Source organism: Janthinobacterium sp. HH104, assembly GCF_001758715.1.
Classification (GTDB): domain Bacteria; phylum Pseudomonadota; class Gammaproteobacteria; order Burkholderiales; family Burkholderiaceae_D; genus Janthinobacterium; species Janthinobacterium aestuarii.
On record NZ_LRIB01000041.1, the window covers coordinates 1 to 56387 of the forward strand.

Here is a 56387-nt window from a genome sequence, read left to right on the forward strand (position 1 = left end):
TGCTCTTCGATCATGTCCAGGCTGTACGCATCTTTTTCGTGCGTCCAGTTCGTCAGCTCCTCTTCCCAGGCCGCCTTCTCGGCTTGCACGGTGGCATAGCGCTCGTCGCGCGTGGCGTCGCAATCGAGGCTCTTGCCGTCCAGGCGGGACAGGATGGCTTTCGCGGCCGCCTTGGCGTCGCCGCAGATGCCCACCGAAATCTTTTTGACCAGGCCCAGCATCTTGTTGTCCGCGTCGATCTGGATGATCTTCGCGTTCTTTGGCCAGTAATCCATGCCGTGCTGCGGCAAGGTGCCGAACGGGCCCAGGCGCGAGCCTAAAGCGACGACGACGTCGGCCTTGGCGATCAGTTTCATGGCAGCTTTCGAACCTTGATAACCAAGCGGACCGCACCACAGCGGATGGCTGGCGGGGAAGGAGTCGTTGTGCAGGTAGCTGTTGACGACGGGGGCGCCCAGGCGCTCGGCCAGGGCCTTGCATTCCTCGATGGCTTCGCCCATGACGACGCCGCCGCCCGAGATAATCACGGGGAACTTGGCTTTCGCCAGCAGTTCGGCCGCATCGTTGAGGCTTTGTTCGCCGCCGGCGCCACGGTCCAGGCGGTTCGGTTTCGGAATCTCGGCCTTGATTTCGCCATAAAAATAGTCGCGCGGGATGTTCAGTTGCGTCGGACCCATTTCGGACATCGCGCGGTCAAAGCAGCGGCCCGTGAATTCCGCCATGCGGGCAGGGTTGGTGACGTGGCCCTGATACTTGGTGAATTCCTCGAACATCGGCAACTGGTTCGCTTCCTGGAAGCCGCCCAGGCCCATGCTCATGGTGCCCGTTTCCGGCGTGATGATCACGACCGGGGTGTGCGCCCAGTAGGCGGCGGCGATGGCTGTCACGCAATTACTGATGCCGGGACCGTTCTGGCCGATGACGACGCCATGGCGGCCCGAGACGCGGGCGTAACCGTCGGCCATGTGGCCGGCGCCCTGCTCGTGCACGACAGGAATCAGGCGGATGCCGGCGGGCGCAAAAATGTCCATCGGGTCCATGAAGGCCGAGCCCATGATGCCGAACATGTCGGTCACGCCATTGGCGGCCAGGGTTTCCACGAACGCTTCGGAAGGCGTCATTTTTTGCGGGCCAACAGGTATCGCGGCTGCGGCGGCTTTTTGGTCGGACAAATCGGTCATGGCTCAGTCTCCTTACGGTTTTATAAAAAATCGGTATATTTTGTTCCGATATTTGAAATACGTGTTCAATTTAACGGTTGCGAAATGCGCTGTCAATGAAAATTCATGAAAAATCGGACTGTTTCATTCCTGAATCCGGAATCCGTGACTTTGAGCCACCCCTGAAACAACAATGGCGGGCTGTCCGCAACAGACAGCCCGCCATTGCTTCGTCCTGCGCCGCGTCTTAGAACTTCAAACGCATGCCGGCCGTAAAGGCGCTCGAGTTATGCCCAGGCAAGGGCACGCTGCCGCCGCTCGATGCGTCGCCGACAAAATTGGTGCCCGCGCCATCGTTGTTGATGCGCCCGTACGAGGTGTACAGATTCGTGCGCTTGGACAAGGCATAGGTGTAGCCGATGGCCAGCTGGCGCCCGCCGCGGCGCGCATTCGTGCGGTCATCCTTCTTGATGTAGGACGCCATCACGCTGCCCGCCGCGCCCACGGGGGCCGATGCGCCCAGCATGTAGCTGCGGAAATCCGTGCCCGCGTCATCCTTGTCCGTCTCATACGCGGCGTGCAGCTTGGCCGGGCCGAAGTCGTAGGTGCCGCCCAGCAAGGTGACCTTGGCCGTGTTCAGCGGCGTGTCCTTGCGGTTGTCGTGGGCCAGGGTCAGCACCAGCGGGCCGTTGGCGTAATCGATGGAAAAGTCGATGGTGCGGCCCAGGGTGTTGCTGTCCGGCTTTTCGCCGAGGCCATACATGATGGCGGCCGACAAGCCGTTCACCTTTGGCGTCTCGTACATGATCGAGTTTTTCGTGCGCAGGCTGGCCACGCTCATCAGGTTGATCGAGGCGCCCGTCATGCCCGTCTCGAAGGGGTCGATATTGTCCAGCGCGGTAAACAGCGGGTTGTGCTGCAAGCCCAGGTTCACGGCGCCGAAGCCGCCCGACAGGCCCACGTAAGCCTTGCGCCCGAACAGGGCGCCCTGACGGTTGGCGCCCGTATCCACGTCGAGGCCATTTTCCAGCACGAAATTGGCTTTCAGGTTGTTGCCCAGGTCTTCCGTGCCCTTGAAGCCGATGCGGCTGCCCGATTGCACGCCGGTAGCCAGCTTGGTGACGGAGCCTTCCGCGCCGCCGTGTTCGGACGTCAGGCCCGCGTCGAGCAAGCCGTACACGGTGACGGACGATTGGGCGCTGGCGCTGCCGGCGAAGGAGGAGGCCAGGATGGCTGCCGCTACGAGTGTGTGTTTCATGTCATCTCCAGGTATTGTGGTTTTTATAAACGCTTGAAACGATAGTCAACTACCTTGCTACAAATCGGGCTCAGGCGATCAGCCCGGCCATCGGCGACGAGGGCGAGGCGCTCATGACGCCTGCTCTCCGGGGCATGCGTCCGGCCAGATAGGCCTCGCGTCCGCCCTGCACTGCCAGTTTCATGGCGCGCGCCATGCGTACCGGTTCGCGCGCCGCCGCGATGGCGGTATTCATCAGGATGCCGTCGCAACCGAGTTCCATGGCGATGGCCGCGTCCGACGCCGTGCCGACACCGGCGTCGACCAGCACGGGGACCCTGGCTTGCTCGATGATCAGCGACAGATTCCACGGATTCAGAATGCCCATGCCCGAGCCGATCAGGGACGCCAGCGGCATGACGGCGATGCAGCCGATGTCTTCCAGCATGCGCGCCTGGATGGGGTCGTCGCTGCAATACACCATCACCTGGAAGCCGTCGCGCACCAGTTCCTGCGCCGCCTTCAATGTTTCCGGCATGTTCGGGAACAGGGTCTTTTCATCGCCGAGCACTTCCAGCTTGCACAGCTGGTGCCCGCCCAGCAGCTCGCGCGCCAGTTGCAAGGTGTAGACGGCGTCGCGCGCGTTGTAGCAGCCGCCCGTGTTGGGCAAGATCGTGTATTTCGATGGCGGTATGAAATCGAGCAAGTTCGGCTCGCCCTTTTCCTGGCCGATATTCACGCGCCGGATGGTGACGGTGACAATCTCGGCGCCGCTCTCTTCGATGGCTAGGCGCGTTTCCTCGAAATCCTTGTATTTACCCGTGCCCACCAGCAGGCGCGACTGGTAAGTGGTGCCGGCCAGGGTCAGCCCGGCCGGTGGTTGGCTGGGGGTGGCGTCGTCTCTCATCGTGGTGCTCTCCTAAGTTAAAGCTGGGGTCAGTCCCGTCGGGATTGAAATGTGCCCCATTGGGGTACATTTCCCCGGCGGGTCTGACCCCGGAATGCCTCTGCCGCAGACTGCGGTGCCAAACGTTGCCCGCAAAACGCAAAATCGACTTCCGGCCGCCGCCCCGACACAAGATCGGCGATCGCCCTGCCCGCGCCGCAGCCCATGGTCCAGCCCAGGGTGCCGTGGCCCGTGTTGAGGAACAGCTGGCGGTAGCGCGTCGTACCGATATACGGCACGTTCGATGGCGTGAGCGGGCGCAAGCCGGCCCAGTAGACGGGGTCGCTGTAATCGCAGGCATCAGGGAACAGCGCCTGCACTCTGCGCGTGATGGCGGCGCAACGCACGGGGTTCAGTTCTCGCGTGTAGCCGTTCAGTTCGCACGTGCCCGCCACACGCAGGCGCTCGTCCAGGCGCGAAAACACCAGTTTGTGCCCATCGTCCGTCAGCGAGACGGTCGGTGCGCTGGCGGGGTCGCGTATCGGATAGGTAGCGGAATACCCTTTGCCCGGATACAGCATCAGGCGGATGCCGAGCGGCTGCAGCAATGGCGCGGAAAAACTGCCCATGGCCACCACCACGGCATCCGCGTATTCCAGGCGGTGGCGGCCTTGCGCATCGATGCATTCCACGCCCGTGATGCGTTCGCCATCCGCCAGCAAGCGCGTCACCGTCGTGCCGTACTGAAAATCCACGCCGGCTGCGGCCGCGCGGGCGGCCAAGGCCGTGGTAAACAAATGCACATCGCCCGACTCGTCGCTGGCCGTAAAATCGCCGCCGACGATGTGCTGGCGGGCATGGGCCAGGGCCGGCTCGATATGGATGACTTCATCGGCGCTGACCGTGTTGCGCGGGCAGCCCAGCTCGCGCAAGAGCGCGGCGCCCGACTGCGATTTATCGAACTCCTGCTGGTCCGTATAGAAATGCAATATCCCCCGCTCGAGGTGGTCATACGCGATGCCCGTTTCGCGCCGGAGGGCTTGCAGACTCTGGCGGCTGTACTCGGCCAGCGCGACGATCTGGCGCATATTGCGCGACACCCGCGATGGCAGGCATTCGCGCAGATAATGCAGCGCCCACTGCCATTGCAGCGTATCGAGGCGGGGACGGAACAGCAGCGGCGCATCGTCCTTGCCCAACCAGGTCAAGACTTTGCGCAGGGTGGCGGGATTCGCCCACGGTTCCGCATGCGAGACGGAAATCTGCCCGCCATTGCCGAAGCTCGTTTCCTGCGCGGCGCCCGCCTGGCGCTCGAGCACGCGCACATCGTGGCCCGCCTGGCGCAAGTACCAGGCCGATGCCGTGCCGACCACGCCGGCGCCGAGGACAAGGATCTTCATGGCGGGCCCGGCTCGCTTAACGGGTCAGCAGGACGGCGATGGCGACAAAGGCGGCGATCCACACGGTTTCCATCACCAGCATGATCACGGGACGCCAGCCCAGCGAGGCCAACGACTGGAACGACGTTTTGACGCCCAGCGCGGCGATGGCGATGACGAGGCAGGCGCGCGAGGCATTGTTGATCCAGCCATTCACTTCCTGCGGAATCAGGCCCAGGCTGTTGGTAATGACGAGCCAGACAAAGCCGATCAGGAAGAAGGGCACGAGCGGCGGCGCATCGACTTCGCTTTTGCCTTCCTTGCGCTTGAACATGATCGACAGGCCCAGCACGACAGGCACGAGGCAAGCCACGCGCGTCAGTTTGACGAAGGTGGCGACGTCGCCCGTATGGTTGCTGACCAGGTAGCCGGCGCCCACCACTTGCGCCACGTCATGGATGGTGCCGCCGATGAACACGCCCGCCTCGGTCGGGTCAAAGCCCAGCAGCTTGACCAGCAGCGGGTAGACGATCATGGCCAGGGTCGACAGGGTCGTCACGCCCACCACCGTCAGCAAAGTGAATTTTTCGTTTTCCTTGGTTTGCGGCAGCACGGCGGAAATGGCCAGCGCGGCCGACGCGCCGCAGATGGCGACCGAGCCGCCGGACAATATCCCTTCCGTGATGGGGCGTTTCAGCCACTTGGCCAGCAGATAGCCAAAGCCCAAAGTGGCCACCAGGCCGCCGACGACGATCAGCAACGGCGTCACACCGACCGAGGCGATCTGGTTGAAGGTGATGCGCGCGCCCAGCAGGGCCACGCCCGTGCGCAGCAGCACCTTGCTGCAAAACTCGATGCCGGGCTTGCAGGTGGGGTCCGACGCGAGGAAGTGAAAAGCCAGGCCGAAGAACAGCGCGTACAGCAGTTGCGGGCCCCCGTAATTGCTGGAAATAAAGGTGGCCGACAGGGCGATCACCAGTGCGATGGCCACGCCGGGCCAGCTGCGCAGCACGGCGCGGGGACGCCAGATGGCAACGGCGGAAGACAGGTAGGGGATATTCTTGTCGACAACGCGTGTTATCGCTGAGGAGTTGATTTTCATGCGGGTCCACTCATAATGTTTTAAAAATTGGGACATTTCATCTCGTTTTTTAATAATACACGATGAGCTCACGAAGTCCATGCTTTTCCATGAAAATCGAAACCAGATGTTCCGGAAACTGACGTTTTAATGATGTCAGCACCGTAAACGACAAGCGGCGCGGCCCTTTGCAGGGACGCGCCGCTCGCTACTGACGAGTTAAATTTTACTTTTTGTTCAAGCGGGTAATCAGGCTGGACGTGTCGTAACGGTTACCGCCCGCCTGCTGCACTTCGCCATAGAACTGGTCCGTCAAGGTCGTCACGGGCAAGTCGCTGCCGTTGCGCTTGGCTTCAGCGAGGCAGATGCCAAGGTCCTTGCGCATCAGGTCGACGGCGAAACCGAAGTCGAACTTGCGTTCGATCATGGTCTTGCCCCGGTTTTCCAGCTGCCACGACTGCGCCGCGCCCTTGGAAATCACGTCGACCACCAGCGCCGCGTCGAGGCCAGCGTTTTCCGCAAAGGCGATGCCTTCGCTCAAGGCTTGCACGAGACCGGCGATGCAGATCTGGTTGACCATTTTTGTCAGCTGGCCCGAACCGGAGGCGCCCATATAGGTGACGGCGCGCGAGAACAGCGCGATGACGGGCTCGGCACGTGCATACGCTTCCGCGTCGCCGCCCACCATCACGGTCAGCTTGCCGTTTTCCGCGCCAGCCTGGCCGCCGGACACGGGCGCGTCGAGGAAGAACACGCCCTTTTCTTTTGCCGCCGCGTGGATGGTGCGCGCCGCCTCGGCCGAGGCCGTCGTATGGTCGATCAGGATGCTGCCCGGCGCCATGGCGGACAGCAGGCCGCCCTCTTCCAGGATCACTTGATACAGGTCGTTATCGTTGCCGATGCAGGTGAAGACGAACTCGGCGCCCGCAGCGGCGGCGGCCGGTGTGGCGGCGCTGCTGCCCTTGTATTGCTCCAGCCAAGCGGCCGCACGGGCCGGATTGCGGTTGTACACGGTGACGTCGTGCCCGCCCGCCGCCAGGTGACCTGCCATAGGGAAACCCATGACGCCCAAACCGATGAATGCCACTTTTGCCATATTGTCCGTCCTGTCGATGTGTGAATCCGATTATTGTTGCACAAATGGCCCGCGCCAGCAGCATCGTGCCGCCAGGCGCCAACTCAGACCGCCAGGCATTAGCAATTGGCAAACATCAGCGATTTACATATGCAAGATCAAAATTATCATAAATAATTTATGTTGTATTTTTTTCTATTTAATATTACATTGAACTGGCATTATAAATAAGGAAACTTTTTGCCACATCCTTTTCCCAACCCTCGTTAAGGAGTCGATCTTGCAAACCTCACTCACCCGCATGAAAATCATCAGCGCCGCCGCCCTGCTGTTCGCCGCCAGCGCCGCACACGCCGACATCACGGTCTTTACCAGCCAGTCCGCCTATCTGGCAGCGGCCGGCAATACCGGCGTCGATACCTTTGATGATTTGCCCATCGATGCACTCGATGGTCCGCTGTTCCGCAGCGCCGGCAGCTATGCCTACACGGCAAGCAGCGTTGGCGTCTCGCCCATCCTGTACGGCGCAGGCACGGGCAGCGACAACTGGCTGAGCACCAATAACCGTGACGACAGCGTGGTGTTCTCCAACTTTTCCAGTGCCGTACGCGGTGTGGGGGGATTCTTCTTCGGATCGAACTTTTCCGGCGAATATGCCAGTGCCCAGAGCATCACGCTGACCGCGCGCAATGCGCTGGGCGAGCTGCTCACCTACGAACTGGTATTGCCGACACAGGCATCGTTTGTCGGCTTCCTGTCGACGGGCGCCTTCTCGGACCTGGCCGTCAGCACGGCCGGACAGATCGGCATCTGGCCGACCATCAATAATCTGTCCGTGTCGGCCGTACCGGAGCCAGCCACCTACGGCATGCTGCTGGGCGGCCTGGGCTTGCTGGGCTTCATGGCGCGCCGCCGCCGGGCCAGCCAGCAGTAAGCAAAGTGGCACCTGATACGGCTGCCGGCAGCCGTATCAGGCCTGCCATCACGACAATATCTCGCGCAAGGCCGCCATCAAGGCCGCGCACTCGCCCACGTTGCCGATGCTGATGCGCAAATACTGATTGATACGCGGTGCATTGAAATGGCGCACGATCACGGAACGGGCGCGCAAGCCCGCCGCCAGTTGCGCCGCGTCATGCTGCGGGTGGCGCGCAAAGACAAAGTTGGCCACCGACGGCAGCACCTCGAAACCCAGCGCCGCCAGATCCGCCGTCAGCTGTTCGCGGCTGGCGATCACGGCCTGGCGCGTTTGCTGGAAATACGCTTCGTCGTGCAGCGACGCAACGGCACCGGCCAGCGCCAGCCGATCCAGCGGATACGAGTTGAAACTGTTCTTCACCCTTTCCAGTGCCTCGATCAGATCAGGATGCCCGAAGGCACAGCCGACGCGCAAGCCGGCCAGCGAGCGCGATTTCGAGAACGTCTGCACCACCAGCAAATTCGGATACCGTTCGACCAGGGCCACGGCGCTCTCGCCGCCGAAATCCACATACGCTTCATCGACCACCACCACGGCGTCGGGATGGTCGCGCAGCAAGGTTTCCACATCGGCCAGCGGCAAGTCCACACCCGTCGGCGCGTTGGGATTCGGGAAGATGATGGCGCCGCACGGCCCTTGGTAGTCTTCCGGGCGGATGCGCATGGCATCGTCGAGTGCTACCGTGCGGTAATCGATACCGTACAGCTTGCAATACACGGGGTAGAAGCTGTAGCTGATGTCCGGAAACAGCAGCGGCGCATCGTGCTTGAGCAAGGCCATGAAGGCCAGCGCCAGCACTTCATCGGAACCGTTGCCGACGAACACTTGCGCGCTGTTCAAGCCGTGATAGCCGGCCAGGGTTTGCTTCAGTTCGCTGGCCGTGGGATCGGGGTAGAGGCGCAGGCTGTCTTCAGTTGCTTCGCGCAGCGCGACCAGGACGTGCGGCGATGGACCGTAGGGGTTTTCGTTGGTGTTGAGTTTGACCAGGTCGGGCAGTTTCGGTTGCTCGCCAGGGATATAGGGGGTCAGCTCGCTGACGATGTTGCTCCAGAATCGGCTCATTGCTTTTATTGGTGGGGTCGGGATGGGAGGGGGTAGATTACCATAGGCTGAGCGGGGTCAAGGTGGGTGGCGACGGCGAGGGGTAGCGTGGACGGCATCGGCATCGGCCGAAGCTGAAGAGGACGCAGCATGAATAGCATGCACAAACTGAGCGATCCGTGGCTGCGGCCTGACGCGCTGGAGCGACAGACACGCCAGCGCAAGATCAATGCATGGCTGCAGGTTGCCGCCAGCCTCAGCGAACAAATCGCTGCCGAATTGCAGACTGCAACAGACCAGCTACAGGGCGAAGGAATGGCCGACCTGCAACGCGCGATGGCACTGGCGCAACGCTTGGCGAGGAATAGCAAGGCCATGCACGATACCCTCGGGACACTGTTTGACAGGGGTGAAAAATGCGAGGAGCATCGAGTGAAAAGCATGGAGGATTGCACCATGGACGAGCAGGTCAACACACTGGGAAAAGACATGGCTGGTGTGAAGCTGGACGTTGCTGATTTGAAGGTGGATGTGGCTGGCATCAAGGTGGATGTGGCCGGTCTGAAAACGGATGTGGCTGGCCTCAAGGTGGATGTGGCAGACCTGAAAACGGATGTCGCCGGCCTGAAAACGGATGTCACTGTCCTCACGACGGATGTCAGCAGCTTGAAACTGGACTTGGCGGTGGTGCGCTCCAATTATGCGACCAGATCTGATGTGGCTGAGGCGAAGTCGACTGTCATCCTGTCGTGCGTGGGGACGATGATTGCGCTGGCAGGTGTAGCGTTTGCGGTGGCGCGGCTGGTGCACTAGCTTGCGTTGGTGGGGGTGCTGGCATTCAAAGCTGAATGGAGGAAAAAACGCCTTGCGCTGCGCGCTTTGGGCGGTTTTTCTACCTGCATTGATACGTCGCAGGCTTTTTTGCATCACTAATAAAAAAAGCTCCCTTGCGGGAGCTTCTCTTATGTATTCTGGCGGAGAGGGTGGGATTCGAACCCACGGTACGATTTAACGTACGCTTGATTTCGAGTCAAGTACATTCGACCACTCTGCCACCTCTCCGTTTACTGCGGTCTATTCATTCAAACTGGCGTGCCGGTTTGAACGAGGCGCTATTTTAGCATGGGTGTTGTTGGGTTGGGTAGGGGTTTATTGGTGATTTGCAACTGAGGGCTGGCATTTAGAACCAAAACCAATTTGACGATTCGGAGAGCCCCGCGTAAATATGCGCGGGGCTTCGAATCCCACGCGTACGCCCCGCAGGGGGCGTACTCCTTTCCGCCGCCACAAATAAAAAAAGCTCCCTTGCGGGAGCTTTCTCTATTTGTTCTGGCGGAGAGGGTGGGATTCGAACCCACGGTACGATTTAACGTACGCTTGATTTCGAGTCAAGTACATTCGACCACTCTGCCACCTCTCCATTTGCTGCGGTCTTTCCCGCATTGCTGCGAGAAGGCAAGATTATAGCAGCCCGCAGCGAAAAGAAAAGGACTATTTTAGGCCTTCAGATGCGTCAGGCCGCCCATGTACGGGCGCAGCACGGCCGGGATCTCGACGCTGCCGTCTGCCTGCTGGTAATTTTCCAGCACGGCGACCAAAGTGCGGCCCACTGCCAGGCCGGAGCCGTTCAGGGTGTGCGCCAGTTCCGGCTTGCCGGCGGCGTTGCGGAAACGCGCTTGCATGCGACGGGACTGGAAGGCTTCGCAGTTCGACAGGGACGAGATTTCGCGGTAGGTGTTTTGCGCCGGCAGCCACACTTCCAGGTCGAAGGTCTTGGTGGCGCCGAAACCCATGTCGCCCGTGCACAGCGACATCACTCGGTATGGCAGGCCCAGGCGTTGCAGAATCGTTTCCGCGTGGCCGACCATTTCATCGAGCACCTGGTACGAGGTGTCCGGATGCACCACTTGCACCATTTCGACTTTATCGAACTGATGCTGGCGGATCATGCCGCGCGTGTCGCGGCCATAGCTGCCCGCTTCCGAACGGAAGCATGGCGTGTGGGCCGTCATTTTCAGCGGCAATTGATCGAGCGCGAGGATTTCATCGCGCGCGATATTCGTCAGCGATACTTCCGACGTCGGGATCAGGTAGAAGGTCTCGCCCTCGCCTTCCGCGCCGCCTTTTTTCACCGAGAACAGATCGGCTTCGAATTTCGGCAGCTGGCCCGTGCCGCGCAAGGAATCGGCGTTGACCATGTACGGCGTATAGCATTCCGTGTAGCCGTGCTCGTCCACGTGGGTGTTGAGCATGAATTGCGCCAGCGCGCGGTGCAGACGGGCAATGCCGCCTTTCATGACGGAGAAGCGCGAACCGGTCAGCTTGGTGGCCACTTCGAAGTCGAGGCCCAGCGGGCCGCCCACGTCGACGTGATCCTTGACCTCGAAATCGAAGCTGCGTGGCGTGCCGACCTTGCGCACTTCCACGTTGCCCGACTCGTCCGTGCCCACAGGCGACGATTCGTGCGGCAAATTCGGCACGGCCATGATGAAGTCGCTCAGCTTGGCTTGCACCACGGTCAAGGCCGCTTCATCGGCTTTCAGCTCATCGCCCAGGCCGGCCACTTGCGCCATCACGGCCGAGGTGTCTTCCCCCTTGCCTTTCAGCATGCCGATTTGCTTGGACAGCGCATTGCGCTTGCCCTGCAGCTCTTCGGTGCGCGTCTGGATCGCCTTGCGTTCGGCTTCGAGGGCGGTAAAACCTGCCACGTCGAGCTGGAATTTGCGCGTCGCCAGGCGTTCTGCGACGGTGGCGATGTCTTTACGGAGAAGTTGGATATCTATCATGGGTGGATGGCGGTGCCGATGTATCGAAAGCACTCATTGTACCAAGACCCGTTCAGTTCTTTATGAGTTTTGCACATGGCCGGCCATCGTCATGGCGGCATGGCTGGGCACTCGCGCCCGCTTCACATCCAGCGCTTAGATAAAGGCGGCTTTTTCGGCGGCGCTCAAGCGGCGGGCGCTGACGGTGACGACAGGCATCGTGCTGTCGGCAGCCTGGGCGATCACGGTGCTGCTGGCGCTCACTTCCAGAGTGTTCGCGCCGGCGGTGGCGAAGCTGGCGCCGATGGCGATGATGGCGGCGGCGACAAAGGTGATTTCCATGTTTTTCAGTGCGTTCATGATGTGACTCCTGGTTAGTTTGTTTCGTTGACTGCTGCTGGTATGGTGGTACTTTAGCCAACGGCCGCGAACAAGGCCACCGGCTTGCGACCAGCGGCGAAAAACAGGGAGCGAACGGTGAAAAACGGGGATTGAAGCGCGCAGAATAGTTACAGGGCTTCCTTGACGAGGCGACCAAGGCGGCTGATAGCCTGCTCGATGCGCGGCGTCCACGGATTGCCGCAGTTGAGGCGCAGATAATTGCCGAACTTGCCCGAGGCCGAGAACAGCTGGCCAGGCATGTACGCCACGCCTTCCGCGATGGCTGGGCCATGCAAGGCCAGCGCGTCGATTTGCGGCGACATCTGCACCCACAGCACGAAACCGCCCTGCGGCTCGGACAGCATGCAGTCCGCCGGAAAGCTGGCCGCCACGGCGTCGGACATCCGGGCGATGCGCTGCACCAGGGTGCGCCGCATCTTGCGCAATTGCTGGTCGTAGCTGCTGCCTTCCAAAAAGTCGGCCAGCACAGCCTGGAAGAAATGGCTCGTGGCGCCGCTCGACACGGTTTTCAGCAAGGCCACTTCCTGCGCGAAACGGCCGGCCAGCACGTAGCCGACGCGCGACGCGGGCGTGATGGCCTTGGAAAACGAGGAGCACAGCAGCACATTGCCGCTCGTGTCGTAAGCTTTCACGGGCCACGGCCGCTGCGGCGCAAAGCACAGGTCGCCGTATACATCATCTTCCACCAGCGGAATATTGAATTCCGACAGCAGCCCCGCCAGCCGCTTCTTGTTTTCTTCCGGCATCACGCAACCGAGCGGGTTATTTGCGTTCGGCACGAACAGACACGCTTGCACGAGGCCGGCGCGCAGGGCCAGCTCGAGCGCATCGAGCGACGGCCCCGTCTTCGGGTCGGTGGGAATTTCCAGCGCCTTCATGCCCAGGCTTTCGATCATCTGCAGCAGCACGAAATACGTGGCCGACTCGATGGCAATCGTGTCGCCGGGCTTGGCGACGGCGCGCAGGCACAGGCTGATCGCTTCCGTGCAGGAATTCGTCACGACGATCTCGTGCGGGTCCAGCTTGCCCCAGTCCAGCGCCCGGCGCGTCACCTGGCGCAGGAAATTGCTTTCGCTGACGTCGTAGCAGCTGACCTTGCTCAATAAAGCAGGCTCGCGCCGCGCCACGGCGCTGATGGTGCGCTGCATGCGTTTGATGGGCAGGATCTCGTCGGGCGGCCAAGCCGTGCCCAGCTGCACGATATCGGGCGCCTCGTTTTCCTTCAGCACGCGCATCAACAGGTTGTTGATGCCGACAAAGGCCGGTTCCTTCAAGTGCTGGGCGTCCGCGCTGCACGGCCGGCGCGGCGCGCGGTGGCGCACGAAATAGCCGGACTGGGGCCGCGCATCGACCTGCCCCCGGTCCTCCATCAGGCGCAAGGCTTGCATCACCGTGCTGACGGAGATGCGCTTTTGCTGCGCCAGGTGGCGGATCGACGGCAGGCGGTCGCCGGGCGCGAACACGCGCGAGTCGATCAGGGCGCCCAGTTCGTTGGCCAGGTGCTCGTACAGATTCAAATGCGCGCTCATGTTCATCCCTTCAGTATGCGGCTGGCGTGCGTGGCCGGCACAGATACAGTTGCCGAGTTTTTTGACAAGCACAGTGTACGACAAGGGACACTGTATGCATCACAATTTCGTTTTCCTGCATCTGTCATGGTTCACGGCAAGGGCCTAAGCTGTTCCTGTCAGCACAACAGGAGCGATGCCATGCATACCGACCACGAATTACGCAGCGAACGGCCTTTGCGCCTGGAAAAAGCGCACGCCAGGGTCATCGAATGCCTGTCCGGCACGGCGTGGATCACGGCCTACGCCCAGTTCGACGATTGCGTGCTGCGCAGCGGCGAACGCTATACGATACCGAACGACGGCCTGGTGCTCGTCGAAGCCGTGGATAGCGGGCACATCCGTGTGCATGGGACGGCCGCACCGCGCCCCGCCCTGCTGCGCTGGCTGAACCTGGCACTGCCTCACACACCGATCACAAGGAATACATGAACCAAGCAACACCACATCAAACTCCACTGCGCGTCCTCGTCACGGGCGCCGCCGGCATCATCGGCACCGCTTTCTGGAAGAGCCAGCACGGGGAATTCTCCCTGCGCCTGGCCGACCTGCACACAGGCAAGCTGGCCGAAGCGCCCTGCCCATCCATTCAGCTTGACGTGGCCGACTATGCCGCCTGCCTGGCCGCCTGTGCCGATATCGATGTGGTGCTGCACCTGGCCGGCGTGCCGCACGCGAGCGCCGATTTCGATGCGCAATTGCTGCAGCCGAACATTGTCGGCACGCACAATATCTTCCGCGCGGCACAGGAACAGGGAGTGAAAAGAGTCGTGCTTGCCAGCAGCGCGCAAGCCATCGAAGGCTATCCGCTCGACGTGCAAGTGCAAGAGCACATGCCGGCCCGGCCCGCCAACATGTATGGCGCCAGCAAGGCGTTTGGCGAAGGCGTGGCCTCGGCCTTTGCGCACCAGCATGGCATGACGACGATCGCCGTGCGCATCGCCAATGTGGCGCAGTTTGAACAAGGCCAGCAACACAGCGCGCGCGACATCGCCGCCTTCATCAGCGAACGCGACGTGGTGCAACTGCTGGCCGGCTGCGTGACGGCGGACGTGCCGGCCGGCTACCACGTCGTGCATGGGGTGTCGGACAACCGCTATAAACGCTTGTCGATCGCAGCGACGCGCCAGCTGGTGGGCTATGCGCCGCAGGATGACGGTTTTACCCTCCTGGGACTGTAGCCTCAGCCCTTCCCTGCTTTTCTGTCCAGCTCGCGCAGCCAGGCCAATTTATCGGCTATCTTGCTTTCCAGGCCGCGCGGCACGGGCTGGTACCAGCCCGGTTCGGCCATGCCGTCCGGAAAATAGGTTTCACCGGCCGCATACGCATCGGGCTCGTCGTGCGCGTAGCGGTAGGCGTGGCCGTAACCGAGTTCCTTCATCAGCTTCGTCGGCGCATTACGCAAGTGCACGGGCACTTCCTTCGACTTGTCTTTCTTGACAAACGCCATGGCCGTATTGAACGCGTTGTAGCCGGCATTGCTTTTCGCTGCAATCGCCAGGTAGATGACCGCCTGGCCCAAGGCCAGTTCGCCTTCGGGCGAACCGAGGCGCTCATACGTTTCGGCCGCATCATTGACCATTGTCAAGGCACGGGGGTCGGCCAGGCCGATGTCTTCCCAGGCCATGCGTACGATGCGCCGCGACAAATAGCGCGGGTCGGCGCCGCCGTCGATCATGCGGCAAAACCAGTACAGGGCAGCATCGGGGTTGGAGCCACGCACGGACTTATGCAGCGCGGAAATCTGGTCATAGAAATTGTCGCCACCCTTGTCGAAGCGGCGCGAATTGAGGGTCAGCGCATTGTCGACGAAGGCCGCGTCGATCTTGGTCGTGCCCGTCGAGCTGGCGGCCGTCTCGGCCTGTTCCAGCAAATTCAGGAAACGCCGCGCATCGCCATCCGCATAGCCGATCAGGGTGTCGGCGGCCGCCTCGTCAAACGTCAGGTGCGTCAGCGCCGTGCTTTGCGCCTTGGCCAGCAGCTGCTTCATCTCGTCTTCGTTGAGCGATTTCAACACATACACTTGCGCGCGCGACAGCAACGCCGAGTTCACTTCGAAGCTGGGGTTTTCGGTGGTGGCGCCAATAAACGTCACCAGGCCCGATTCGACAAACGGCAGCAAGGCATCCTGTTGCGATTTATTGAACCTGTGGATCTCGTCGACGAACAACAAGGTGTGCTTGCCGAACTGGTCCAGGCTGTGGCGTGCCTGATCCATGGCCGCGCGGATATCTTTTACCCCAGCAAACACGGCCGACAGGGCGATGAATTCGCTGTCGAAGGCGTTCGCCATCAGCCGTGCCAGGGTCGTCTTGCCCACGCCGGGCGGCCCCCATAAGATCATCGAATGGGCCTTGCCCGCCTCGAACGCGAGGCGCAGCGGCTTGCCCACGCCCAGCAGATGCGTCTGGCCGATGACTTCATTCAGGGTAGCCGGCCGCAAGGCTTCGGCCAAGGGCTGGCGCGGTGCGGTGGAAAAGAGATCCGCCATATTGAGTTACCTAATAAGAATGCAAAAGCCCCGCATTGCTGCGAGGCTGGCTCATACGCAAGGCGCGACAGTCTTAATTGTTGATGACGTCGGCGCCCTTGGGCATGACAAATTTAAAGTGATTGGCAGATAAGGCCGGATTTTTCTGGAAGTTCTTGAACGCCAGCACCGACGTCTGCCCGAACGAATCGCGCAACTCCATCGCTTCCGGCACGCCATTGCGCAGGCCGATGGTGATTTCGTCGAACGTTGTGTCCTTGGCTTTCGGTGTCGCTTTCAGCCATTCCAGGCCATCGCGCGTACCCGCTTCTGCCAGGGTAAAGTTCTTTTCCAGGTCGTTGCTGCCGAACAAAATCGCCGCTGGCGAGGAACCGAGCGCGTCGCCCAGTTTCTTGACCGTCACCTGGCTCAAGTCCTTGTCGTAGATGTACAGCTTGTCGCCATCGGCTTGCAGCAGCTGCTCGTACGGCTTCAGATAGGTCCAGATGAACTTGCCTGGGCGGGCAAACTCGAACGTGCCGCTGGCCGGCGTCGACACTTTCGCCTTGCCGCCGGCGTCAGCCTTCTTGACCTGGCGCTGCACGAACTCGCCCTTGGCCGACTTGGTGCCGGCCGCAAAGCTCTTGAATTGCTCAAGCGCGCTGGCCGAGGCGCTGGCCGCAAACAGCAGGCTGCAGGCAACGCTGGCCGCGCCGATCATCATTTTTGCTGCGAAAGTCGTGTTCTTCATTCTGTTTACCCTTGTTCACTACTGGCCGCCGGCACCAGGATTTCCCTGTTGCCATTGGATTGCATGGTTGATACCACCCCGCTCTGCTCCATCTGCTCGAGCAGACGGGCGGCGCGGTTGTAGCCGATGCGCAAATGACGCTGCACCAGCGAAATCGAGGCGCGGCGGTTTTTCAGCACCACCGCCACCGCCTGGTCGTACAGGGCATCGGCCTCGCCGCCGCCCTCGCCAGGCACGCCGCCTTCAGCGCCGTCGCCTTCCAGGGTGCCGCCTTCGAGGATGCCCTCGATGTAATTCGGTTCGCCCTGCAGCTTGAGATGGCTGACAACGCGATGGACTTCTTCATCGGACACGAACGCGCCGTGCACGCGCATCGGCAAACCAGTGCCGGGCGGCATGTACAGCATGTCGCCCATGCCCAGCAGGGTTTCCGCGCCCATCTGGTCGAGAATGGTGCGCGAGTCGATCTTCGACGATACCTGGAAGGCGATACGCGTGGGGATGTTCGCCTTGATCAAGCCCGTGATCACGTCTACAGATGGGCGCTGTGTGGCCAGAATCAAGTGCAAGCCGGCGGCGCGCGCCTTTTGCGCGATACGCGCGATCAATTCCTCGACTTTTTTACCCACCACCATCATCAAGTCGGCCAGCTCGTCGATGATGATGACGATGGTCGGCAGTTTTTCCAGCGGCTCCGGCGAGTCCGGCGTCAGGCTGAACGGATTCGGGATGTGTTCTTCGCGCTTTTTCGCGTCGGCAATCTTCGCGTTGTAGCCAGCCAGATTACGCACGCCCATCTTGCTCATCAGCTTGTAGCGGCGCTCCATCTCGTTCACGGCCCAGTTCAGCGCGTGGCCAGCCTGGCGCATGTCGGTGACGACGGGCGCCAGCAAGTGCGGAATGCCTTCGTAGACGGACATTTCCAGCATCTTCGGATCGATCAGAATCAGGCGCACGTCGAGCGGGTCGGATTTGTACAGCAGCGAGAGAATCGTCGCATTGATGCCCACGGATTTACCGGAACCGGTCGTACCGGCCACCAGCAAGTGGGGCATTTTCGCCAGATCGGCCACGACGGGTTTACCCGCGATATCCTTGCCCAGCGCAATCGTCAGGCTGGACACGCCATCGTTGTAGACCTTGGAGCCGAGGATTTCCGTCAGGCGCACGATCTGGCGCTTGGTGTTCGGCAGTTCCAGCGCCATGTAATTCTTGCCTGGAATGGTTTCCACTACGCGGATGGAAGTCAGCGACAGCGAACGGGCCAGGTCGCGCGCCAGACCCACGATCTGGCTGCCTTTGACACCCGTGGCCGGCTCGATTTCATAGCGCGTGACGACAGGGCCGGGGTAAGCGGCCACTACCTTGGCATCCACGCCAAAGTCGGACAATTTCTTTTCGATCAGGCGGCTCGTGAATTCCAGCGTTTCCACGGAAACCGTTTCCACCACGGGCGGCGCTTCATCGAGCAAGGACAGCGGCGGCAGCTTGCCATCGCCCAGGTTCTCGAACAGATGGGCCTGGCGCTCCTTTTCCACGCGCTCCGATTTCACCACCGTCACCACCTGCGGCTCGATCTTCACGGGCGGCGCGGCCACGTGTTTCTCTACATGCTTGGCACGCTCGATCACCACCACTTCGTCGCGGCGCACGGCGGCCACTTCGCCCTGGCGGCGGTCTTCGCGGTCCTGGTAGCGCAGTACGAACCAGTTGACGGCGTCTTCGATGGCGCCACCGATGCGTTCGGCCACTTGCAGCCAGGATACGTGGAAGAACAAACTGAAACCGAGGCCGAACAGCAGCAACAGCAGCAAGGTCGCGCCCGTAAAGCCAAAGGCCACGTGGGCCGAGTGCCCGACCAATTGGCCCAGCACGCCGCCCGGATCGCGCGGCAGCTGCACGTGCAAGCTTTTTGCCATGCGCAAGTATTCGAGTCCCATGCTGCCGATCAGCATGATGGAGAAGCCGACGATGCGAATCAGCATCTCGACATGGTGCTCGCGCTCCACCTCTTCCTCTTCCAGCAGGAAGCGCTTACTCAGGCGGCGATAGCCATGCCATACCGTGCGCAGCAGCCACACGCACCACCACCAGGCGGAAAAGCCGAAGATATACAGCAGCAAATCGGAAAAGGTCGCACCGAGCTTGCCGCCCAGGTTGGCCACCTTGTCGACATTGGTGGCGTGCGACCAGCCGGGGTCGAGCTTGTTGAAGCTGGCCAGGATCAGCACGAAATACAAGGCAAACGCGGCCAGCGCGAACCAGCGCGCCTCGGACAGCAGCCGCACCAGCCGGTTGGGCAGCGGGCGGCGTTCGACCGGTTTTCGGGTGTAGCTATTTTGATTGGCCTGGGCTGGTTTAGTCATTCTGGGAAGCGCTGCAAGGTGAAAAATGTTTCTGAAAGGGAATTTCCCATAATAAGGAAGTATTCTAAGCCATATATGCCCCGGACGGCCCCACGATTCGTCGCTACAGGCGGCTTGGTCTATAATCGTGGATTGCTTGCGCAAGCGCAATACGCCCTTGTTCTTCGCGCGTATGCCCCCAATTCGGATAGACCCCACTCATAGAGAAGCCTCCCATGACCACTACCAAACACGCCCGCGTTTTGATCCTCGGCTCCGGCCCAGCCGGCTACAGCGCCGCCGTCTACGCCGCCCGCGCCAACCTGAACCCGATGCTGGTCACCGGCGTGGAACAAGGCGGCCAGTTGATGACCACCACCGACGTGGAAAACTGGCCTGGCGACCCGATGGGCGTGCAAGGCCCGGACCTGATGCAGCGCTTGCTGCAGCACGCCGAGCGTTTCAATACGGAAATCGTGTTTGACCACATCCACACCACTTTCCTGAATGAAAAACCGATCCGCCTGAAGGGCGACAGCCACGAATACACGTGCGACACGCTGATCATCGCCACGGGCGCATCCGCGCAATACCTGGGCCTGCCATCGGAAGCGGAATTCATGGGCAAGGGCGTGTCCGCCTGCGCCACCTGCGATGGTTTCTTCTACCGCAACCAGGAAGTGGCCGTCGTCGGCGGTGGCAACACGGCCGTCGAAGAAGCGCTGTACCTGTCGAACATCGCCAATAAAGTCACGCTGATCCACCGCCGCGACAAGTTCCGCGCGGAAGCGATCTTGATCGACCGCCTGAACGCCAAGGTTGCCGAAGGCAAGATTGTGTTGAAATATAACCACACTCTGGACGAAGTGACGGGCAACGAAGGCGGCGTGACGGGTCTGAACATCAAGTCGACCATCGACGGCAAGGTCGAAGCCTTGAGCGTGCATGGCGTGTTCATCGCCATCGGCCACAAGCCGAACACGGGCATCTTCGAAGGCCAGCTGGACATGCACAACGGCTACATCAAGACCAAGACGGGCTTGGAAGGCATGGCCACCGCCACCAGCGCACCGGGCGTGTTTGCCGCCGGCGACGTGCAAGACCACATCTACCGCCAGGCCATCACCAGCGCCGGCACGGGTTGCATGGCAGCACTGGACGCCCAGCGCTACCTGGAAGGCCAGGAGTAAGCGTCGCATGGCGTCGATGAAAGACTTTGCCGACCTGAAAGCGGTCAGCAAGCAGCTCAAGGAGCAGGCCGACGCGCGCGCCCAGGCTGAAGCGGAGCGCGTCAAGCAAGTCAAGGTGCAGGCCGTGGAGAGCAATCTGTTCAAGGCCAGCATCGGCGGCGTCAAGCGCCTGCCCGAGTCGGACCGCTACGTGCCCAGCCTGCCCAAGGCGGGCGCCATGGCGGCCCAGCAGCCGGCGCGCAAGTTGTCTCCGGAAGAGGACGATGCGGCCGTGCTGCGCGAGTCGCTGTCGGATTTGTTCGAAGTCGACCATTACCTGGAAAACGATCCGGCCCTGAACTACGCCCGCCCCGGCGTGGGAGCGGACGTGGTGAAAAAGATGCGCAAGGGCCACTGGCCCATCCAGGATGAGCTGGACTTGCACGGCTTGCGCCGCGACGAGGCGCGCGACGGCATCGGCGCCTTTTTGAACCAGGCCACGCGGCGCAAGCTGCGCTGCGTGCGCGTGATCCACGGCAAGGGTTTCGGCTCGAAAGGCCAGGAACCGGTCTTGAAATCGATGGTGCACAGCTGGCTCGTGCAAAAGGATGAAGTCATCGCCTTTTGCCAGGCGCGCCGCTCTGAAGGGGGCGATGGCGCGCTGGTCGTATTGCTTTCTTCCGCCCTGCAGCCCATCCGCTAAGCACCGCAGCAAGAAATTACAATTCAGTAACAAGTTAGCTCATGCGCACGGCCCCGTTTGTCACCATTCGGGGCCGTGTCATGTTAACCTGTGACAATTATTTCCTGCTTAGCGTCTCGTGCACGCGCTCCACCCATGATGCCACCCCAATTGCCGCCTGGCTCGCTGATCAAGATCATTGAGGTCATCGCCATCCTGGTGGGCGCGTTTTCCGGCTTCATCGAAGCGCGCCGCAAGCGCATGGACCTGGTCGGCGTATTCGTGGTGGCCTTCATCACGGCATTTGGCGGGGGCACTTTGCGCGACATCCTGCTCGACAAGCGGCCATTGTTCTGGGTCTCGCACCAGGAATACGCGATTCTCATCTTCGTGCTGGCCCTGACGGCCGCGCCCTTGATCCAGCACTTGCGCCAGATCGTCTCGGAACGCCTGATCGTCATCGCCGACGCCATCGGCCTGGGCATGTTCGCCATCGCGGGCGTGGCCGAAGCGACGCGCGCCGGCATGCCGCTCTTCATCGCGTCGATGATGGGGGTGATTACGGGGATTTTTGGCGGCGTGATGCGCGACATCGTCTGCAACGAAGTGCCGATGGTATTTCGCGACGGAAAACCGTACGCGATCTGCGCGTTCTTCGGCTGCTGGGCTTATCTGCTGCAGATGCACTTCGGCGCCGAGCACGACTTCGCGCTGTGGACCAGCGCCAGCGGCATCACGATTCTGCGCCTGATTTGCTGGAAATTCGATATGCGGCTGGGGCGCTGATACGTCAACCGGCAACGTTGTTGGCGGCGCATGTCGGCTTACGCGCTGGTGCGCTAAGCCGACCTACGGCACGACACCCATTGCTACGCGTAGGTCGGATCAGGTCCGGAGGACCGTAATCCGACACCATTGTTGGCCAGACTTACACCGCGTCCGGGCCGGTTTCACCCGTACGGATGCGTATCACCTGCTCCACGTCGCGCACGAAAATCTTGCCATCGCCGATCTTGCCTGTGCGGGCTGCCTTGATGATGGCGTCGACCACCAGTTCCGACACGCTGTCGTCCACCACCACTTCGACTTTGACCTTCGGCAGGAAGTCGACCACGTACTCGGCACCACGGTACAGCTCGGTATGGCCCTTCTGGCGGCCAAAGCCCTTCACTTCCGTCACGGTCAAGCCCGTCACGTTCACGTCGGCCAGCGCTTCGCGCACTTCGTCGAGCTTGAATGGTTTGATGATGGCGGTAATCTGTTTCATGGCTACTCCTTAAAATTGTTAGATTGTGGACAGATGGCTGCTTATTCGTAAAACTTCGACGTGATCGGGTAGCGCCAGTCGCGGCCAAAGCCACGGTGCGTGACGCGGATGCCTACCGGCGACTGGCGCCGCTTGTATTCATTGATCTTGATCAGGCGCGTGATTTTCGCCACGTCGGCCGGCGGGTAGCCAGCCTCGATAATCTCGGCGATCGGCCGGTTTTCTTCCATGTACAGCTGCATGATGCCGTCGAGTACGTCGTATGGCGGCAAGGAATCCTGGTCCAGCTGGTCGGCGCGCAATTCAGCCGACGGTCCGCGCGTCAGGATGCGCTCGGGTATCACGTCCGACACGCTGTTGCGGTACGCGCACAGCCGGTAGACGAGGGTCTTGGCGATATCCTTGATCACGGCAAAGCCGCCCGCCATGTCGCCGTACAAAGTGCAATAACCGACCGCCATCTCGCTCTTGTTGCCCGTCGTTAGCACGATGCTGCCATGCTTGTTCGACAGGGCCATCAGCAAGGTGCCGCGGATACGCGCCTGGATGTTTTCTTCCGTCGCGTCTTCCGCCAGTCCGGCGAACTCGTCAGCCAAGGTGGCGCGGAAGGCGTCGAAGGTGTGCTTGATCGGAATTTCATCGTAGCGCACATTGAGGCGTTTTACCATGTCGCGCGAATCGATCCACGAGATATCGGCCGTAAATTGCGATGGCATCATGACGGCGCGCACCTTGTCGGCGCCAAGCGCATCGACGGCAATCGCCAGGGTCAGGGCGGAATCGACGCCGCCCGACATGCCGATCAGCACGCCAGGGAAACCGTTCTTGCCGATATAGTCGCGCACGCCCAGCACCAGCGCCTGGTACACCTGCGCCTCGGTCGTCAACGGCGCGGCCAGCGGCTGCGGCACGGGCGTGGCGCCGTCGAATTCGACCAGCTGCAAGTCTTCCTCGAAGTGACGCAGCTGGGCGCACATCGTGCCGGCCGCATCCATCACGAAGGAGTCGCCGTCGAAAATCAGTTCATCCTGGCCGCCGACCAGGTTGGCGTAGACCAGGGCCATGCCTTGCGCGCTGACGTTCCTGCGCATGGTGTCATAGCGCAGATGCTGCTTGTTCATGTGGTAGGGCGAGCCGTTCGGCACCAGCAGCACTTGCGCGCCGGCCGCGCGGGCGCGCATCGGCGCGTGCTCGAACCACGTGTCTTCGCAAATATTGATGCCGAAACGCACGCCCTTCACGCCAAACACGAAAGCCTGGTCCGACGACGTGAAGTAACGCTTTTCATCGAATACGGTCGTGTTCGGCAAATCATGCTTGCGGTAGGTGCCCAGCACTTCGCCGTTCAGCAGCACGGAGGCGGCATTGTGGCGCACGCCCTTCTCGTCTTGCAGGGGCAAGCCCACCACCACGTGCAGATCCTTGAACTGGGCCAGGTCGGCAGCCAGTCCCGCAAACGCTTCCTGCGTTTTTGCGTAGAATGCATTGCGCAGCAATAAGTCCTCGGGTGGATAGCCGACCAGCGACAGTTCCGGCGTGAGCACGATATCGGCGCCCGCTTCAAAGGCGCGGCGGGAAAGGTCGAAGATCTTGGCACGGTTGCCGGCTAGATCGCCGACCGTACTATTCATTTGAGCAATTGCGACTTTGACTGTCATGATGATGATGATGGATATTTTCGTTCTATTAAACAAGACAGGGGCGCGCAGGCCGGTGGCGGCGCCCCGAGAGTGATGAATGCACACTACAACAATGAATTATCGCACGGCTATCGTCACTACCCTGGCTGAAATTGGCGAAGCGGCCTGGTCTGAACTGCTGGCACGCCAGGCGGACGCCAATCCCTTCCTTTCCTACGCCTTCTTGCACGCGCTGCACGAGTCCGGCTGCGCCAGCGCGGACACGGGCTGGCAGCCGAATTACCTGGTGCTGTGGCAAGGCGAAACCTTGGCCGCCGCCCTGCCCCTGTACCTCAAAATGCACTCGTATGGCGAATACGTGTTCGACTGGGCCTGGGCCGACGCCTATCGGCAACATGGCCTTGAATATTACCCGAAACTGTTGTCCGCGATACCGTTTACACCCGTCAGCGGCACACGCCTGCTGGCCCGCGATGGTCAGGCCCGCGCTGCCCTGCTGGCCTTTCTGCAGGCGCAGCAGCAAGCGGCCGACGTGTCGTCCTGCCACATCCTGTTCCCGCCGGAAAGCGAAGCGCGCCAGTTGGAGCAAGCTGGCTACCTGATGCGTAGTGGCGTGCAGTTTCACTGGCTCAATCCCGGCTACACGGATTTCGAGCAATTCCTCGCCACCCTCGAGCACAAGAAGCGCAAGAATATCCGCGCCGAGCGGCGCAAGGCGCGGGAAGCGGGCGTCACCCTGCGCCAGGTGCGCGGAGCGAACGCCACGGACGCCGACTGGAAACTGTTCCACCGCTGCTACAGCAATACCTATGCGGAACACCGCTCCTCGCCCTATCTGTCGCTGGACTTCTTCAAGCGCCTGGGCGCCAGCATGCCGGAAAACATTCTATTGGTGATCGCCGAGCGCGAAGACCGGGCCATTGCCGCCTCGCTGGTGATCCACACGGCTGACACCCTATATGGCCGCTACTGGGGCGCGCTCGAGCACGTGCCCTGTCTGCATTTCGAGACGGCGTACTACCAGCCGCTGGAATTTTGCATCGCCAACGGCATCGCCACCTTCGAAGGGGGCGCCCAGGGCGAGCACAAGATGGCACGCGGTTTCCTGCCGCAAAAGACGTGGTCCGCCCACTGGCTGGCGCACCCGGCCTTTGCCGACGCCGTGCAGCGCTTCCTCGAACGTGAACGGGGCGGCATCGATGCCTACCTCGACGAGTTGAACGAACACAGTCCGTTTCGCGCATAAAAAAAGCTATGTCACCGCCAGATGTGGGAACGCGCCCAAAGTTGCTTTCAATAATGTTTCCGGTGAGCGGATGCGCTTGGCATCGAGTATCCAGCGCCATCCCAGGTAGTTCGGCAGGTAGCGCGTCGCCACGCCGTGAAACGGACCCAGCCATTGCCGCAAACGGCTGTGATAGGCGTTGACGTTCTGCACGTGGGCGGCGCCCTGTACGCGGATGCCTGCGCGCAAGTTGACGGCCTGGTGGCTGATACCCGCTTCCCGGGCAAAAGCCCGATAGGCGGCATGGCCATCGGTGACCAGCAGGACATCCTTGTCGATCATGGGCAACAAACAATGGTGCAACTGCGCCTTGGTCAGCGCTCCTTTACCCGTGACGAAATCGAGGGTCTGGCCCGTGCGGTCGCGCGCCACCAGGATGCAGACCTGCTCATTGGAAATGCCGCGCTGGCGGGCATGGCCGCCACGGCGGCGCGCCGGACGTGTCATCTGCCGTGCTCCCTTTTCCGATTCCAGCAGATATAACTCGTCGGCTTCGGCGATGCCGTGCAGGCCATGCGGCCGGTCCGTCTTTGCCAGCGATAAAAACCGGTGGCGCCAGCGAAACGTGGTGTTGCGGTGTACGCCCAGTTGGCGCGCCGCCTTGCGCACGGAATCCGATGCCAGCAGGCAATCGGCGTAGTCGAGCCACAGCGCCTTATGGCGCAGGTGCGCCAGCGGCGTGCCGGTGAGCGCATTGAAGGTGCGCCCGCAAGGGACGCAGCGATAGCGCTGCAAGCCGTGCGCATGGCCGTGCCGGTGCAGGTGTGCCGAGTGACAGGCGGGACAGGCCAATCGCGGCTGCACCGCACTTTCCAGCAGTGCGACGGTCGCGTCGTGTGGATAGTTGCCACGCAGAAGGGTCATTCCTGCCTGCCGCTGGCGCCGGTTCAACTGCGCAAACTGCGCGATAAAGCTGATCCATTCGGCTGGCTGCATGATCTGCTCCCTGCGTGGTGAGTATGCAGAGTTAGACAACATAACCAAGGGAAGATTCCGGCATTTCCCCTATTTGCCGATGACAGAGCCTAAAAAAACGCTCCCGGCCATGACTGGCGGGGAGCGTTCTTCTTACTCGGTGTTCTTAGGCTTTGGCGGCGTCGGTCTTGAACGCTGCAACGCCGTTCAGGATTTCTTCCTTGGCCACTTCAGGGCCATACCAGCCATCGATCTTGACCCATTTGCCTTTTTCCAGATCCTTGTAGTGCTCAAAGAAATGCTGGATCTGGCGCAAGCGCAGTTCGTTCAAGTCTTCCGGCTTTTGCCAGTGGCTGTAGATCGACAGGACCTTGTCGACTGGCACGGCCAGCACTTTTGCGTCTTCGCCCGACTCGTCGGTCATTTTCAGCACGCCGATAGGACGGCAGCGCACGACCACGCCAGGGATCAGCGGGAACGGGGTGATGACCAGCACGTCGACCGGGTCGCCATCCGGCGACAGGGTGTTCGGCACGTAGCCGTAGTTGCACGGGTAATGCATGGCGGTACCCATGAAGCGATCGACGAAGATCGCGCCGCTTTCCTTGTCGACTTCGTACTTGATCGGATCGGCATTCATCGGGATTTCGATGACGACGTTGAAATCGTTCGGCAGGTCGCGGCCGGAAGAGACGTTATTCAAACTCATGGGATTCCTCATTAGCGGGTGGTGTTTTAACCGCGCAATTATAGCGAAGTACAGGCCGCTTGTGCGACGCAGCAGCGGCCCGCCGGCGTTTTGCGCGTCCTGCCAGCAACAGTGACGCGCCCGGCCCGTTGGAATGCGTAGCCTGCCAGCGGGAGTATAAACAGGCCACCGAAAATAATAAGTAGAAACACTTAAGCATTACTACGGTCAGTCCCGAATTAATTCCGTCAATATCCACCTATTTTCATTTCAATATCACCATGCGGCAAACATGGTTATTATATTTGATATTGCATTTTATGCAGCCAATTATAACAACAGCGCCAGTCTTATTCTCCCCACAATGCGGACGCATGGCGACGCAGCCGCTTCAATACCGCCCTCCAGCCCGGGAATCCCCTCTTCCAGCATAATATTTGCGCCTATTTGAAGCATTTATTTATTCAAATGCCGAACCTTCCAAAAAATGGCACGACCAGAAGACAATCATCAATTCTGATAAACTGTCACATTCTGGTGTTTCCAAAACTTCGCATACTCTGCAAACAAAGCCTTCGCTAGATTCAATATGGCGCATCATGCGCCACCGATAAATCCTTGCAAAAAGGAATATGATGATTCCCTCTTTCCGGCCCGGGCCTTTATTAAAGGTCACCGGCGTTATTTTCATTCTGTTTGGCCTCGCCCTGCTGGGCGGCGGCATCTGGCTGGCCTCTCTGGGCGGCTCCTGGTACTACCTGCTGGCCGGTATCGGCATGCTCGTTGCCGGCGCGCTGGTGTTCCAGGGCAAGCGCAGCGCGCAACCGTTCATGGCAATGCTGCTGATCGCCACTCTCATCTGGTCCGTCATTGAAGTGAAATTCGACTGGTGGCAATTGCTGCCGCGCCTCGACATCTGGTTTGCCGCCGCCGTCTGGCTGCTGCTGCCCTTCGTCAACCGCCGCCTGGCGCCAGCCGCCGCGGCGAAACAGGGACAAGCGGGCAAGACGGCGCTTTCCGCCGCCGTGGCCCTGACCGTCATCGCCGGTGTCATCGCCCTGTTCCAGGACTACCATGACCTGCATGGCGACGTGCCTGCCGAAAACATGGCCGCCACCGCCACGGGCGACCTGGCACCCGGCGTCGAGCACAATGACTGGTCCGCGTATGGCCGCTCCGGCTATGGCGACCGCTATGCCCCGGCCGCGCAGATCACGCCGGCGAATATTTCCGGCCTGAAAGAAGCCTGGACCTACCACACGGGCGACTTCAAGGGACCGAACGACCCGGGCGAGATCGCCAACGAAGTCACCCCGCTGAAGGTCAATGACATGCTGTATTTGTGCACGCCGCACAATATCGTCATCGCCCTGAACCCGGACACGGGCAAGGAAATCTGGCGCCACGATCCGAAGATCAACCGCGACGCGGCCAGCTACCAGCACATGATCTGCCGCGGCGTGGCGTACTGGGACGTGAACGCGGGCCGCGCGAAGAACAATCCAGCCCCCGAAGCTGCCGGCATGGAATGTCCGCGCCGCATCCTGGCGCCCACCATGGATGGCACCATGATCGCCGTCAACGCCGATACGGGCGAGTCGTGCAAGAGCTTTGGCAACAACGGCGTCGTCAACCTGTACAAGAACATGGCGATGATCAAGCGCGGTTTCCTGATGCCGACCTCGCCGCCGGCCGTATCGCAGAAAATGGCCGTGATCGCCGCCAGCGTGACGGACAACCACTCGACAGAAGAGCCATCGGGCGTGATCCGCGGCTACGATCCCGTCACCGGCAAGCTGATGTGGAACTGGGACCCGGCCACGCCGGAAGATACGGCGCCTTTCCCTGAAGGCAAGAACTACACCAACAACTCGCCCAACTCGTGGGGCGTGGCCAGCATCGATGAAAAGCTGGGCATGGTCTACATCCCGATGGGCAATGAAACCCCCGACACCTGGGGCGGCAACCGCAACAAGAATGGCGAGAAATTCAACAGCGCCATCGTCGCGCTGGACCTGGCGACGGGTAAAGTGCGCTGGGTCTACCAGACCGTACACCACGATATCTGGGACATGGACATCGGCGGCCAGCCCAGCCTGGTCGACATCGACACGCCGAAAGGCAAAGTGCCATCCGTCGTGGCCACGACAAAACGCGGCGACATCTACGTGATCGACCGCCGCGATGGCAGCCTGGTCGTGCCGGCGCCGGAAAAACCCGTGCCGACGAGCAATCCTGCCGCCGGCGACACCCTGTCGCCCACGCAGCCATTCTCGGCCCTGACGTTCCTGCCAGAGCGCAATATCAACGAAGCGGACATGTGGGGCACGACGCCGTTCGACCAGCTCGCCTGCCGCATCATCTTCAAGGAACGCCGCTATGAAGGCCCGTTCACGCCGCAAACGGCTGGCAAGGGCGCCGTCATCTCCCCGGGCCCATTGGGTATCTTCGAATGGGGTGGCGCGGCCATCGATCCCGTGCGCCAGTTGTTGATCGTCAACCCCGACTACATGGGCTTCCTGGAAAAACTCGTACCGCGCGCGGAAACGACGGCCAAGGGCGGCACCGGTGGCGAAATGGGCTTGCAGCCGCAGACGGGCGTCCCGTTCGCCGTGGAAATCAAGGCCTTCTTGTCGCCGCTGGGCTTCCCATGCCAGGCACCGCCATGGGGCTATGTGGCCGCCGTCGACCTGCGCACGATGAAAAAAGTGTGGATGCACAAGAACGGCACCACGCGCGACAGCGGTCCCGTGCCGATCCCGCTGCCACTGGGCGTGCCCAGCCTGGGCGGCATGGTCACCACCGGTGGCGGCGTGACCTTCCTCAGCAGCACGCTCGACTACTACATCCGCGGCTACGACGTCAGCAACGGCAAAGTGATCTGGAAAGCCCGCTTGCCAGCCGGTGGCCAGGCTACGCCGATGAGCTATGTGTCGAACAAGTCGGGACGCCAGTTCGTCGTCGTCATGGCCGGCGGCCACGGTTCGCTGGGCACGAAGATGAGCGATACCCTGGTCGCGTATGCCTTGCCCGAAGGCGCCGCCGTACCGAAAAAGTAAAGCGCGAAGAAGTAAAGTAGCAAGCTAGCAGCGCAAAAAAAAGCCGTTCAGTCTGCACTGAACGGCTTTTTTACGTCTGAAGAAATAGCTTACAGGATGGTTGCCAGGGCGCACTGCCGGTAATGGGCGGCAGCCTGTTCCGTCTGCTGCAAGGCGTCGTGCATCTGCGCCAGCTTCAGGTGGGCGTCGCGCACCATCTGCGGCTCGTTCGCGTCCGACAAGGCCTGCTCCAGGTGGCGCTGGGCCTTGCCCCACAGTTTTTGCTTGAGGCACAAGGTGCCCAGGGTCAGCGCCAGTTCCGCGTCGAGCGGACGCTGTTTCATCCATTGCTCGCAATGCTCGATCTGCAGCAGCAGGGCCGGCGTGCCGCTTGGCGCCGCCGCTTCGCGGTAGGCGCGCACAACGCGCTCGTCCCAGTCGGCGGCCAGCGACTCTTCGCACACGAGGCGCGCTTCATCGTGCAAGCCGCGCGCATTCAGGGCCGTGGCGGCGCGGCAGGCGATGTACGGCTTGACCCGGTCGCTGCTGGGCACGGTGGACCACACGCGCATCAGCGATTCCGCGTCATGCGACGGGTCGGACAGCAAATGGTCGTATGCCAGCTCGCGCAGGCGCGACGACAGGGCCGGATGCAGGGCGCGGTGCTTGTCGAGCGAACGCACGAGGCGCAGCACTTCCGGCCAGTTCTTCGCCTGCTGTTCGGCCTTGAGCGACCATTGCAGCGCGTGGATGTGGCGCGTGCCGCTGGCATTGAGTTCGCGCACGGCGGCCAGGGCCGCTTCCGGCTGGTGGTCGTCGACCAGCAATTCCGTCACCGTCATCAACCGGGCCGTCTTCAGGCTGGCATCGCCTTCGACGCGGGACAGCCAGCTGTCGCGGCGCTCGGACTGGCGCATGCGGTGCGCGGCGCGCGCGCCGATCAGCGCGGCCAGGCCGGCGTTTTCTTCCAGTTCGGCGGCCCGCAAGGCGGCCTTCTCGGCATGGCCGAAACGGCCTTCGAACAGGGCTTTCAAGGCTTCGCGCAAGCCCTTGTTGCCATCGCGCTCACGCTTGCGCTGGCGGTAGGCCGCCACTTGCGCCGGCATGCGCACGGTGGCGCGCACGGCGCGCACCAGCAAGTACAGCAGCACGAACAGCACGACTTGCAGCAGCAGGAAGAAGTTCAGCGACAAATCGATGCGGTACGGCGGATAGAACAGCACCACGTTGCCGGGGTTGAAACGGGCCGTCACGGCGATACCGATCGCCGCGGCCATCAGGGCGAGTAACCAGAGAAATAGACGCATGGGCTCAGGACTTCGCTTTGTAGTTGCGCACAGCCGTCAGGCTGTCGGACAAGGTTGGCATTTCGATGGCCAGGTTGCTGCCCTGCACCTGGCGCAGCAGTGCTTGCGCCGTCTGCGTGCTCTTGGCGCGGGTGTCGAAATACTTGGCCAGCGCATCCTGCGCAGCGATCAAGTCGTTACGGAAAGCCGTTTCATTGCGCGACAACAAGGCCATGCGGGCATTGAGCAGGCGCAGCTTGACGTTTTCGCGCAAGAAATACGATTGCGTCGGCGACAGCATCAGCGCTTCCGGCGTATCGACGCGGCGGATGCGGATCAACTGGCGCACGTCGGCCCACATGTCGCCGCTCCAGGTATTGAAGCCGTCGCGTACTTTTTGCAGCATCGGTTCCGGCGCCGGTGGCCCCACCAGCTTGCCGGCAGCATCGCGCACGGGCTTGGCCTTGCCCGGTTTTTCCGGCGCGGCCGGCAAGGCCGGCGTTTCGTCGGACAGCATCGGCAAGGAATCGATCTGGGCGATCACGGCGTCGAGGCGCAGGGCTACGCCCGTCGAATCGACGCTAGGCAGGGCCTTGAGTTTTTCCATGTCGCGCCCGATGGCGCGGCGGATGGTGATGAATTGCGGCTTGTCCGAGCGCGACAGGCTGCGGTCCGCATTTTGCAGGGCGATCAGCGCGCCGGGCACGTTGCCGGCCAGTTGCAGCTGCTGGCTGGCCGTCGACAGCACTTGCTCGATTTCCGTCAGCGCCCACTCGTCGCGGTTCTTCGACAAGTCGTTATACAGTTGTTCCAGGGCCAGCTGCTGGCTTTGCGTTTCGCTCTGGCGGTTTTCCAGCGCGCCCACCTTGATTTCCAGCTCTTTCGTGCCTTCTTGCACGTTGCGCGCCAGCACGCCCGTTTCGGCATTGCTGACATCGCCCTTTTGCAGGCGCTTGGCCACTTCTTCGCGCAGGTTGCGGATCTGCTTGCTGGTCGACCAGCTTTGCGCAGCCAGCAGCACGGCCAGCACGATGACGGCGATGCTCATGGGCTTTTGCAGCTGTTCCAGCAAGGTCGGCGCGCGGCCGGCAGGTTGGTCGGCCGCCTGCGGCGCCGTCTTCACGGCGCTGCCAGGCGTTGCATTCGGTTCGGAGAGTGTAGGCATTTCGTTCATGGTCGTGATTGTAACGCGGCGAGCACTCCTGCGTCGCCTGATCCTGTCAGGGTGACACGGGCAAAACCCAGGGCCGCCGCCGTTTGTGCAATGCGGGCGTGCGGCACGATCAGATGCTGCTGTTGCATTTTTACAACAGCCGTCTTTTCAGCATCCATTTCGCCCAGCAGCGCCAGCAAACCGCGCAGCGCTTCCGAGCTGGTGATGATCCAGTCATTATTATGCTGCAACAGATTTTCCAGGGTCGCCCGCAAGGCCGGCGTCAGCGTCGGCACCTTGCGGCGGTAGGCCGTGACGAACTCGACTTCGGCGCCGGCCGCGCGCAAGCCGTCGGCCAGGTAATCGCGTCCGCCATCGCCGCGCACGATCAGCACGCGCTTGCCGCGCAGGGCCGGCAAGTCCAGCGCCAGCAGTAAATGTTCGGAATCGCTGCGCGCCGTGTCGAGCGGGCTGGTGATGGCCGCGTTGGCGTCCGTCACGCCATGCGCTGCCAGGGCCATCTTGCTGCCCTCGCCCACGACGGCCAGCGGCACACCTGGCGGCCACGCGGGCAAGTGCGCAAAGACGCAATCGATGGCGTTCGGCGAGACGAACGCCACCAGGTCAAAATCGCGCAGGCGCGCCAGCACGGCCTGCAAGTGCGCGCATTCGTCCTCGCCGTCAAGCGCATGGATTTCCAGCAGCGGCAGCAGCTGCACGGGCAAGCCCAGCGCCGCGATGTGGGCGGCCAGCGGCCCCGCTTGTTGCGCGGGCCGCGTGATCACCACGGTGTCAGGCATGCGGCGCCAGGCCTTCATGATTGTCGGGTGTGACGGCGCACGAGGCGAGGATGCCGGCGGCGTCTTGCCCGCGCAGCAGTTCGGCCACTTGCTCGCCCAGCAGTTCGGGTGCGGCCGTCGGGCCACTGACGTCGGCACTGGCCATGCGCGCGCCGTCCGGCGTGGCGACCATGGCGCGCAAACGCATCTGTTCGCCCTCGACTGTAGCGAACGCGGCCAGCGGGATCTGGCAGCTGCCGCCGAAAATCTTCGACACCTTGCGCTCGGCCGTGACGGCTTGCGCCGTGGCCGCGTGGTTCAGCGGCGCCAGCAGGCGCACGAGGTCGGCACCGTCCGCGCGCCCGCTGCGGATCTCGATCGCCATGGCGCCCTGGCCTGCGGCCGGCAGGCTGTCTTCCGGTGCCAGCACGGCGCGGATGCGCGATTCGAGTCCCAGGCGTTTCAGGCCGGCGGCGGCCAGAATGATGGCGGCGTAATCGCCACGGTCGAGCTTGCCCAAACGCGTATCGAGGTTGCCGCGCAAGGGCAAAATCGTCAGGTGCGGATAACGGGCGGCGATCAGCGACTGGCGGCGCAGGCTGCTGGTGCCGACGACGGCGCCATGCGGCAGCTCGGCCAGGCTGGCGTAATCGTTCGACACGAACGCGTCACGCGGGTCTTCGCGTTCGAGGATGGCAGCCAGGGCAAAGCCTTCAGGCAACTCCATCGGCACGTCTTTCAGCGAATGCACGGCCAGGTCGGCGCGGCCTTCTTCCATCGCCACTTCCAGCTCCTTGACGAACAGGCCCTTGCCGCCTACCTTGGACAGGGCGCGGTCCAGAATCTGGTCGCCGCGTGTGGTCATGCCGAGAATTTCAACGCTACACTGCGGATACAGGGCGGCCAGGCGCGCACGCACGTGTTCAGCTTGCCACATGGCAAGACGACTCTCGCGCGTGGCGATCACCAGGCGGGCAGGAATATTCAATTCGTTCGGGGTCAATTCGGATGCTTTCAAAACAAGTTCTTTCGCTGTGGCTGTCGTTGTCATTATCGTTGCCATTTCGCCCGTCCGATATCAATTTGTATCGGAATGGCGCCCGGCGTCGCTATAATCGTTATCCCTTGGCCTAGAAGGCCAAGTCAGGCTAGCGTCCATGTTGAAGACCACAAATTTTATCATGCGCCCCCTCCCCTCTGCGGCCAAACGCCCGGTGCGATCCACATTCCCTTGCTTTTACACTTACTTTGGTTCTTTATTATGCTCAATGACGCAGTAGCACCAGAAATAGTTCCAGCGGCCGGTTCCGACAAGGACGCGCCGCTGAAAGAAGACATCCGCCTGCTGGGCCGCCTGCTGGGCGACGTGCTGCGCGAACAGGAAGGCGACGCCGTCTTCAATGTGGTGGAAACCATACGCCAGACTTCCGTGCGCTTCCGCCGCGAAGCGGACGCGGACGCGGCCCTGGAACTGGACGCCATGCTCAAGGAACTGAGCCGCGAACAGACGATTTCCGTCGTGCGCGCCTTTTCCTATTTTTCGCACCTGGCCAACATCGCGGAAGACCAGCACCACATCCGCCGCCGCCGCGCCCACCTGCTGGCCGGCTCCCCGGCACAAAAGGGCAGCGTCAGCTTCGCGCTGAAAAAACTGCGCATGGCCGGCGTGCCGCGCAAGACCGTCGACACCTTCTTCCAGGACGCCCTGATCGCGCCCGTGCTGACGGCCCACCCGACGGAAGTACAGCGCAAGAGCATCCTCGACGCCGAGCACGACATCGCCCGCCTGCTGGCCGAGCGCGACCTGCCACAGACGCCGAAAGAACGGCAAGCCAACATGCAGCTGCTGCGCTCGCGCGTGGCCACCCTGTGGCAGACGCGCATGCTGCGCTACTCGAAGCTGACGGTCGCCGACGAGATCGAAAACGCCCTGTCCTACTACCGCATCACCTTCCTGCGCGAACTGCCGGGCCTGTATGACGATATCGAGGAAGACATCGCCGCCGAGTACCCGAACGGCGACGGCACGATAGAACCGATTAATGCCGCCTACGTGCAGATGGGCAGCTGGATCGGCGGCGACCGTGACGGCAACCCGAACGTCAACGCGGGCACCATGCAGCACGCACTGGCGCGCCACGCCACCACCATCCTCGATTTCTACCTCGACGAAGTGCACGCGCTGGGTGCGGAATTGTCCGTCTCGACCCTGATGGTAGGCGTGAGCGCCGAACTGCAGGCGCTGGCCGACCAGTCGCCGGACGCTTCGCCGCACCGCAGCGACGAGCCCTACCGCCGCGCCCTGATCGGCATCTATGCGCGCCTGGCCGCCACGGCCCGCGCGCTGGGCGCCACCAACATCCTGCGCAAGGAAGTGGGCGCGGCGGCCGCCTACCCTGACGCGGCCGCCTTTGTGGCCGACCTGCGCACCATCGTCGCCTCGCTCGAATCGCACCACGGCGCTGCCCTCGTGCGCCCGCGCCTGGCGACCCTGGCACGCGCGGCCGACATCTTCGGCTTCCACCTGGCGTCGCTCGACATGCGCCAGACCTCGGACGTACACGAGCGCGTGCTGGCCGACCTGTTCGCGAAAAGCGGCGTGGCCGCCGATTACACGTCCCTGTCCGAAGAAGACAAGCAAGCGCTGCTGCTGAACGAACTGGCCCAGCCGCGTTTGCTGTACTCGCCCTACATTGCCTACGCCACGGAAACGGATTCCGAGCTGGCGATCCTGCGCGCGGCGCGCGACATCCGCCAGCGCTACGGCGCGCGGGCCATCCGCAACTACATCATCTCGCACACGGAAACCGTGTCCGACTTGCTGGAAGTATTGCTGCTGCAAAAAGAAACAGGCTTGCTGCGCACCGACTGGAAGGCCGGAGGCGACGGCGACAGCACGTGCGAGCTGATGGTCATCCCCCTGTTCGAGACGATCCCCGACCTGCAGCGCGCGGCCGGCATCATGAGCCAGGTCATGGCCTTGCCCCTGGTAAAACAATTGATCGCCAAGCAGGGACAGCTGCAGGAAGTCATGCTCGGCTATTCCGATTCGAACAAGGATGGCGGCTTCCTCACGTCGAACTGGGAACTGTACAAGGCGGAACTGGCGCTCGTGTCCGACTTTCAAAAGGCCGGCGTCAAGCTGCGCCTGTTCCATGGCCGCGGCGGCACGGTGGGCCGTGGCGGCGGCCCCAGCTACGAAGCCATCCTGGCCCAGCCGCCGGGCACCGTCAACGGCCAGATCCGCCTGACGGAACAAGGCGAGATCATCGCCTCGAAGTTTTCCAACGCGGAAATCGGCCGGCGCAACCTGGAATTGCTGGTCGCCGCCACCCTGGAAGCGAGCCTGGCGCCGCAGGAAGCCAATCCGGCCCGCAACGGCCAGCTGGCGCAGTTCGAAGCCGTGATGGCGCAATTGTCGGACCTCGCCTATCACGCCTACCGCCACCTCGTGTATGAAACGCCAGGCTTTACGGAGTATTTCTTCTCGGCTACGCCGATTGCGGAAATCGCCGAGCTGAACCTCGGTTCGCGCCCCGCCTCGCGCAAGGCCAACCAGCGTATCGAAGACTTGCGCGCCATTCCCTGGGGCTTTTCCTGGGGCCAGTGCCGCTTGCTGCTGCCGGGCTGGTTCGGCTTCGGCAGCGCCATCGAAGCCTGGATCAATCAGGCCGACGGCGATGCGAAAGATGACAGGATCGCCACCCTGCGCGCCATGTACGCCGAATGGCCATTCTTTGCCACCCTGCTGTCGAACATGGACATGGTGCTGGCCAAGACGGACCTGGCGATCGCCTCGCGCTATGCGGAACTGGTGGCGGACCAGGGCTTGCGCGAACGCATCTACAAGCGCATCACGGACGAGCATGGCAACACCTTGCGCTGCCTGGAGCTGATCACCGGCAATAAGGAACGGCTGGCGGGCAATCCGCTGCTGGCCCGCTCGATCCAGAACCGCTTCGCCTATCTCGACCCGCTGAACCACTTGCAGGTGGAATTGATCAAGCGCAACCGCACCCTGTCCAACGCCGGTAAAGTCGACGAACGGGTGCACCGCGGTATCCAGCTGTCGATCAATGGCGTGGCGGCAGGCCTGCGCAACACGGGCTGATCACGTCAAACTGCCATCGGCAGGCAGGGGCCGGCACCGCAAGGGCCGGCCCTTTTGCTTGCTCAATGGAAAAATATTCTCAAGAAAGCAACATTTGGTATTACACTAGCGTGGAATATCCTCCCCCCACTCCGGCGCCAGGCGCACCGCAGCGGCCAACCACGACGCCAGGAATGCGGATGAGCAAATGGTCGATTGAAACGCTGGGTGCGGCATGCGCCGCCATCATCCTGGTCGTGCTGGGCTGGCTGGCGGGCGCGGCTTGGCAGGAACTCAACTTCTGGGAACATGTCTGGCTGTCGCTGCTGCTGGCGACCGCTGGCGGCATCGCACTATGGCTGCTGCGCGTGCTGCGCAACCACCTGGCCAGCACGCGACTGCAGCTCGACGCCAGCGTCATGCGCTACCGCGACCTGAGCGAGACGGCGCAGGACGGGATGTGGCAAACGGACGCGGAAGGCACGATATTGCATCTCAACCAGCGCCTGTGCGACATGCTGGGCATCCCGGCGGAAAAGCTGCTGGGCCACAAGATGAGCGAATTCCACGATGAAGCGACCTTGCTGCGCCTGTGCCCGCTGAGACGCACGCAGGAACACAGCTGCATGGGCGAACTGCAGTACTGGCACAGCGACGGATCGGAACGCTGGGCCATGATCAGCGGCCGCTGCCTGTACGACCAGCTGGGCACCTTGACAGGCGCGCTCGTGCTGGCCAACGACATCACGGAACACAAGCGGGCCGAACACGCGCTCAGCGTCGCCCATGCGGAGCTGGAAAGCCGCGTGGCCCTGCGCACGGCCCAGCTGCTCGACGTGAATCTCCAGCTGTCCGCGGAAATCGCCATGCGCGCGCAAACGGAAGCGGCCCTGGCGCGCAGCGAAGAACGGCTGCAGGACATCATTTCCATGATGCCCCTGTCGCTGTTCCTCAAGGATGCCGATTCGCGCATCTTGCTGATGAACCAGGCTTGCGAACAGCAATGGGGCGTGCGCCAGCAGGACATCGCCGAAGGACGCGACCTGCAGCACTTTCCCAGCGATCAGAACGTGGGCTTCCACGCGGCGGACCGGGAAGCGTTTGCCAGCCGCAAGGTGGTGATCCGCGAAGAATTGGTATGGAACGCGCAGTTGCAGGAAAACCGCCTGGTGCAGACGCACAAGAAACCCGTGTTTGACGCCCACGGCCGGCCGCAGATGATCATCGCCATGGCCATCGACATCACCGACAGCAAGCGCAACGAGGAAAACCTGGAACGCACCCTGGCCCAGCTGCGCGAATTGACCGACCACCAGCAAACCATCAAGGAAGAAGAGCGGCGCCGCATCGCGCTCGACATTCATGACGACCTGGGCCAGAACCTGATGGTGCTGCGCATCGATGTGTCGCTGCTGCACGCGCGCACGGCCAAGGGCCATCCGCGTCTGCACCGCCACGCGCAGCGCGTGCTCGACACCATCGATACCACCATCCGCTCCGTGCGCACCATCATCAATGACTTGCATCCCAGTACTCTCGAGCTGGGACTGGGCCCGGCGGCCGAATGGCTGATCCGCCAGATGGAGGGCCGCGGCGCCATCCGCTACCGGCTCAAGCTCGACAGCGAGGCGCCGGACCTGGGCCTGGACCAGCGCCAGACGTCGGCCATCTTCCGCGTGCTGCAGGAATCGCTGTCGAACATCGTGCGCCATGCCCAGGCCAGCGAAGTGGAAGTGGCGCTGGAGCAGGACGCGGACGCCATCGTGCTGCGCATCAGCGACAACGGCATCGGCATGCAGCCGGGCGACCACGGCAAGCGGGCCGCCTTCGGTCTGAAAAGCATACGCGAACGTGTCCACGCGCTGGGCGGCGAACTGCGTATCGACAGCCAGGCCGGCCAGGGCACGGTGCTGGCCATCCACCTGTCGCGGGCCAGGAAAGGCGCGCCAGTCAACCATGACGCAACACAAGAATTAGCAAAAACAGTAGAAAATTAAGTATGTATTTTCGACATTAAAAAGTATAGTAAGTTTTTTCTTTGAGGAAACTATCATGCCGCCACGGTTCTCCCGCCTCCCCGCCCCACTGCTCGGCCTGTGCCTGCTGGCCGCCGCCTCCACCGCCAGCGCCATCATCTATGCCGAACGGGGCTTTGGTGAAAGGGATGGCAATGGCAGCATCGCGTCCGACCTGAACCCGGCGGGCCTGGTGGCCGGCATCATCATGGAGGAAGAAGGACGGCGCCGCGCCGTGACGTACCAGCATGGCCGCATCCGCGAGCTGGGCACCTTGGGCGGCGATGAAGGTTTCACCAAGGCCATCAATATCCATGGCGTGGTGGTCGGTTCGGCGCAGACGGCCAGCGGCGCCTGGCACGCCTTCCGCTACGATGCGGCGGGCGGCATGCGCGACCTGGGCACGCTGGGCGGCACCAGCAGCTACGCCACGGCCATCGCGCGCGGCGGCCAGGTGGCCGGCTATGCCGATACCAGCGGCGGCGATTTCCACGCCTTTGTGACAAAAGCCGACCACAGCCTGCAAGATCTGGGCACCCTGGGCGGCGCCAGCAGCTATGCCAGCGGGCTGAACAGCCATGGCGTGGTGGTGGGCACGGCCCAGCGCGGCGATGGCTACCGCCGCGCCTTCGTCTACCGCCCCGGCGCGGGCATGCAGGAAATCGGCACCCTGCCCGGCGGACGCATCAGCTCGGCCACCGCCATCAATGACGCGGGCCTGATCGTGGGCGCCTCGGAAACGGAAAAGCGGCGCTGGCACGCCTTTGCCTGGGACGGCAAGCGCATGCTCGACCTGGGCGCCATGATCGGCCAGGGCGACAGCTACGCCACAGCGGTCAATGCGGCCGGACACGTGGTCGGCAGCGTCAACATCAACGGCTATGAACCGATGACCTTTGTCTACAAGGAAGGTGTGATGACGGTGCGCCGCCGCGACGACGGCCTGTACCTGACCAACAAGATCACGGACGCCGGGCTGGTGGTGGGCGCCATCTACACGGGGCATAAATTCCAGGCCTTCGCCGTGCCGTCGCAAGCGTCGCCGCCACCGCCGCGCCGCAACCCGCTGGACTGGCTGTTCCTCACCTTCATCATCGGCGCCAGCGGCGTGGCGCTGTACAAGCTGCAGCACCATCACCGCGCCGGCCTGCCAGGCCAGCGCACGTATTTTATGTAAGCAACGCTGGAGATGGGCGAAAAAAAAGAGGCTTGCGCCTCTTTTTTTGTTGCTTGCCCTACGCTTAGTTTTGCGTCAGGAAGGTTTTCAATTTATCTGAACGCGAAGGCTGGCGCAGCTTGCTCATGGCTTTCGCCTCGATCTGGCGGATACGCTCGCGCGTCACGTCGAACTGCTTGCCCACTTCTTCCAAGGTGTGGTCGTTCGACATTTCCACGCCGTAACGCATGCGCAGCACTTTCGCTTCGCGCGGCGTCAGGGAGTCCAGCACTTCCTTGATCACGTTGCGCATCGATGCGTGCAGCGCGGCGTCCAGCGGCGCCAGGGTCGTGTTGTCTTCGATGAAGTCGCCCAGTTGCGAATCGCCATCTTCGCCCATCGGCGTTTCCATGGAAATCGGCTCTTTCGCGATCTTCATGATTTCGCGCACCTTGTTTTCCGGCATTTCCATCTTGACGGCCAGAGTCGCCAGGTCCGGCTCGCTGCCCGTTTCCTGCATGATCTGGCGTGAGATGCGGTTCATCTTGTTGATCGTTTCGATCATGTGCACCGGCACGCGGATGGTGCGGGCCATGTCGGCGATCGAACGCGTGATCGCCTGACGGATCCACCAGGTGGCGTAGGTCGAGAACTTGTAGCCGCGGCGGTATTCGAACTTGTCGACAGCCTTCAGCAAGCCGATATTGCCTTCCTGGATCAGATCGAGGAATTGCAAGCCGCGGTTGATGTATTTCTTGGCGATCGAAATGACCAGACGCAAGTTGGCGACCGTCATTTCGCGTTTTGCGTGACGCGCACGCTTTTCGCCGGCAGCCATCTGCTTGTTGATCTTGCGCAAGTCAGCCAGCGGCAGGGCCACGCGCGCTTGCAGGTCGATCATCTTCTTTTGCAGTTCCTTGACGGCAGGCACGTTGCGGCTGAGGATGGCGCTGTACGGATACTTGCAATCGACTTCGCGGTCGACCCATTCCAGGTCACATTCATTGCCCGGGAACACCTTGATGAAGTGGGCGCGCGGCATGCCGCATTTGTTCACGCACAGTTCCAGCACGGCGCGCTCGATGTGGCGCACTTCTTCCATCTGGCCACGCAGAGTGTCGCACAGCTTTTCCACGACCTTGGCCGTGAAGCGGATGCCCAGCAATTCCTGCGAAATGGCTTCCTGCGCCTTGATGTAGGCTTTCGAATTGTAGCCCTCGGGCGCCTTGCGCATCTTGTCGTACTGCGTCGAAATGACGTTGAATTTCTCCAACGCATTCTTTTTCAGCTGCGCCAACTGCTCGCTCGAGAAACCGGCCGCGCCGCCATTGGCGTCGCCGTCTTCTTCCTCGGCTTCTTCTTCCTCTTCCTCGTCGTCACCGCTGGCGGCGGCAGGCGCGGCGGCAGCGGCAGGCGCCGGGGCATTGCTTTCGTTCAGATCGACAAAGCCGTCGACCACTTCATCGACCTTGATTTCGTCGCGCGCGATTTTTTGCGACAGCGCAACGATTTCACCGATCGTGGTCGGGCAGGCGGAAATAGCCTGGATCATGTCTTTCAAGCCGCCTTCGATGCGCTTGGCGATCTCGATCTCGCCTTCGCGCGTCAGCAGCGCCACGGCGCCCATTTCACGCATGTACATGCGCACGGGGTCGGTGGTGCGGCCGAAGTCGGAGTCGACGGTCGACAAGGCGGTCGCGGCAGCCGCTTCCACTTCATCATCGCTGGTGACGGTGGCGACGTTGTCAGTCAACAACAGGCTTTCCGCGTCAGGGGCGCGCTCGTAGACGGCGATGCCCATGTCGTTGAAGGTGGCGATGATGCCTTCGATCGCTTCCGGATCGATGATGTTTTCAGGCAATTGGTCATTGATCTCGGCATAGGTGAGGAAACCGCGTTCCTTGCCCATGTTGATCAAGCCCGTGATCTGCTTGCGGCGGCGTTCCAGGTCCGCTGCCGATGCTTCCGGATCGCCCAATGCGTCCGCCAGGCCGCCCTTGGCCTTGCGGTCGCGCGCTTTCGACACGGCCTTCAGTTCGGCGCGTTCGACGGCGTTCAGTGCTGCCACTTCATCGTTTTCCGGCGTGAATTCGCTCGGTTTGCGGCCACGGCGGCCTGGCACCTTGACGGTTGGCAGGAAATAATTCGACGTATCGATGGCGGCCAGGGCGTCGGCGTCCGTGGTCTTGCTGACCACTTGCGCGCCGGTGATGATGGTCACGGGCGCCGCTTCCGGCTTGGCGCGCACGACTTTCGAACGGGCTGCCGTCACCACTTTGTTCGTGGCGGCGCTTTCGCTGACCTTGCGCGGCGCGGCCGGAGCCTTGGCGCCAGGGGCGATCTTCACGCTTGGCGTCTTCGCCGGGGCGGGTTCAGCGGCCTCGGTCACGTCGGCAACAGCCTCGGCGGCTGGCGCGCTGACGGCCGCTTCCGCAGCCGTATCGGCCGGTGGCACGGCGGCCAGGCGCGAGCGGCTTTTCTTCACCACGGTGACGACGGTCGGCGCCGTCGTGACGGTGGCTTCCGGATTCGCTTGCGCATTATCGATGAAGTAAGATAAAGTCGTTTTGGGTACGGCAAGTGGTGCCGCGGCTGGGCGTGGCGCCTTGGCGGACAACGTTAAAGTTTTTGGCGTATTCTTCATGAGATATCTCTTAATGCGAGACCAGATGGTGTCGGCGCGAAGTGAATGATTCCACCTAAGCCTGCGAAACCGGACTCGATGGAGCGTATTGTTGCGGCTGCCGTGTTAACGGCAGCGGCGCCTGTCTATCGGGACGTTCAAAGCCCGCGCATCCGTCATGCGGAGCGGCGGACCGTACGGCGAGGCCGAAGCCGGGTCAGATAAATAAGCGATGTACATTGCGGAATGAAAAAAAGCCCGTACCAGAACGGGCTTGAATCTATTGTTGTTCAGTGAAGACACAGCGGAGAGCAAGATTATGCACGAAGGCCAGTTATCTGGATAATTGATAAGAGGAATATCCGATATCAAAAATACTAATAATTGGGATCCTGTACCGCACTGCTCCTATCCCCTGCACACCTGAGCCAGACCGTCAAAAACGGGGTCCAGTCATCAGCGCAAGCCGACATTATACACATTTCCCGCATTTCGCGCTGCGTCCGCTGTAGCGCGGACCCGCCTATCGCAGCGCAAGTTGCGCGCAAGTTGCCAAAAAAGACAATGCACTTGCCTGTGGCGCGTGCTATGCTCCCCTTTTATAGCCCAACCAATGATGTCGATGACCAGCTCCACGCCAGACCAGCAAGCCACCACTCCTGACACGCCAGTCGATGCAGCCCCAGCGGCGGCACCGGCCGCAGCGACCACGCCGGCGCCTGCCGGCCTGACCGCGCGCGCGCTGCTGAAGCAATTCCAGGAGCAATTCCCGCCATTCCGCGATTGCCTGCCCTTGTCGATCGGTATCGACAAGCAGATCCTGGCACGCCTGCCGGACCTGGACCGCAAGCTGATGCGCACGGCGCTGGGCATCCACACGGGTTCGCTGCGCTACCTGCGCGTGATGGAAAAAGCCAAGGTACGCTACGACCTCGACGGCACGGCCGGCGCGGAAGTGACGCAAACCCACCGCGACCACGCCACGCAAGTATTGCAGCAGCGCTTCAAGAAGGAAGCCGAGCGCAAGAAAGCCGAGCGCGATGCAGCGGCCGCCGAAGAAGCAAACCGCTTGCGCCTGGAAAAACTGAATCAGCTGACCGCGAAATTCTCGCGCAAAGGCTGATCCGGTTTCATGGACACAGCTGCCGCACCGCCACTGCCCCCGTATCAAGGCATCGCCCTCGACCACGTCAAGCTGGTACGCACCAGCGATGATGCAAAAGCGGCCATGGCCGCGCTGCTGGCAGCGGACGCCATCGGCTTCGATACGGAATCGAAGCCGACGTTCGTCAAGGGCGAGTCTTCCACGGGTCCCCATCTGATCCAGCTGGCCACCGACGACATCGCCTACCTGTTCCAGGTGGGCAGCACGCCGGCGCCAGCCCTGGCCGAACTCAAAGCCATCCTCGAATCAACCACCACCCTGAAAGTGGGTTTTGGCCTGTCCGACGACGTCAAGCGCCTGCGCAACAAGCTCGGTATCGCGCCGGCCCAGGTGCTCGACCTGTCCGTCGCCCTGCGCGGCGGCCAGCGCAACGACCTGGGCGCGAAGACGGCCGTGGCCAAGTTCTTCGGCCTGCACCTGCAGAAATCGAAAAAGATCTCGACCACCAACTGGGCCACCTCGCGCCTGACGGAAAAGCAGATCCTGTACGCGGCCGACGATGCGCAAGTGGCCCTGCGCGTGTACCGCCGCTGGATCGCCGAAGGCGGCAAGGTCACGCCGCAAAAAGCCCCGCGCGCCAGCACGCCACCGGCCCCGCCTCCCGCTCCTGCCTGAAGCTGGCGCCTTTCCGCAGCATGAACAAGAACAAGTCCATCGGCACCACGCTTGAGGCGATCGCCGCCGCCGAACAGGCACTGGAGCGAGCGCTGCCCGCGTCCTACGTGCAATGGTTGTTGGAGAACAATGGCCGCGCGCTGGGCGCCTTGAGCATATTTCCCGTCTACGACGCGGCCAATGCGCGCAAGACGTGGGAATCAATCGAGCGCCACTACAACACGGGCTGGCAGGAATGGCTGAGGAATGTGGGTGGTGGCAACGAGGCCAGCGCCCTGCTGCCCTTCGCCCAGTTCGGCACGGGCGATTACTATTGTTTTGACTATGCGCAAACGGGGCCATCGGGCGAGCCCGTGGTCGTGCTGTGGTCGCATGAAACAGGCGCCACCAGCACGGTGGCACCCGACTTTGCGTCATTCCTGATACTGCCCGGCCGGCCGGGCTAAAACCCGGCGGCCGGCGCAGCCTTATTTGACCAGGCGCAAAGTCAGCGGATAGCGGTAAGTGATGCCATTGCTGGCCTTGACGGCCGCGACGATCGAGCACACCAGGTTGGCCAGCGCCACGATCCAGAACAGGAACAGGCCGATCAGCACGAACGACAGGATGAAGCAGGCGAAATACCAGATGATCAGGGTGATCTGGAAATTGAGCGCTTCGCGGGCGTTCTCGGCCGAGAATTTATCCGCATCATCTTTCTTGATCAAGTAAATGATCAGCGGCGCCACCCAGCTGGTGAACAGGCCGCCAACATGGGACAGAATGGCCATCGTCGTATCTTGCGTACGGCCCACTTCCGGCTGCGTGTTATCCATTATCATTCCCATCATTAGTTATAGATACTTCAATATAACAGCAATATTTCTTTTTGGAATGAAACATGTGCTACCGCAAGGGACTTTTTTTCATGTACCGCTTGTTGCCGCCTGCGCCAGCCGCCCCAGGGTGGCGACGGCCTCTTCCAGCTGCGGGCTCCACGGGTGGCCGTAATTGAGGCGGATGCAATGGCGAAACGCGCGCGTGGCAGAAAAGATGGGGCCGGGCGCAATGCTGATGCCGGCCGCCAGCGCGCTGCGGTGCAAGGCCAGCGCATCGATACCCACGGGCATTTCCACCCAGACAAAATAGCCGCCTTGCGGCCGCGTCACACGCGTGCCGGGCGGAAAATGCACGGCGATGGCTTGCAGCATGGTGTTTTGCTGCGCAGCCAGGGTCAGCCGCAGCTGGCGCAAGTGACGATCGTAGCCGCCCTGCGCCAGGTAGTCGGCCAGCGCCATCTGCAGCGGGATGGGCGCCGACAGGCTGGTCGTCAGTTTCAGGCGCTCGACCTGGCGCGCATAGCGGCCCGCCACGGCCCAGCCCAACCGAAAACCGGGCGCCAGGGTCTTCGAAAACGAGCTGCAATGCATCACCAAGCCCGCGCTGTCGTGGCTTTTCGTCAGGCCGGGGCGCTGCTTGCCAAAGTACAGCTCGCCATACACGTCATCCTCGATCAGCGGCACGTCGTGGCGCGCCAGCAATTCGACCAGCGCGCGCTTCTTTTCCGACGGCATCAGGCTTCCCAGCGGATTCTGGAAACTCGTCATCAGCCAGCACGCCTTGGGCTGGTGGCGCTGCAACAGCTCTTCCAGCGCGGCCAGGTCGACGCCATCGCGAGGGCTGGTGGCGATCTCGACGGCCTTGAGTTCCAGCCGCTGCAGCGCCTGCAAACAGGCATAGAAGCTGGGCGACTCGATCAGCACCGTGTCGCCGGGCCGCGTGACGGCTTGCAGGCACAGGTTCAGCGCTTCCAGCGCGCCATTCGTGATGACGATGTCGTCGCTGGAAACGGGCACGCCGTCGAGCTGGTAGCGCAGCGCGATCTGGCGGCGCAGTTCCGCATTGCCCAAGGACAAATCCGTGACGGTGCTCCACGGGTCGAGACGGCGCATGCTGGCCGACACGGCCCGCGCCAGCCGTTCCATGGGAAACAGATGCGGGCTGGGAAACGCCGAGCCGAAGGGCACGATATCGCGCGCGCCCACGGCGCCCAGCACTTCGAACACGAGGTCGCTGACGTCGACCGTGGTGCTGGCGGCCAGCGGATGGGAACTGTCCGGCTCGGGCGCCAGCGCGGCGCGCTGCGGCGCCACGTAATAGCCGGAGCGGGGACGCGAGACGATCATGCCGCGCGCTTCGAGCAAATAATACGCCTGGAACACCGTCGACGGGCTGACGCCCCTGCGCGCATGCTGCTGGCGCACGGACGGTAACTTATCGCCAGGCAGCAACAGCTGCGCGCTGATCATGGCGGCGACTTCTTCCGCCAATTCCTCATATCGTTTCAACCCTGCTCCTCAAACTGATCCGTAGTTTTATTGCACAACTGATCCTGTCACAGTAACAGCACCCGGTATATGCTAGGCTCATAAAAATTAGCCGGGCAGCAACACCGGTACACAATATCGACCGACGAGACAGGCTATTTTCCATGCAACTCTCCATGCTACCGCATTCCCTCTCCATGCTGGCCCTGGCCCTCATGATGCCCGGCATGGCATTGGCCGCGCCCGCTGCCATCTCCGCCAGCCACGACAGCCTGGAGCAGCGCATCAAGGCGTGCACGTCCTGCCATGCGCAAGAGGAAAAGCACGACGCATTCTTTCCCCGCATCGCCGGCAAGCCTGCCGGCTACCTGTACAACCAGCTGCTGAACTTTCGCGAGGGGCGGCGCCAGTATCCGCTGATGAACTACATGGTCGAACACTTGTCTAACGATTACCTGCGCGAAATTGCCGAGTATTTTGCGGCACAACACCCTGCCCCGCCGCCGGCCCAGCCCAGCGGCGCCGGCGCGGTCGCTCTGGCGCGGGGACAGCAACTGGTGCTGCGCGGTGACGCCGGCAAAAAGATTCCCGCCTGTATCGCCTGCCACGGCCAGCAGCTGGCCGGCGTGGCACCCGCCATCCCCGGCTTGCTGGGCTTGCCGCGCGACTATATCAATGCCCAGCTGGGCGCGTGGAAGAACGGCATCCGCCGCGCCCACTCACCGGACTGCATGGCGCAAGTGGCGCAGCGCCTGTCCGACGCGGATGTGGGCGCCGTCTCGGCCTGGCTGGGCACGCAGGTGGCCAGCGCCGATGCGCGCCCCGCCAGCGGCATCACCGTGTCCTTGCCGCTGCATTGCGGCGGCGTGCCCGGTTCCAGCGCGCAGGTGGCGCCATGAAAAAATGGATGATCGCGCTTGCCGGCGTCGCCATCGTTGCGGCCGGCGCCAAATTCCTCCTGTGGCCGGCGGACGACATGGGGCCGCCCGCCGTAGCCAGCACCCTGAGCCAGGAACAGCTGGTCGCGCGCGGCGCCTACCTGGCCAAGGCGGGCGACTGCATGGCTTGCCACACGACGCGCGGCGGCGTGCCCTACGCGGGCGGACGGGCCTTGCAGACGCCGTTCGGCAAGGTGCTCTCGCCCAACATCACGGCGGACAAGGAAACGGGCATCGGCAGCTGGACGGCCGACGATTTCTGGCGCGCCATCCATAACGGCAAATCAAAAGATGGCCGGCTGCTGTATCCGGCCTTTCCCTACACCAGCTACACCAAGGTGCGGCGCGAAGACAGCGACGCCCTGTACGCGTATTTCCAGAGCGTGCCACCGCACAAACAAGCGAACGCGCCGCACGCGCTGCGCTTTCCCTACAACCAGCAGATCGCGCTGGCCGCCTGGCGCGCCCTGTATTTCAAGCCGGGCGTGTACCAGCCGCTCACAAACAAAAGCATGGAATGGAACCGCGGCGCCTACCTGGTACAGGGCCTGGGCCACTGCAGCGCCTGCCATAGCAGCCGCACGACCCTGGGCGGCAGCGACGACGGCCTGTCGGGCGGCCTGATCCCCGTGCTGGGCTGGTACGCGCCGTCGCTGACGTCGGATGCGGAAGCGGGCCTCGGCGACTGGGACACGGCGCATATCGTGGAATTGCTGAAAACGGGCGTGTCGCCGCGCGCCACCGTCTTCGGCCCCATGGCCGAAGTCGTGCGGCAAAGCTTGCAGCACATGAGCAACGCCGACGTGCAGGCGATGGCCGTCTATCTGAAAAGCCTGCCCGGTCCCGCGCAGCCCGCACAACGGGCGCCACGCGACACGTCGGAGCAAGCCAGGCAGCAACTGGCGCTGGGCGCGAAACTGTATGAGGCGCAATGCGCGAGCTGCCACCAGGCCGACGGCAAGGGCGTGCCGCCCGGCTACCCGCCGCTGGCCGGCAACCGCGCGCTGACGACGCAGTCGGCCGTCAACGCCATCCGCCTCGTGCTCAACGGTGGCTTCGCGCCCGGCACCCGCGGCAACCCGCGTCCCTACGGCATGCCGCCGTTCGGCCCCGTCATGGATGATGCAGAAGTGGCAGCCGTGGTCACGTATCTGCGGGCGTCGTGGGGCAATGATGCGCCGGCGGTTTCTGCGCTGGAAGTCAATAAATACCGCAGCGTGCCGCTGGAATAGGAGACATGAAAAAGCCGGCTTGCGCCGGCTTTTTCATGAACCACAGCAATCCTCAGCGGAACTTGCTCTTGTGCCCCGTCTTCAAGTCCAGCGCATAACGCACGCCATTGTCTGTCAGCATGACTTCATCGGGCGGCTCTTCGCCGGCCAGGGCGCCGTCGATCAAAGGCAAGCCTTCACCCTTGCGCATCAGGTCGTCGCAGCGCTCGTACACGTTCGCGCAACCGGTGGACGCCATCAGCGATTGCACGATGGCCACTTTCCACGCGTCGACGCCGCCGGCGTTGAATTCGCAGATCAGATAGCCTTGCACGCCGCCGAACAGCTGCACCACCAGGCCCGGCAAGCCCTCGTCCTCGCCCTTGATCAGGGTCAGCAGCTGGTTTTCGCCCGCCTTCTTGATGGCCGGCAGTTTTTTCTCGATGGCGGCCTTGACCCTGCGCTTGATCAGCGCGTGGTCGACCGGTTCGTCTTCCTTGAAGCTCCAGATGCGCGCGCGGATCTGCGACTTCGAATTGTAGGCGGCGCGGGCGATGAACTGCTTCGACGAGCTTTGCACGATGGCGGTCGAGCCGGGCTTCATTTTTTCCTGCGGCTTGCCTTCGACTTTTTCAATCGCGGATGCGTAAATCCACGATTGGCCCAGCAAGCTCTTTTCCTTGCCCTGTTTGATGGTGATGATCAGCATGTAATTCCAGTAGTGTGAGCGGCGCGTGCCGCTCGTCGTATGTCCCACCGACATAATACCTCATGCCATCCTGTCGCAGCCTCCTGCATTCCATGCCGCTGCTGGCGCAGTCTGTCGCAGGACGGTACGCAGACGCGGCCGGCTGGCATACCATGCTTTCATACCAATTCCAACAGGGAGCAAGAATGACACCGATACTTTTCCACCGCCGCCACGCCAGCGCCGCGGCCGCCCTGCTGCTGGCCGCCTGCGCGCTGGCCATTCCAGCCGCGCCGGCGCTGGCGTCGCCGCTCGACTGGATTTCCGGCAACAGCATCCAGGGCAGCGGCAAGCTGCAAAAGCAGACGCGCGACGTGGGCAGTTTCCATGCCGTGGCGCTGAACGTGCCGGGTACGGTCGAACTGCGCATCGGCAACACGGACAGCGTCACCATCGAAGCGGACGACAATATTCTGCCGCTGATCGATACGGCCGTGGAAAACGGCACCCTGCGCATCCGGCCCGCCAAGCGCAACGCCAACTTCCGCCAGAGCAGCCTGACCATCGTCATCCAGGCGCGCCAGGTGGAGCGCGTCAGCGTGGGCGGCTCGGGCAACATCACGGCAACGGGCTTGCGCGCCGAGAACCTGCGCTTCGACGTGGGCGGTTCCGGCTCCATCCACGCGCGCGACCTCGACAGCCGCCAGGTGTCCATCGCCATCGGCGGCAGCGGCAGCTTCAAGGCCAGCGGCAAGACGGAACAACTGACGGCATCGATCGGCGGCTCGGGCAATATCGAGGCGGGCCACCTGGCCGCGCGCGAGGTGCAGGTGAGCATCGGCGGCTCGGGCGAAGCCACCGTGTGGGCCAAGCAAGACTTGGCCATCAGCATCGGCGGTTCTGGCGAAGTGAGCTACTACGGCGACCCGCGCATCAGCCGCAGCATGCAGCGTTCGAGCAGCATCCGCCGCCTGGGCAGCGCGCCGAATTAATCAAGCGCAATGCAAAAAGCCCGGATCGCTCCGGGCTTTTTGCGTTTCAAACAGTCAAATCAGCGGGCCGGCTTGACCGGTTCGCGGTCGATCAGGACCGTGTTGACGCTGTCCGTCAGCCAGATCTGGCCATCCTGGATCGTGCATTGCAGTTGCATGTTGCGCTGCGCCAGCTTGCTCATGTCTTGCGCCGCCTCGGATGGCAGGTTGATCACGGTCAAGTTCTTCGCCCGTTCCAGTTTATTCGCGATCTGCTTCCACCAGATGTGGCTCGTTGCGCCATAGCTGTAGACGATGACCTGTTCCGAACGTCCGCACGCCTTGAGGATGCGCTTTTCGTCGGGCTGGCCCACTTCGATCCACAGCTGGATGGCGCCCGTCAAGTCTTTCTGCCACAGGTCGGGCTCTTCCGTGTCGAACAGGCCCTTGGTAAACGTCAGCGCCTCGTCGGCATGGATGGCGAACGCCAGCAGGCGCACCATCATGCGCTCGTCCGTTTCGGACGGGTGGCGCGCCAGGGTCAGCGCGTGATCCTGGTAGTAATTGCGGTCCATGTCGGCGATCTGCAGATCGGCTTTGAAAATTGTTGCTTTGAGGGCCATCGTGTTTCTGTCTCGGTAAAGTGAATAGTGAAGTCGGTATCAGCGGAAAACCACCGTCTTGTCGCCATTTTTCAGGATGCGGTGCTCGACGAACCATTTCACGGCGCGCGCCAGCACCACGCACTCGACGTCGCGGCCGATGGCCGTCAGGGTTTCCGCATCCATCGCATGGTCGACGCGCTCGACGTCCTGCTCGATGATCGGGCCTTCGTCCAGGTCGCCCGTGACGAAATGGGCCGTCGCGCCGATCAGCTTGACGCCGCGGTGATGCGCCTGCGCATACGGCTTGGCGCCCTTGAAGCTGGGCAGGAAGGAATGGTGGATATTGATGGCGCGGCCATCGAGCGCCTGGCACAGGCCCGGCGACAGGATTTGCATGTAGCGCGCCAGCACCACCAGGTCGATCTTGTGCGTGTCCATCAGGTCGATGATCTTCGCTTCCTGCGCCAGCTTGGCCTCTTCCGGCGCGCCGGTGGCCAGCGGCAGGTGGTGGAAGGGAATATTGTAGCTGGCCGCCAGCTGGTAGAACTCCATGTGGTTCGACACGATGGCGGGAATTTCCACGTTCAGCAAGCCGCTCTTGTAGCGGAACAGCAAATCGTTCAGGCAGTGGCCGATCTTCGACACCATCAGCATGACGCGCGGCTTGACGCGCGCATCGTGCAATTGGCCATGGAAAGCGCCGTTCAACTGCATGGATTGCGACAAGTCGGCGAAGTCGCTGCGCAACTGGGCGTCGCTGACGGCGCCGTCTTCCAGCGCAAAATGCACGCGCATGAAGAACAGCTGGGATTCCTGGTCGCCAAATTGGGCGGAATCGAGGATGTTGCAGCCGTGTTCGGCCAGGAAGCCGGAGACGCGGTGCACGATGCCGCGCTGGTCCAGGCAGGACAGGGTCAGGATGTATTCGGGATGCGTCATGGTCGCGGAATCAGGTAAAAAGTAAGGCGATGCTCGGCTCAGCCACGCGCGCCGGCCATCGGCTGCGCTGCCGCGAGCCGGCTATTGTCGCACGGCCGGGCCTGTAAACATGCATTTTCCACGCAAGCGGCATGGCTGCTGGCGGCAGCATCCTAATTTACGTTCATTTGATCTGGCACAAAGTCATCGCGTTTTTCCACCTGCCAGGCCCCATTCTCGCGTCAAACCGGCATCAGGCGTGGAACCTGGCACGCCGTTGGGCGTCTATCTCTTTGCTTGTTTCACCATACGTCGCACCCGGTGCACCGGGTGTTTCCCGGATCAGTTTTTCATTGAGGTAGAACATGTTTCCAAACAGTATTTCCCCCAGTCTCAGCCCCGCCCTGAAGTCCCATCTCGAGGCCCAGTGCAGTTTCGCCACGGAACTATCGCGCAAGATGTTCGATACGGTGCAGCAATTGAGCGAGCTGCATCTGCGGCTGGCGCAAGACCTGCTGCAAGAATGGAGCAGCGCCAGCCAGCAACTGCTGTGCGCGCGCGACACGGACGAGTTCATGTCGATGGCCGCCGGCCAGCTACAGCCAAGCGGCAACAAGCTGCGCCAGTACCAGCAGCAGCTCGGCAATCTCGTCGCCAACGCCAATGTTGAAATGAACCGCACGGCAGAAAATCACCTGCCCGAAGCGCGCCGCACGGCCGTGGCCTTCGCTGACGAAGTGGTGCGCAAGACGGCGGAAGAAACGGAAAAAGCCGCGCAACGCCAGCGTGAAATGATTGAAAAAATGCATGCCACGGGCCACCGCGACGGCGCGGGCAGCAGCCGCGATACCAGCAGGCAATCCGAGCAGGCGCATTGAGCACCTGCATTGACCACTTGACCCCACTCGACAGCAAGGAGAGCGATATGGCTAGCAATCAAGGAAATGAACAGGGCAAAGGCGCTGGCAGCAGCCAGAAAACCAGCGAATCGGGCAGCGCCAAAGGCACGAGCAAACGCGGTTTCGCCGCCATGAATGAGGAGCAGCAACGCGAAATTGCCAGCAAGGGCGGCCAGGCAGCCCATCAAAAGGGCACGGCGCATGAATTCGACTCGGAAGAAGCACGCCGGGCCGGGCAGAAAGGCGGCGAAGCCGTCAGCCGCAACCGCGAACACATGGCGGAAATCGGCCGCAAAGGCGGCGAAAGCCGGCAATCGGCCCAGCGCGCCAATGAAAGCCGCAGCACGGCGGCGCGCAGCGGCGGCACTGGCCGGCAGGGCGGCAAGGACGAAGACGACAAGGGCTGACCAGAGTTGACAGCACTGTCAGGGCTGAGTGGCTTGGCCCGGCAGCGCACGGCTTGACGCAGGAAGGCGCGGGGCGGCCCTGGCGGCCCCGTGCAAGGGCTGGCGCAGCGCGGGGCGCGGCGGTATGGTACATTCTCGCCTTCCCGACACCTCCGCGCCACGCCCCGCCCTTCCCCGCATGCAGCCATCCCTGAAATACCTGAGCGCCTATTCCGAACAAACGCAAGCACAAGTGCAGCAACTGATCGCGCAGGACAAGCTGGGCGAAGTCCTGTTGAAACGCTATCCGAACGCGCACGATGTGCGCAACGACAAGTCGCTGTACCAGTACGTGCAGGATTTGAAGAATGAATTCCTGCGCAATGCCGAGCCCATCAACAAGGTGGCGTTCGACAGCAAGATCCATGTGATCCAGCATGCGCTGGGCTTGCATACCTCGATCTCGCGCGTGCAAGGCGGCAAGCTCAAGGCCAAGCATGAAATCCGCGTGGCCACCATGTTCAAGGAAGTGCCGCTGGAATTCCTGCGCATGATCGCCGTGCACGAACTGGCGCACGTCAAGGAAAAGCAGCACGACAAGGCCTTCTACAAGCTGTGCACGTATATGGAACCGCAATACCACCAGTACGAATTTGACGTGCGCCTGTACCTGACCCAGCTCGACCTGTCAGGCCAGCGCCTGTGGTCATGAAGTCCTGGTCATGACATCCACGTAAAAATGCCGCCCGGCATACAACTGGGCGGCATTTTTACTGATGCGCCGGCATGACCGGCGCCATGTTCAAGCTCAGGCGGCGCTCTTGCGGCGAAGCATGAAGCCCATCAGGCCCAGACCGCCCAGCAGCATGCCGTAGGTGGCCGGTTCCGGCACGGCGCTGACAGTGGCGGCGATATTGTCGACCTGGAAGGTGTGCAAGGCGCCTTCCTTCCACGTTGCCGACAGCAGATTGCTGAAACCTGTAAACGTGTAATCGGCAAAGGTGTGGCCGCCACCGAGGGTGAAGGTCTGGCTCACCGTGCCGCCGCCCACCTGGTGGCCGACGAACGTCACGTCAAAGGAACCGGGCAAGCTCACGAAGTCGGCCAGGCTGATCGAGCTCAGCGAGAAAGCGGCGCCATCGGCACGGCTCAGGGTGGTCGTCGACAGTGGCGTCGCGCCGAGACCGGCCGAGCCGGCATAGGCGAAGCTATCCTGGTGCGCCGAGCTCAGCAGGCCGAGGAAGCTGCTGTCGAAGTTGTAGCCGCCTTCGGAGTAGGAATTGAACACGGAACCGAAGTAGCCCGGTTGTTCCAGCGAATCAAAGCCGATGGTGGTGGTTTGTGCGTGGGCGCCGCCGGCAGTAGCGAGAACGGCGGCGACAGCGGTCGCTCGCAAGAGGGTCATTGGTTTCAAAATAGCATCCTTTCGAGATGATGAAGTAGCGTGGTTGTGGCAACTTGAAACGGCTCGGCACCTTTTTTGGGGAGTCTGTACAACGCTCGTCGGTGTCCGATATTCCTAACTTTTGAACCCTGACAGTAGACCACAGCCATGATTAAAAATCATCTTCATTTTCAAAAAAACATGCTTCTAGAGCAATTTTATAGCCATATTTTTATTAATTAAGTCATTCAGCCCGATCAATTTTCCCGTGCAGAAATAAAAAAGCCATGCAGTGCGCACCGCATGGCTATTTCAAGCGACATCAAAAATAGTTGATCGGCGGCGCCCGCACGGCCAGGCGAACATGGCGTTACGGCGCGCACTCCTTCAGGCGCTGCACCAGCGCTGCCGGATCGGCGTCGGCATTGAGGAAGGCCGCGTGCTGCGGGCGGATGAAACCCTGTTCCTTGCCGTTTTGCACGAAAGCGATCAAGCCATCGTAGAAACGGTCGACATTGAGCAAGCCGATGGGCTTGGCGTGCAAGCCCAGCTGGGCCCACGTCAGCATCTCGAACAGTTCTTCCAGGGTGCCATAGCCGCCGGGCATGGCGATGAAGGCGTCGGACAGGCTGGCCATCATCGCCTTGCGCTCATGCATGTCCTTCACGATGAACTGGCGCGTCAAGCCCATGTGGCCCACTTCGCGTTCGACCAGTTGGGTGGGAATCACGCCCGTTACCTCGCCGCCCAGGCGCAGCACTTCATCGGCGATCACGCCCATCAGGCCCACCTTGCCGCCGCCATACACGAGCGAAATATTTTCCGCCACCAGCACGCGCGCCAGTTCGCGCGCCGCCACGGCATAGTCCGGCGAGACGCCCGCGTTGGCGCCACAGTACACACATAAAGCCTTGATCACAGTAATCCCTACCCTTTCAATTCATCGATGGCCGCCTCGACCTCGAGGCGTTCCTTGGCGTCCAGCGCCACGCACTCGGCCGCCTTTTCATACAGGGCCAGCGCTTCCGCCAGCTTTTTCTTTCCGTCGAGCATATTCAACGCACGCGCATATTCACTGTGCGCCAGCGCCGAATACGGCGTCAGGGCCAGTGCCGTCTTGAAGTGCTGGTAGCCGTCTTCCTTGTTGGCGCCGTAGGTCAGGCTGCCTATCATGGCGCCGACCTTGTCGATAATTTCCGTATGATAAATCCCAAACGCGATATGCGCTTCCGCATGCATGGGCGCTACCGTCATCGTGCGGTCCAGGCTGTTGCGCACGCGCGCGCCCATGCCTTGCGCCAGAGCCTTGACGACGGACGTGCCCAGCGCGTAGCGGCCCAGGCTGTAGGCATGCCAGTAGTAGCCGGCCGGATTGT

General features: G+C 62.1%; 51 protein-coding genes and 2 tRNA genes (1 of these 53 running past the window's edge). 21 read left to right on the forward strand and 32 right to left on the reverse strand.

The genetic code is table 11. The features are described 5' to 3' along the window. From xsc to JAB6_RS18595, 6 genes are all read right to left on the reverse strand, one after another. Positions 1-1181 (reverse strand): sulfoacetaldehyde acetyltransferase (xsc, locus tag JAB6_RS18570; RefSeq protein WP_070304030.1); only part of this gene is annotated, 1181 nt, incomplete at its 3' end. 226 nt (positions 1182-1407) lie between these two features. Continuing rightward, positions 1408-2418 carry a porin gene (locus JAB6_RS18575; protein ID WP_070304031.1) on the reverse strand — a complete coding sequence of 337 codons (1011 nt, stop codon included), beginning with the start codon at positions 2416-2418 and terminating at the stop codon, positions 1408-1410. Positions 2419-2488: 70 nt separating this feature from the next. Next, entirely contained in the window at positions 2489-3304 is an 816-nt protein-coding gene (locus JAB6_RS18580) for a thiazole synthase (protein ID WP_034758622.1), read from the reverse strand. 29 nt (positions 3305-3333) lie between these two features. After that, complete coding sequence (locus JAB6_RS18585) at positions 3334-4683, reverse strand: D-amino acid dehydrogenase (RefSeq protein WP_083292800.1); 1350 nt, start codon at positions 4681-4683, stop codon at positions 3334-3336. A gap of 16 nt (positions 4684-4699) precedes the next feature. Further along, complete coding sequence (locus JAB6_RS18590) at positions 4700-5764, reverse strand: YeiH family protein (protein ID WP_083292802.1); 1065 nt, start codon at positions 5762-5764, stop codon at positions 4700-4702. A 205-nt stretch (positions 5765-5969) separates the two neighbouring features. Further along, positions 5970-6839, reverse strand: coding sequence for an NAD(P)-dependent oxidoreductase (locus JAB6_RS18595; protein ID WP_070304032.1), 870 nt, complete (start codon positions 6837-6839; stop codon positions 5970-5972). A 259-nt stretch (positions 6840-7098) separates the two neighbouring features. Here JAB6_RS18595 and JAB6_RS18600 point away from each other — a divergent pair, with 259 nt between their 5' ends. After that, positions 7099-7752 carry an FxDxF family PEP-CTERM protein gene (locus JAB6_RS18600; protein ID WP_254671686.1) on the forward strand — a complete coding sequence of 218 codons (654 nt, stop codon included), beginning with the start codon at positions 7099-7101 and terminating at the stop codon, positions 7750-7752. Positions 7753-7800: 48 nt separating this feature from the next. Here the strand turns inward: JAB6_RS18600 and hisC are convergent, their stop codons facing one another. Next, positions 7801-8859 carry a histidinol-phosphate transaminase gene (gene hisC / locus JAB6_RS18605; protein ID WP_070304034.1) on the reverse strand — a complete coding sequence of 353 codons (1059 nt, stop codon included), beginning with the start codon at positions 8857-8859 and terminating at the stop codon, positions 7801-7803. A 129-nt stretch (positions 8860-8988) separates the two neighbouring features. Between hisC and JAB6_RS18610 the strand changes: the two genes are divergently transcribed. Next, positions 8989-9651 (forward strand): hypothetical protein, encoded by a 663-nt coding sequence (locus JAB6_RS18610; RefSeq protein WP_139143437.1) that lies wholly within the window; start codon positions 8989-8991, stop codon positions 9649-9651. A 159-nt stretch (positions 9652-9810) separates the two neighbouring features. Here JAB6_RS18610 and JAB6_RS18615 read toward each other — a convergent pair. From JAB6_RS18615 to JAB6_RS18635, 5 genes are all read right to left on the reverse strand, one after another. Next, positions 9811-9900, reverse strand: a tRNA-Ser gene (locus tag JAB6_RS18615). 268 nt (positions 9901-10168) lie between these two features. After that, positions 10169-10258 (reverse strand) — tRNA-Ser (locus tag JAB6_RS18620). Positions 10259-10334: 76 nt separating this feature from the next. Then, positions 10335-11624, reverse strand: coding sequence for a serine--tRNA ligase (gene serS / locus JAB6_RS18625; protein WP_070304036.1), 1290 nt, complete (start codon positions 11622-11624; stop codon positions 10335-10337). 135 nt (positions 11625-11759) lie between these two features. Continuing rightward, positions 11760-11963 carry a hypothetical protein gene (locus JAB6_RS18630; RefSeq protein WP_070304037.1) on the reverse strand — a complete coding sequence of 68 codons (204 nt, stop codon included), beginning with the start codon at positions 11961-11963 and terminating at the stop codon, positions 11760-11762. Between the two features lie 149 nt (positions 11964-12112). Beyond that, positions 12113-13534 carry a PLP-dependent aminotransferase family protein gene (locus tag JAB6_RS18635; protein ID WP_070304148.1) on the reverse strand — a complete coding sequence of 474 codons (1422 nt, stop codon included), beginning with the start codon at positions 13532-13534 and terminating at the stop codon, positions 12113-12115. A gap of 180 nt (positions 13535-13714) precedes the next feature. Between JAB6_RS18635 and JAB6_RS29390 the strand changes: the two genes are divergently transcribed. Both JAB6_RS29390 and JAB6_RS18645 read left to right on the forward strand, forming a co-directional pair. After that, the gene (locus tag JAB6_RS29390) at positions 13715-14005 is read left to right on the forward strand and encodes a DUF2917 domain-containing protein (RefSeq protein WP_070304038.1); all 291 of its coding nucleotides are present in this window, start codon (positions 13715-13717) and stop codon (positions 14003-14005) included. Beyond that, positions 14002-14754 carry an NAD(P)-dependent oxidoreductase gene (locus JAB6_RS18645; RefSeq protein ID WP_070304039.1) on the forward strand — a complete coding sequence of 251 codons (753 nt, stop codon included), beginning with the start codon at positions 14002-14004 and terminating at the stop codon, positions 14752-14754. Before JAB6_RS29390 ends, JAB6_RS18645 begins: the two co-directional genes overlap by 4 nt. A gap of 2 nt (positions 14755-14756) precedes the next feature. On the opposite strand, the gene JAB6_RS18650 is transcribed toward JAB6_RS18645, so the two are convergent. The 3 genes from JAB6_RS18650 to JAB6_RS18660 form a co-directional block, all read right to left on the reverse strand. After that, positions 14757-16064 (reverse strand): replication-associated recombination protein A, encoded by a 1308-nt coding sequence (locus tag JAB6_RS18650; protein WP_070304040.1) that lies wholly within the window; start codon positions 16062-16064, stop codon positions 14757-14759. A 73-nt stretch (positions 16065-16137) separates the two neighbouring features. After that, complete coding sequence (lolA, locus tag JAB6_RS18655) at positions 16138-16794, reverse strand: outer membrane lipoprotein chaperone LolA (RefSeq protein WP_070304041.1); 657 nt, start codon at positions 16792-16794, stop codon at positions 16138-16140. A 5-nt stretch (positions 16795-16799) separates the two neighbouring features. Next, positions 16800-19160 (reverse strand): DNA translocase FtsK, encoded by a 2361-nt coding sequence (locus tag JAB6_RS18660; RefSeq protein WP_070304042.1) that lies wholly within the window; start codon positions 19158-19160, stop codon positions 16800-16802. A 215-nt stretch (positions 19161-19375) separates the two neighbouring features. Here JAB6_RS18660 and trxB point away from each other — a divergent pair, with 215 nt between their 5' ends. The 3 genes from trxB to JAB6_RS18675 all read left to right on the forward strand — a co-directional run bounded on the left by trxB (position 19376) and on the right by JAB6_RS18675 (position 21776). Then, entirely contained in the window at positions 19376-20329 is a 954-nt protein-coding gene (gene trxB, locus JAB6_RS18665; protein WP_034758671.1) for a thioredoxin-disulfide reductase, read from the forward strand. 7 nt (positions 20330-20336) lie between these two features. Then, entirely contained in the window at positions 20337-21011 is a 675-nt protein-coding gene (locus tag JAB6_RS18670; protein ID WP_070304043.1) for a Smr/MutS family protein, read from the forward strand. 135 nt (positions 21012-21146) lie between these two features. After that, the gene (locus tag JAB6_RS18675) at positions 21147-21776 is read left to right on the forward strand and encodes a trimeric intracellular cation channel family protein (protein ID WP_034758680.1); all 630 of its coding nucleotides are present in this window, start codon (positions 21147-21149) and stop codon (positions 21774-21776) included. A gap of 142 nt (positions 21777-21918) precedes the next feature. Here the strand turns inward: JAB6_RS18675 and JAB6_RS18680 are convergent, their stop codons facing one another. Further along, positions 21919-22257 (reverse strand): P-II family nitrogen regulator, encoded by a 339-nt coding sequence (locus JAB6_RS18680; RefSeq protein WP_034758685.1) that lies wholly within the window; start codon positions 22255-22257, stop codon positions 21919-21921. Between the two features lie 41 nt (positions 22258-22298). Further along, entirely contained in the window at positions 22299-23915 is a 1617-nt protein-coding gene (locus JAB6_RS18685) for an NAD+ synthase (RefSeq protein WP_070304044.1), read from the reverse strand. A gap of 94 nt (positions 23916-24009) precedes the next feature. On the opposite strand from JAB6_RS18685, the gene JAB6_RS18690 reads away from it, so the two are divergent. After that, positions 24010-25143, forward strand: a complete 1134-nt coding sequence (locus JAB6_RS18690; RefSeq protein WP_070304045.1) for a GNAT family N-acetyltransferase — start codon at positions 24010-24012, stop codon at positions 25141-25143. A gap of 6 nt (positions 25144-25149) precedes the next feature. Here the strand turns inward: JAB6_RS18690 and JAB6_RS18695 are convergent, their stop codons facing one another. Both JAB6_RS18695 and ppa read right to left on the reverse strand, forming a co-directional pair. Then, positions 25150-26118, reverse strand: a complete 969-nt coding sequence (locus tag JAB6_RS18695) for an IS1595 family transposase (RefSeq protein ID WP_070304046.1) — start codon at positions 26116-26118, stop codon at positions 25150-25152. Positions 26119-26263: 145 nt separating this feature from the next. Continuing rightward, positions 26264-26806 carry an inorganic diphosphatase gene (ppa, locus tag JAB6_RS18700; RefSeq protein ID WP_034786159.1) on the reverse strand — a complete coding sequence of 181 codons (543 nt, stop codon included), beginning with the start codon at positions 26804-26806 and terminating at the stop codon, positions 26264-26266. Between the two features lie 611 nt (positions 26807-27417). Between ppa and JAB6_RS18705 the strand changes: the two genes are divergently transcribed. Further along, positions 27418-29844, forward strand: a complete 2427-nt coding sequence (locus JAB6_RS18705; protein ID WP_070304047.1) for a membrane-bound PQQ-dependent dehydrogenase, glucose/quinate/shikimate family — start codon at positions 27418-27420, stop codon at positions 29842-29844. 89 nt (positions 29845-29933) lie between these two features. Here JAB6_RS18705 and JAB6_RS18710 read toward each other — a convergent pair whose 3' ends face one another. Genes JAB6_RS18710 through hemC form a run of 4 tightly spaced genes read right to left on the reverse strand, consistent with a single transcriptional unit; the run spans position 29934 to position 34059 of the window. Next, complete coding sequence (locus JAB6_RS18710) at positions 29934-31130, reverse strand: heme biosynthesis protein HemY (protein WP_080698801.1); 1197 nt, start codon at positions 31128-31130, stop codon at positions 29934-29936. Between the two features lie 4 nt (positions 31131-31134). Then, complete coding sequence (locus JAB6_RS18715) at positions 31135-32283, reverse strand: uroporphyrinogen-III C-methyltransferase (protein WP_058049383.1); 1149 nt, start codon at positions 32281-32283, stop codon at positions 31135-31137. Beyond that, complete coding sequence (locus tag JAB6_RS18720; protein WP_070304149.1) at positions 32280-33062, reverse strand: uroporphyrinogen-III synthase; 783 nt, start codon at positions 33060-33062, stop codon at positions 32280-32282. The genes JAB6_RS18715 and JAB6_RS18720 overlap by 4 nt, the downstream gene beginning before the upstream one ends. Next, a complete protein-coding gene (gene hemC, locus JAB6_RS18725; protein ID WP_083292807.1) occupies positions 33055-34059 on the reverse strand; it encodes a hydroxymethylbilane synthase in 1005 nt (334 codons plus the stop codon). The genes JAB6_RS18720 and hemC overlap by 8 nt, the downstream gene beginning before the upstream one ends. Before the next feature lie 243 nt (positions 34060-34302). On the opposite strand from hemC, the gene ppc reads away from it, so the two are divergent. The 3 genes from ppc to JAB6_RS18740 all read left to right on the forward strand — a co-directional run bounded on the left by ppc (position 34303) and on the right by JAB6_RS18740 (position 40323). Beyond that, a complete protein-coding gene (ppc, locus tag JAB6_RS18730) occupies positions 34303-37152 on the forward strand; it encodes a phosphoenolpyruvate carboxylase (RefSeq protein ID WP_070304048.1) in 2850 nt (949 codons plus the stop codon). A 179-nt stretch (positions 37153-37331) separates the two neighbouring features. Further along, positions 37332-39128: a PAS domain S-box protein gene (locus JAB6_RS18735; RefSeq protein ID WP_070304049.1), complete on the forward strand. Its 1797-nt coding sequence runs from the start codon at positions 37332-37334 to the stop codon at positions 39126-39128. 55 nt (positions 39129-39183) lie between these two features. After that, entirely contained in the window at positions 39184-40323 is a 1140-nt protein-coding gene (locus JAB6_RS18740) for a hypothetical protein (protein WP_070304050.1), read from the forward strand. A 64-nt stretch (positions 40324-40387) separates the two neighbouring features. Here JAB6_RS18740 and rpoD read toward each other — a convergent pair whose 3' ends face one another. After that, positions 40388-42946: an RNA polymerase sigma factor RpoD gene (gene rpoD / locus JAB6_RS18745; RefSeq protein ID WP_070304051.1), complete on the reverse strand. Its 2559-nt coding sequence runs from the start codon at positions 42944-42946 to the stop codon at positions 40388-40390. A gap of 592 nt (positions 42947-43538) precedes the next feature. Between rpoD and JAB6_RS18750 the strand changes: the two genes are divergently transcribed. The 3 genes from JAB6_RS18750 to JAB6_RS18760 are packed head-to-tail and all read left to right on the forward strand — an operon-like array spanning position 43539 to position 45151. Beyond that, the gene (locus JAB6_RS18750) at positions 43539-44048 is read left to right on the forward strand and encodes a ProQ/FINO family protein (RefSeq protein WP_034758713.1); all 510 of its coding nucleotides are present in this window, start codon (positions 43539-43541) and stop codon (positions 44046-44048) included. Between the two features lie 9 nt (positions 44049-44057). Continuing rightward, the gene (locus JAB6_RS18755) at positions 44058-44705 is read left to right on the forward strand and encodes a 3'-5' exonuclease (protein ID WP_070304052.1); all 648 of its coding nucleotides are present in this window, start codon (positions 44058-44060) and stop codon (positions 44703-44705) included. A 20-nt stretch (positions 44706-44725) separates the two neighbouring features. Further along, positions 44726-45151 (forward strand): SMI1/KNR4 family protein, encoded by a 426-nt coding sequence (locus JAB6_RS18760; protein WP_070304053.1) that lies wholly within the window; start codon positions 44726-44728, stop codon positions 45149-45151. A 21-nt stretch (positions 45152-45172) separates the two neighbouring features. On the opposite strand, the gene JAB6_RS18765 is transcribed toward JAB6_RS18760, so the two are convergent. Further along, positions 45173-45520, reverse strand: a complete 348-nt coding sequence (locus tag JAB6_RS18765) for a DUF4870 domain-containing protein (RefSeq protein ID WP_034758731.1) — start codon at positions 45518-45520, stop codon at positions 45173-45175. A 90-nt stretch (positions 45521-45610) separates the two neighbouring features. Beyond that, on the reverse strand, positions 45611-47032 hold the full coding sequence (locus JAB6_RS18770; RefSeq protein WP_070304054.1) for a PLP-dependent aminotransferase family protein: 1422 nt from the start codon (positions 47030-47032) through the stop codon (positions 45611-45613). 194 nt (positions 47033-47226) lie between these two features. On the opposite strand from JAB6_RS18770, the gene JAB6_RS18775 reads away from it, so the two are divergent. Together JAB6_RS18775 and JAB6_RS18780 are read left to right on the forward strand one after the other, a co-directional pair. After that, a complete protein-coding gene (locus JAB6_RS18775; protein ID WP_254671695.1) occupies positions 47227-47910 on the forward strand; it encodes a c-type cytochrome in 684 nt (227 codons plus the stop codon). Then, the gene (locus JAB6_RS18780) at positions 47907-49181 is read left to right on the forward strand and encodes a cytochrome c (RefSeq protein WP_070304056.1); all 1275 of its coding nucleotides are present in this window, start codon (positions 47907-47909) and stop codon (positions 49179-49181) included. Before JAB6_RS18775 ends, JAB6_RS18780 begins: the two co-directional genes overlap by 4 nt. 52 nt (positions 49182-49233) lie before the next feature. On the opposite strand, the gene JAB6_RS18785 is transcribed toward JAB6_RS18780, so the two are convergent. Further along, a complete protein-coding gene (locus JAB6_RS18785; RefSeq protein ID WP_034758744.1) occupies positions 49234-49869 on the reverse strand; it encodes an SAM-dependent methyltransferase in 636 nt (211 codons plus the stop codon). Positions 49870-50054: 185 nt separating this feature from the next. Between JAB6_RS18785 and JAB6_RS18790 the strand changes: the two genes are divergently transcribed. Then, positions 50055-50840, forward strand: a complete 786-nt coding sequence (locus tag JAB6_RS18790; RefSeq protein ID WP_070304057.1) for a head GIN domain-containing protein — start codon at positions 50055-50057, stop codon at positions 50838-50840. 59 nt (positions 50841-50899) lie between these two features. On the opposite strand, the gene JAB6_RS18795 is transcribed toward JAB6_RS18790, so the two are convergent. Together JAB6_RS18795 and purU are read right to left on the reverse strand one after the other, a co-directional pair. Beyond that, positions 50900-51442, reverse strand: a complete 543-nt coding sequence (locus JAB6_RS18795) for a YaeQ family protein (protein ID WP_034758748.1) — start codon at positions 51440-51442, stop codon at positions 50900-50902. A gap of 39 nt (positions 51443-51481) precedes the next feature. Further along, on the reverse strand, positions 51482-52363 hold the full coding sequence (gene purU, locus JAB6_RS18800) for a formyltetrahydrofolate deformylase (protein WP_070304058.1): 882 nt from the start codon (positions 52361-52363) through the stop codon (positions 51482-51484). 344 nt (positions 52364-52707) lie between these two features. On the opposite strand from purU, the gene JAB6_RS18805 reads away from it, so the two are divergent. From JAB6_RS18805 to JAB6_RS18815, 3 genes are all read left to right on the forward strand, one after another. Further along, complete coding sequence (locus JAB6_RS18805) at positions 52708-53220, forward strand: phasin family protein (RefSeq protein WP_070304059.1); 513 nt, start codon at positions 52708-52710, stop codon at positions 53218-53220. Positions 53221-53267: 47 nt separating this feature from the next. Beyond that, positions 53268-53648, forward strand: coding sequence for a KGG domain-containing protein (locus JAB6_RS18810; RefSeq protein WP_070304060.1), 381 nt, complete (start codon positions 53268-53270; stop codon positions 53646-53648). A 178-nt stretch (positions 53649-53826) separates the two neighbouring features. Beyond that, positions 53827-54339 carry a YgjP-like metallopeptidase domain-containing protein gene (locus tag JAB6_RS18815; protein ID WP_070304061.1) on the forward strand — a complete coding sequence of 171 codons (513 nt, stop codon included), beginning with the start codon at positions 53827-53829 and terminating at the stop codon, positions 54337-54339. A gap of 96 nt (positions 54340-54435) precedes the next feature. Here JAB6_RS18815 and JAB6_RS29740 read toward each other — a convergent pair whose 3' ends face one another. The 3 genes from JAB6_RS29740 to JAB6_RS18830 all read right to left on the reverse strand — a co-directional run. After that, a complete protein-coding gene (locus JAB6_RS29740) occupies positions 54436-55032 on the reverse strand; it encodes a PEP-CTERM sorting domain-containing protein (protein WP_070304062.1) in 597 nt (198 codons plus the stop codon). Between the two features lie 349 nt (positions 55033-55381). Further along, the gene (locus JAB6_RS18825; RefSeq protein WP_046682536.1) at positions 55382-55927 is read right to left on the reverse strand and encodes a TIGR00730 family Rossman fold protein; all 546 of its coding nucleotides are present in this window, start codon (positions 55925-55927) and stop codon (positions 55382-55384) included. A gap of 11 nt (positions 55928-55938) precedes the next feature. Continuing rightward, on the reverse strand, positions 55939-56387 hold the 3' portion of the coding sequence (locus JAB6_RS18830; RefSeq protein WP_034758773.1) for a hypothetical protein. 325 nt of this gene lie beyond the right edge of the window; 449 of the gene's 774 nt are visible here — the last part of the coding sequence; the start codon falls outside the window, past its right edge; it ends in the stop codon at positions 55939-55941.

What these genes read in the sequence shown, in the direction of transcription:
- rpoD (WP_070304051.1), bottom strand. Translation starts at nt 42,946, where the DNA reads ATGAAGAATACGCCAAAAACTTTAACGTTGTCCGCCAAGGCGCCACGC.
- JAB6_RS18815 (WP_070304061.1), top strand. Translation starts at nt 53,827, where the DNA reads ATGCAGCCATCCCTGAAATACCTGAGCGCCTATTCCGAACAAACGCAA.
- JAB6_RS18785 (WP_034758744.1), bottom strand. Translation starts at nt 49,869, where the DNA reads ATGCTGATCATCACCATCAAACAGGGCAAGGAAAAGAGCTTGCTGGGC.
- JAB6_RS18675 (WP_034758680.1), top strand. Translation starts at nt 21,147, where the DNA reads ATGATGCCACCCCAATTGCCGCCTGGCTCGCTGATCAAGATCATTGAG.
- JAB6_RS18740 (WP_070304050.1), top strand. Translation starts at nt 39,184, where the DNA reads ATGCCGCCACGGTTCTCCCGCCTCCCCGCCCCACTGCTCGGCCTGTGC.
- lolA (WP_070304041.1), bottom strand. Translation starts at nt 16,794, where the DNA reads ATGAAGAACACGACTTTCGCAGCAAAAATGATGATCGGCGCGGCCAGC.
- JAB6_RS18710 (WP_080698801.1), bottom strand. Translation starts at nt 31,130, where the DNA reads ATGCGTCTATTTCTCTGGTTACTCGCCCTGATGGCCGCGGCGATCGGT.
- JAB6_RS18690 (WP_070304045.1), top strand. Translation starts at nt 24,010, where the DNA reads ATGAATTATCGCACGGCTATCGTCACTACCCTGGCTGAAATTGGCGAA.
- JAB6_RS18580 (WP_034758622.1), bottom strand. Translation starts at nt 3,304, where the DNA reads ATGAGAGACGACGCCACCCCCAGCCAACCACCGGCCGGGCTGACCCTG.
- JAB6_RS18585 (WP_083292800.1), bottom strand. Translation starts at nt 4,683, where the DNA reads ATGAAGATCCTTGTCCTCGGCGCCGGCGTGGTCGGCACGGCATCGGCC.
- JAB6_RS18790 (WP_070304057.1), top strand. Translation starts at nt 50,055, where the DNA reads ATGACACCGATACTTTTCCACCGCCGCCACGCCAGCGCCGCGGCCGCC.
- purU (WP_070304058.1), bottom strand. Translation starts at nt 52,363, where the DNA reads ATGACGCATCCCGAATACATCCTGACCCTGTCCTGCCTGGACCAGCGC.
- JAB6_RS18795 (WP_034758748.1), bottom strand. Translation starts at nt 51,442, where the DNA reads ATGGCCCTCAAAGCAACAATTTTCAAAGCCGATCTGCAGATCGCCGAC.
- JAB6_RS18630 (WP_070304037.1), bottom strand. Translation starts at nt 11,963, where the DNA reads ATGAACGCACTGAAAAACATGGAAATCACCTTTGTCGCCGCCGCCATC.
- ppa (WP_034786159.1), bottom strand. Translation starts at nt 26,806, where the DNA reads ATGAGTTTGAATAACGTCTCTTCCGGCCGCGACCTGCCGAACGATTTC.
- JAB6_RS18780 (WP_070304056.1), top strand. Translation starts at nt 47,907, where the DNA reads ATGAAAAAATGGATGATCGCGCTTGCCGGCGTCGCCATCGTTGCGGCC.
- JAB6_RS18680 (WP_034758685.1), bottom strand. Translation starts at nt 22,257, where the DNA reads ATGAAACAGATTACCGCCATCATCAAACCATTCAAGCTCGACGAAGTG.
- JAB6_RS18645 (WP_070304039.1), top strand. Translation starts at nt 14,002, where the DNA reads ATGAACCAAGCAACACCACATCAAACTCCACTGCGCGTCCTCGTCACG.
- JAB6_RS18590 (WP_083292802.1), bottom strand. Translation starts at nt 5,764, where the DNA reads ATGAAAATCAACTCCTCAGCGATAACACGCGTTGTCGACAAGAATATC.
- JAB6_RS18705 (WP_070304047.1), top strand. Translation starts at nt 27,418, where the DNA reads ATGATGATTCCCTCTTTCCGGCCCGGGCCTTTATTAAAGGTCACCGGC.
- JAB6_RS18670 (WP_070304043.1), top strand. Translation starts at nt 20,337, where the DNA reads ATGGCGTCGATGAAAGACTTTGCCGACCTGAAAGCGGTCAGCAAGCAG.
- JAB6_RS18575 (WP_070304031.1), bottom strand. Translation starts at nt 2,418, where the DNA reads ATGAAACACACACTCGTAGCGGCAGCCATCCTGGCCTCCTCCTTCGCC.
- JAB6_RS18720 (WP_070304149.1), bottom strand. Translation starts at nt 33,062, where the DNA reads ATGCCTGACACCGTGGTGATCACGCGGCCCGCGCAACAAGCGGGGCCG.
- JAB6_RS18715 (WP_058049383.1), bottom strand. Translation starts at nt 32,283, where the DNA reads ATGAACGAAATGCCTACACTCTCCGAACCGAATGCAACGCCTGGCAGC.
- JAB6_RS18775 (WP_254671695.1), top strand. Translation starts at nt 47,227, where the DNA reads ATGATGCCCGGCATGGCATTGGCCGCGCCCGCTGCCATCTCCGCCAGC.
- JAB6_RS18810 (WP_070304060.1), top strand. Translation starts at nt 53,268, where the DNA reads ATGGCTAGCAATCAAGGAAATGAACAGGGCAAAGGCGCTGGCAGCAGC.
- trxB (WP_034758671.1), top strand. Translation starts at nt 19,376, where the DNA reads ATGACCACTACCAAACACGCCCGCGTTTTGATCCTCGGCTCCGGCCCA.
- JAB6_RS18695 (WP_070304046.1), bottom strand. Translation starts at nt 26,118, where the DNA reads ATGCAGCCAGCCGAATGGATCAGCTTTATCGCGCAGTTTGCGCAGTTG.
- JAB6_RS18595 (WP_070304032.1), bottom strand. Translation starts at nt 6,839, where the DNA reads ATGGCAAAAGTGGCATTCATCGGTTTGGGCGTCATGGGTTTCCCTATG.
- JAB6_RS18760 (WP_070304053.1), top strand. Translation starts at nt 44,726, where the DNA reads ATGAACAAGAACAAGTCCATCGGCACCACGCTTGAGGCGATCGCCGCC.
- JAB6_RS29740 (WP_070304062.1), bottom strand. Translation starts at nt 55,032, where the DNA reads ATGACCCTCTTGCGAGCGACCGCTGTCGCCGCCGTTCTCGCTACTGCC.
- JAB6_RS18805 (WP_070304059.1), top strand. Translation starts at nt 52,708, where the DNA reads ATGTTTCCAAACAGTATTTCCCCCAGTCTCAGCCCCGCCCTGAAGTCC.
- JAB6_RS18685 (WP_070304044.1), bottom strand. Translation starts at nt 23,915, where the DNA reads ATGACAGTCAAAGTCGCAATTGCTCAAATGAATAGTACGGTCGGCGAT.
- JAB6_RS18650 (WP_070304040.1), bottom strand. Translation starts at nt 16,064, where the DNA reads ATGGCGGATCTCTTTTCCACCGCACCGCGCCAGCCCTTGGCCGAAGCC.
- JAB6_RS18735 (WP_070304049.1), top strand. Translation starts at nt 37,332, where the DNA reads ATGAGCAAATGGTCGATTGAAACGCTGGGTGCGGCATGCGCCGCCATC.
- JAB6_RS18660 (WP_070304042.1), bottom strand. Translation starts at nt 19,160, where the DNA reads ATGACTAAACCAGCCCAGGCCAATCAAAATAGCTACACCCGAAAACCG.
- ppc (WP_070304048.1), top strand. Translation starts at nt 34,303, where the DNA reads ATGCTCAATGACGCAGTAGCACCAGAAATAGTTCCAGCGGCCGGTTCC.
- JAB6_RS18765 (WP_034758731.1), bottom strand. Translation starts at nt 45,520, where the DNA reads ATGGATAACACGCAGCCGGAAGTGGGCCGTACGCAAGATACGACGATG.
- serS (WP_070304036.1), bottom strand. Translation starts at nt 11,624, where the DNA reads ATGATAGATATCCAACTTCTCCGTAAAGACATCGCCACCGTCGCAGAA.
- JAB6_RS18610 (WP_139143437.1), top strand. Translation starts at nt 8,989, where the DNA reads ATGAATAGCATGCACAAACTGAGCGATCCGTGGCTGCGGCCTGACGCG.
- JAB6_RS18755 (WP_070304052.1), top strand. Translation starts at nt 44,058, where the DNA reads ATGGACACAGCTGCCGCACCGCCACTGCCCCCGTATCAAGGCATCGCC.
- hisC (WP_070304034.1), bottom strand. Translation starts at nt 8,859, where the DNA reads ATGAGCCGATTCTGGAGCAACATCGTCAGCGAGCTGACCCCCTATATC.
- JAB6_RS18635 (WP_070304148.1), bottom strand. Translation starts at nt 13,534, where the DNA reads ATGAGCGCGCATTTGAATCTGTACGAGCACCTGGCCAACGAACTGGGC.
- JAB6_RS29390 (WP_070304038.1), top strand. Translation starts at nt 13,715, where the DNA reads ATGCATACCGACCACGAATTACGCAGCGAACGGCCTTTGCGCCTGGAA.
- JAB6_RS18750 (WP_034758713.1), top strand. Translation starts at nt 43,539, where the DNA reads ATGATGTCGATGACCAGCTCCACGCCAGACCAGCAAGCCACCACTCCT.